Raw genomic sequence first — 57,671 nt, 5'->3', positions numbered from 1 at the left:
AGTAAGGAACAGAAAAATATAACAAGCTAATGATATAATGGCCATAAAAATTGCGACGGCCATAGCTAAAGAGAATCCTCCTATCAAAAGGAAAACACCCGCTAAACTTGTTCCTATAATAGCAATACTTTGTGTGACAATACTAATAATACTATTAATAGATTTTAGCTTTTCTGGTTGAGCCAAGGACGGAATTAGTGTCCTTTCAAGAGGCGTTAATATAGCGGAAGAGATGCCCATTAAAATTACAATTACAGCATAAATCCAATATCCCATTCCTTCTGTTGAAAGATTAAGAAGACCCGCAATTAATAAAAAACAATGTGAAATTATATTACAAATACTTGCTGAAATTCCAAGAGGAATTTTTTTCATTCTATCAACTGCTATACCACTTAACATCGTAAATAAAATTCCTGGAACATAACGAAATGCCATAAGAGACCCATATATTAGTGGTGATTGAGTTATATTAGTAAAATACCATGCCATGGCTAAAAAGACTAAACTGCTTTGAAATGATTGAACTCCCATTGCAATGATAATAGAATTTATTTGTTTGTTCATTGTTTTTGTACTAAAGAAAGTTCATTTTTAATCGCCTTACTCACCATCATATCTTCCATGAATTGCCAACCAAACCATTGGTAGGGAGTATTTTGAATAAGCTGTTCGATCCAAGAAAAAAGAGGTAAGATAATGCTCCCTATTTCAGTATAATTAAGAGTAGGACCAAGATGTAATTCATATTTTTCATTATATGTCATTGCTATAGGAATTACTTTACTTTTACATAAACGACCTATATGTTCAACTCCCATTGGAACATATACTTTTTCTCCCAACAATTTTAATTCAAAGAAAGTTTTATCTTCTGATGAAGAAATTTCAGGATATATTATAGGGTAATTTCCATTGTTATAGCCACGAATAAGTTTTCTTAAAATCCATATGTCTGGAATTTTCATAAATTCCACCTGAACATTTGGTAAAATATTATTAATGCTACTATTAACACTTTCTGCATCTATGTACCCTGATGCTAGTATATGTGATTCTGGTTTAATAAAATGTCCGAGAATATGAGGTACTAACATATGTAGTCCAAAATGTGGGATTACAAATATACATGGTTCTTTAATAATTTCTGAAAGATTAGGAGGAATAGATATAAAAGATTTACTTATCCCCTGTTGTTTCAGCATTCGTAAGAACCATGCCCAATGCATTGGACGATATGCTAGGAATTCTTTGTATTTTAATATCATTTGTTCATTTTCATTAACAAATGTCGAATAAGTTTTAGGCGTGTTCCAATCTTCTGGTTTTGAACATAGATGCAAAAAGTCCTCTTTATTTAATGTTAAAAGTTCTTCTATATTGTTACTTAATTCTGGAAAACTTAGATCTTTGATTTTTCCCATATTTCATCCCTCACTTTATAACATTCTGGCATAGCGTCGTATTTGTTTAATAAAACTCTTTGAGCATAGCATCTACAAGTTTGCATTGTACAATCTCCATGGAATTTACAACCTATGCAAGCAGTTAATTCATCTAACTCCCAGCCCCCACGATAAAAATCCCATTTTCGACTATTCCATGCAGAAAGAACACCACCTTCATCTTTTACATTAGCAATAATTTGTGATGTATCACCTATGGATTCTGTACAAGGATAAATATCTCCATTTGCTCCAATTGCTAATAAGTACATTCCTTGCGGCCCAACATTGGGTGGTAATTCGAAATCATTATCTTTATTTTTAGGGCCTGGATAATAATAAGTCTGAAATTCAATTTTAGTAGAAGGATATTCTTTTGTTATTTGTATTACTTGTTTATGAAAATAATCTAATTCAGACAAAGTAAATTGAAAATAATCAGGGTTTAAACTAGCCCTTCCAGATACAGATGCTGGGTGAAAACTTATTCCATTTGCCCCATTTTCTATACAAGCTTCTACAACTTTTCTAACTCCATCAGATTTTACACAATCCGGAACTAATACTGATTCAACAATTACATAAAATTTATCTTGTGCAAATCGCTTTAAAGTATCCATAACGCGTTTATATGAACCTTTTCCACGCATTTGATCATGATAAAATTCATCACCATCTAAGGAGAGGTGTATTTGTAGCCCTCTTTGTTTTTTTTCTTTTACTTTTAATAAAGTTTGATAAACTTTATCACTTACTCTATGACCATTAGTGAAAAATTCAAAAAAACATCTTAAGGTACCTGCATGTTCTAAAATTGCACATATATCTTTTCGGGTTGTTGTTTCTCCTCCTGAAAAAGCGAGCTCTATAACGCCTAAATTGTCTAATTCAGAAAACAATTGAATTACCTCATCAGTATTAAGTTCATCAGAAATATCTACAAATGGAGATGATTCTCTTAAACAATGTTTGCATGCAAGATTGCATCTCATAGTACTAGTTATATTAACCTTTGTAGGAAATGTCATTGGTGTATATTTAAAAGAAGCGGGTGGTGATATTTTTAAGTTTGAAAGTGGCTTAGTAACATTTTCTTTTTTACTGGTTTTTAAAATTGTATTTCCTAAAATCATTTCATTAATAAACTGATTGAATTCCTCCCGTTGAGGTAATTCATTTAGTTCCATAGCGCGCTTATGATAGAACTCCCAGGCGTCCTCTATAGTTCGTGATTTCGAAAGGTATACTAATAATTCAAAGGCTGCTGCTGAAAGGAATTCTGAATGTCTAGTTTTAGCATTATAAAAAAAACGAGCTTCTGAATTTATATAGTGATGCTCATCACGTAATATAACATCCTTAGAAAGGATTATGTACATTATTCTTTCCTCCTTACAGAATATATTTTTAATTATTTTTTAAATCCACTGGGAACTAAGTAGCCCCAGTGGATTTAAAAGTTATTATGTCTAATAATGTTTAAATTTACTATTTTTGTGGTGACGGTGGTTTTTGACAGCCACAGTTGTTAAAAGCTGGTTGTGTTCCATGAATTACACTTGTGTTCTTTTTCATACTTTTCACCCCCTTCAAATTATTACCTATAAAATAACATTTTTTATAAAAAATGTAAACTAGTAAACATGAATAACAAATAGAAAATTCTGATTAATCAAACCGAAAACATATATTCGGATTTTAAAAATAACATTTATTGGATAATATGTTAAGACTAAAAAACATATAAATTATTGCTAAATATAAGTCTGAAAATTATGTTTTTTATTTTATAGCGCCCTATAATTTAATAATTCCTTACGACAGCACGAAATACTTTTCGTCTATAGAACCAATACACTCTATACTAACCAAGTTTCTTGTAATTGTTAATAGAATTGTTTTATCCTCATTTCAAGGAGGAAATAACTAAGTAGTTTCTAGTTTTATAGTACGAAGCGTATTTTTAACATTAAAGAAACAAAAATAAAAACCCCCAGTTTCTCTAAATTAAAATTGAGAAACTGGGGGTTTTTATTTAAAACAAGTAACTTATTAGTAATCCTGCTGATAATAAAAAGCCGAAAATCGTATTTGTCATCGCTGTTGATTTCATGGCGATGCGCATATATCCGGGATCCTTTGCACCTTTTTGGAAACTTTGAATGGCAGAGATTGGTTTTCTTAAACCTAGGAACATCACTAATGCCCAAGGGCTTATATAACCCATCAATACAATTACCGCAATCCATAAATAAGCAACGAAAAAGGCTACAGCTAGTGTTACTATTGCTTTTTCTCTCCCAAGGAGGATTACTAATGTCTTTCTTCCACCTTTAATATCTTCTTCAATATCTCGGATGTTATTTGACATGTTGATTGCACCGACTAAAATTCCAATTGGAATGGAAATCAATACACTTTCAGTCGTTATCGTATTCGTTTGAATAAAGAAAGCAATAAGTACAAAGCATGTCCCCATTAACAAGCCAGAAACTAATTCTCCAAACGGAGTGTACGCAATTGGTAATGGACCACCTGTATATAAATAGCCAACCGCCATTCCGATTAAACCGATGACGACTAACCACCAGCTACTATTCATACAAATATAAATTCCGATAAGTGCAGCTAGTACATATAATAAAAGTGCGACTGTTAACACATTTTTTGGTTTCAATCCATGACGGACAATTCCGCCACCAATTCCAACAGAATCAGCTGTATCTAATCCACGTTTGAAATCATAGTACTCATTAAATAAGTTCGTCGCTATTTGCAATGCTAAACATGCAACCATCATCGCAATAAATAAAAGCCAATCAATTTTGGCAACATAAAGTGATGCCACTGTTCCTAAAATTACAGGAGAAAACGTCGCCGTTAACGTATGCGGGCGCGTCATCTTCCATATTAATTTAGCGGAACTAATTTCTTTCTCTGTCCCCATAACTCTGTTCAATCTCCCTACATTTAAGTATAAATTACTAACAGTATCTTTCTATCTGTTTTCTGCCACGTATCCATTATATCAAAAAATGAATTGGTAATAGAACTGTAATGCTCTTGCTTATCTCTCCATCACTCTTAAATTCAGTTTTTCAAAAGAAAGCCCGTTGCTCACATTCGAACAACGGACCTTTTTTATAGTAACCAATTTAAAACGTCTTCAGCAATCTCTTCTGGTCTATCCCAGTGCATTAAACGCTTATCTTCAAGTATAATCGATGCTATTTCATGTAAGTTAATGACTAGATTACACCTTCACGCCCCTCAAATTAATATAGTTTAATAATTGTATGATTCGTTTATCATATGTGTGATGTTTCAAAGTTCTATCCAGTCCATTTTTTGCTATACGTTTTCTTTCTTGTACATGTTCCAAATAATACTCTGCTTTTTGTATAAACTCCGATGCACTATTAAAAGTTTCTATTTCAACACCTGGTATGTAATGTTTTGCTACATCTGGACGTATATCAGTTAATTGAAAAGAACCTACGGCATTAATTTCAAACGTCCTATTATTTACGGAATACGCTTGAATATTTGCAGAGTTACAATTCAATTCCTGATCAATTAGTGAACGATGCAAATTTATATTGATTTTAGTAGATACGTAAAAATGTAACGCATCTTCATACTTTGCAAGTGGCAAGATTTGTATTTTATCCTTTAACCTTTCATAACTCTTTAAATTCTCCCAACCGAAACCTACAATTTTTATATTTTTTTCTGCTAAATACTCTGAAATAGAGTCAACAAAGTTAATTCTATTTTCAAATGCGGTTCCTATAAAACTAAGATCATACTTATATGTATCTTCTTTAAGAGAAGGTTTAAACACATCTTGATTTGCTGCTAACGAGAGATGAAATACATTCTTACATCCTATCCCTCTATAAAACTTGATACAATTTAAATCTTGCGTAAATATGTAATCATAATACGGCACAAGATGTTGTGTTACATCCGTATAATAAGGATCATCTGTCAGCCAAAGTCCAGTAGTAAACCCTGCCTTTTTTAAGAATGGCATAATATGATTAAATTCTTCACTTAAACCGCTTAATACCAAAATAAAATCTGGTTTCATTTTTAACGCGGTTTTTATAGCTTTTTCTGGACTCACCATACTTGTATCGCTGTTTATCTTTTGTAAACTATTCAAAATTGCTGCTTCGATCATTGGATAATAAAAAGGAATTCCTGATTGAATAAATAAAATTTTCTTAGGAGTATTGTCTTTCATGTCCTTCCTCCTATACATATTTTCTCATCCTCAAAAAAGCACTTTATATTCTGGGTTTAGCTAAGGCCCTTTTTATGTAGGCTCTGCAATCTTTATTCATTTTCATAACATCCTACTTTATATTTATAAGCATCGTTTATGTCCATTATGTGGAACTTTCCTTATTTTATAGGCTGATGGGATTTGGGGAGGTGTCACAAAGGGAATAAAGTTAGGTTATATTCAGCCAAATTATTAAACATAGAAAATGAGCATATAAAAGAAAGAGCCTACTCGTATGAATTGGCTCTTTCTCTTTTACAATATCTACAAAAATATGATTAAGCGAATAAAAAATTATTCCCACACAACTCCCCGTCGCTCATATTCCATTCTATATTCAACAGCAGCTGCAATTTTAGAACTTGCGAACTTTTCCGTAATCCAAAGTCCTAAATCAATTCCTGAAGTAACTCCCCTTGCAGTAATAATAGCCCCTTGATCCACAATTCTGTAAGGAAGAAGTTCTGCTCCATGTTTATTCATTTCACTCTGCGCCAAATGATGCATTGTTGCCTTTTTATCATTCAATATACCGGATGCAGCTAGTAGCATACCTCCTGTACAAACACCAGCAACAATCGTTCCTTCATTGTGCATCTCTCTAATCATTTTGGTTAAAGTACCAAGCTCTGCTTGCTTTCGTGCCCCGTGCTTCGCTTTATGATTCCAGCCACCACCAGGTACAATTAACAAATCTGGACGATTATCCATTCGTAAAAAATCATGTAATTGAACCGTAACTCCGAACGAGGTAGTAACTTCTTGTTTTGGTTCACTTGAAACGAATTCAACTGTAAACGGAGCCCCTTCTTCTATCGCTCTTTTCAGTACCTCAAACGGTGCGAAAGAAACAAGCTCACCAAAGCCATCAAACAATACAATTTGTATTTTCATTTTTAGAACACCTCATATGGTTTCTTATTTGAATCCCCAATTAGGAGAATACATGTTATGTACAAATTAATAATGAAGATAGTCTTTCTCCCCTCACTCTATAAACTTCCAAATGTTCTTCTAATTTCCTCTTATCACTTATTACACTTAGTGTTTTCTTCACAAAATTCCAATTTAAACTACCGGATAACCATAGTAACGAAGAAAGTCTTTTGTAATCATTTGATGTTACAATATTATGAGCCTTATACCCTTCTAAAAATGCACTAGCAACACTTGAACATACTTCATGCGAATGTATTCCTTCTGTTCGAGAATACCACTTTAGTAAAAAGGCTAGTCCTTCAATACGATCAACATATCCAATCGATTCGGCATCTACAATTCCTTTTACCTGCTCACTTGAGTCCCATAAAACATTCAAAGGATTTAAATCTGTCTGTACGATAAACTTTAATTCACCCGTATATGCACACTCTATATGATATGTAGCTAGCTTTATATACTCCCGTAATTCTTTGCATGCGCTTGCCTTACTTTCTAACATATGAATAAACTGGGCATACCCATCCAAATGTGATTTCTTTTGAAAAATCGAGCTTTGAAATGCGCAAGATATGTCATGAATCTTTCTTGCTTCCTTTCCAAAGGCTTTTGCGATAGCTTCTGTACAATGTGTAATATGTTCTCCCTCAATCCAATTAGACAAGACAAATCGGTATTGTCTCTCATTCCAAGCGACAAGTGTAAATGGCTCCCCTGCCCTATTCTTGTTTATCTGCATAAAAGGAATTCCATGTTCGCGTACATAATACGTAAACCGTACTTGCTCTTTCAGTTGTTCGTTTGATAACGCTCCAAAAGCTGGATTGATTGTTCGCTTGCTATTTATAAATCTTGCGGAATATTGCTTTCCATTTACGATAATTTTATAGTGTAAATCTGTATGCCAACTGTTCTTATGTAATTCTTCTTCCACTGCTAGTGAATGAATTTCTTTAAAATAATTCATTACTACATTTCTTATTATGTGTTTCACCCCATTCTCTCCTTTCATACAAAAAATTAGGGTACGTGTAATTCATTACGCTTCCCATAATAAAATTTATTTCACTTAATTAAGCATAGCTAGGATATTTCAAATAGGAAATAGAATTATAGACAATAGTAGATGGGAGGCATATTATTGAAGATCTTAAAATTCGGTATAATTGGAGCATTAAGTATCACTTTATTAATTGGATGTACAAGTAATTCAAATGAAACGAAAGCTTCCAACAAAGAAGCATCCACAGCAGTGAAAGAAAAAGAAATTGTATATGAAAACGTTATGTTTGAACAAAAAGAAGTGAGAAAACTTGAGATTAGTCCTGTAAATTCAAAAAGTAGTAATCAAGTATTAAATACAGAAAATATAAAAACAATTTTCACAAGTATGGAAAGCGCAGAGAAAAAAACACTCCTTCTAGATCAAGAGGCCAAAGACTATATACATTCAAAAATGAAGGTTACTTATCAAGATAATTCTATACAAGAATTCTTTGTTTGGATAGAGTCTGATAGTGACATCGTAATAGCAAAAGCGAGCGATGAAACACACGGTGAAGGTTATGATTTAAGTGAAGATAATTCTAAAAAAATCATTCAGTTTTTCGAAAAGGCATCCCAGTAATAATTACACAATAGATGAAATATACAGTAAAAAAAGAGTCAATCTCCTATGCAATAGAAGATTGACTCTTTCCTTTATTTATAAAAATTGTTTCATACATTGAAGCTCAGACTACTCTTTTTCCTACCAGATCATCAAATCCCAAATAAACATGTGAGGGTATAGTTGGGAACATATAATCGGTATGACGAAAAAGAGTAACTATTATTACATCATCCTTATTTAAAACTCAACCAAGCATCCGCCCAGTCCGCATGATCATTTCCGTTACCGTTACCAGCATCATCAACGACTAGTTTTAATTCTTTCTTACCTATAAGATCTACATCAACAAATTTTGCTGGCGTATTATAGTACATTGTACCGCTATTAAATACTTCGGCCCCATCAAGCAGTACTTTAAATACGACCGAACCGCCTTTACCACCAGGCTCCTGGTCGATTCCTACATATGAATGAAATCGTTTGTAAGTTGCATTTGATATGTCGTACGTAATTTCTGACTTCGAATGAGTACCGATCCCTTTTTTATACGTAATCGGTCCTGTCGTTCCGAGTAATGAAAGTGGGTTTTTATCAGTGCTTTTATCTTTTTGAACCGTTGCCCATCCAGCTGTTGCTTTTACCCATGAAATGTCACTAAGATAGATGCCGCCGGAAGCAACTTGCACTTTCGTTGATGTTACCACCGCATTCCCCAATTTTACAGAAACTCCAACTTCTTTTACTCCTTTAAACTCGGATGGCGGAGTTATAACAAATGAATACGTCTCCTCTCCTCCTGCCGGTAATTGAAAGTCTGTCGCTAATGGATGTGCATTCCAGCCTTCTGGTAATTGCAATTCAATTTTTCCAGGTGTCACTTTTTCCTTTATTTCATTTTGGACCTTTACCTTTAATGTAGTCGAACCACCTTCACTACTAATTGGATGTGGGTCAACATTTGCCGAAATTAGCTTTACTGCTGGCGTTACTTCTATTTGATTGGATTTACGAATCGTCCCGCTATCTGTAGTTACCTCCGCTTCAATGGAATACTTATTAGCAACTACATCAATAGGGACAGATAAATCTGCCTCAATTGTTTTCGATTGCCCTGGTTCAACGCCTTCAAAAGCTACTTGAATCGGTTTCACATTCCAGCTCTCTGGAGCTTTTATAACCACTTCTCCAGATGAAGATTTCAACGTACCAAAGTTTGATAAGTTTGCCTTTACCTTAACTGTATTTCCTGCTGTTACACTGCTGGGAGATTCTAGATCGAAACTAAGCATAGACTCAATTTTATACTTTCTACCTGCTTCCGTTTTAAATGAAATCGTATCGCCATCCTTCGTAAATGGCACCTTTGTATTCGTACCGACTCTTGTCACAGTAAACGATGTATTGAACATCGGACTTTTTAACTTTACATCGTTTCCATGATCAGAAGTCACCTGAATAACTGTAGGCGTGCCATTTTTCCAATCCGCATCAATCGTAAATGCACCGCGTGCTCTTAATCCTTTATAAGAACCGTCCTTCCAATCTTTCGGAAGTGCAGGCAATAGTTGAATAGAGTCGGTATGGCTTTGAATTAACATTTCAGCAATTCCTGATGTTGCGCCAAAATTCCCATCAATTTGAAACGGCGGATGCGTATCAAATAAGTTGCTGAGCGTACTTCCAGTAAGTTGCCCTTGCAGGATTTTATACGCATGGTCACCATCTAACAAACGTGCCCATAAGTTAATTTTATTCGCTTTACTCCAGCCTGTTCCCTCGTCACCACGATGGTTTAAAGTAACTTTAGCTGCCTCTAGCCATTCTGGTGTATTGTGATTAATCATACTTCCTGGATATAGCGCAACTAACTGGGATATATGCCTATGCGTTTCACCAGGATCATCTATATCGTCCTTCCACTCTTGCACCTGACCATATCTACCAATTTGAATTGGCGGGAATAATTTATCCCTTTTCGCCTTTAACTCATCCCGAAATACATTATCAACCTGTAAAACTTCACTCGCTTCAATTACATTAGAGAACAATTCATATACTAACTGTTGGTCAAAGGCACATCCATTAGAAATGCCACCAAGCTCTGGAGACCAGCACGGAGAAACAACTAACTTCTTATTTTGATCTTCTACTAAAAACTTACTATGAAACTCTGCCGCTTCTTTCAGTATCGGATAAATCTTTTCTTGTAAGTATTGTTTATCATCCGTAAATTTGTAATGCTCCCAAAGATTTTGACCAATAAAGGCATTCGCACTAGGTGCCCATCCCCAGCCTAATCCCCATCCAGGCGCAGTAAATCCAAATGGATTATTCATCGTGTTAACGGTCCACCCGCCGCCTATAACACCAAAATGTTTTTCTGCTGAAACCCTTCCCGGTTCTCTCAATGAATCAACATAATCCATTAATGGCTCAGCTGTTTCAGACAGATTCGTCACTTCTGCAGGCCAATAATTCATTTGGAGATTAATATTAAAATGATAATCACTTTCCCACGGTGGTGTGTTCGAATTATTCCATACTCCTTGTAAATTTGCAGGAAGCGTTCCTGGTCTTGAAGAAGAAATAAGCAAATATCTTCCATATTGGAAGAATAGTTCTTCTAAATACTTACTGTTTTCTTTACTGTAAGATGCTAGTAATTCATTTGTTGGAACGGATGGTTTTTCTCCTCCTAAATTTAAAGAAACACGATTAAATAAAGAGTAATAGTCTTTTATATGTGTATATTTTAAAACCTCATAACTCTTGTTAGAAATAGCAGACATAATTTTTTCAACCTTTTGATGTGGATCTTCCCCCTTATAATTCGGGTACTTATTTTCATAATCAGTAGCTGCAGTCATAATAATTGTTAAACTATCTGCATTTGCTACTTTAATTTTCCCATTCTCTGCTGTTAATGTACCGCCTTCATTCAGTACTTTAAATTCCGATTCATATTTCATTCCATTATTCGCTATTTGTCCTTTTATCGTGATTTTGTTATCTTTGGACGTTACTTGCCCTCCCTGTGCACTCGTTGGTCTAACATCTAATGAAAGCTGTTTCGATTCACTAGCAGTTAAACGCATGACCATAACGCGATCGGGATAACTTGCAAAATATTCCCTATTATATTGAACACCTTTATAGCTATAGGACACCGTAGAAATTCCCTCATTTAAATTTAATTCCCTGCGATAATTGGAAAATGAAGACCCATCTGGCATATTAAAATCTAAGTATATGTCCCCAAAATTTTGATAGGAACCAAAGCCTTTTTGGAGACCTGTGAGAAATTGCGTAGATTCCCTTTCTGCTCCTGATTTATCACCTTTTGATAACTTTTCTCTAATGCTACCTAAGTGACTCGCTGCCCCATCACGATTCCCGTACGTATACTCACTCGTACTGCTTGGTCCGCCAGTCCAAAGCGTTTTTTCATTAAACTGAATACGTTCTTGTTGGACTCCACCAAAGACCATTCCACCCATATAGCCATTACCGATTGGCAATGCTTGTTTTTCCCAATCTTTTGCTGGCTCGTTGTACCAAAGTGATAGTTTCTTTCCCTCTGGTTTTGGATTTTCAATCGTAATAGGTGCTGTTGCTTTTGCTTTACTAAACTCTCCAGTGCTTCCTAAAGAAAATAATAAAGTACTAAAAAGCAATCCCCCTGTTAATACGTTTCTCAGTTTCAAATTTCCATCCCCTTTTGAAAAGCGAATGTAAAATGTCCCCTTCTGCCCATTGACTTCTTCTATTCTCTCTTTGAAATTCGCTATTCTTTTATATGGAAGTATAAGAGGCAAAAAACATTTTCCTCTTATACTTCTTTTGAAATACCTTTTCACAAACGTAATAGTTATCTCGTAAATGCTGCTGTTACACCACCATCAACTGTAATCATACATCCCGTTGTTTTATCTGCCTTTGAGGAGGCAAAGAAAGCAATCGATTCAGCAATATCCCTCGAATAAATATTAACTAATAATGTTGTACGTTTACGGTAATGTTCCTCTAATTGATCAGGTTCGATACCATATGCTGCGGCACGTTCTTCGCGCCACTTTGAACCCCAAATGGCTGACCCTTGCAGAACTGCATCGGGAAGAACTGAATTTACACGAATACCATACTCACCGCCTTCAGCTGCAATACATCTCGCTAAATGCGTTTCGAGTGCTTTTACAGAACTGTATGCCGAAGCATTTTTCCCGGCATACACAGAATTTTTCGAGCCGACAAATACCATATTCCCGCCAATTCCTTGCTGTTTCATTTGCTTGAACGCTTCACGCGCCACTAAAAAGTAGCCTGTTCCAAGTACGTTCATATTTAAATTCCATTCTTGAAGTGTCGTTTCATCGAATGGACTAGACGTCGCAAGTCCTGCATTATTCACGATACTATCAACGCCTCCGTAAGTAAGAGCTGCCTGCTCAAATGCCGCCTTTACTTCTTCTTCTTTTGTTACATCCATTTTCACAGCAGTAGCACGACCTTCGCCGTACTTCTCGTTAATTTCAGCCGCAACTTTTTCTGCCCCTTCAAAATTCAAGTCAGCAAGCACGACATGCGCACCTTCTGAAACGAGGCAGCGTCCCGTTTCACTTCCAATTCCGCCAGCACCACCTGTAATAAACGCAACTTTGCGAGAAAATTCCGCTTCAGCCGGTGCTAACGATAATTTATACAGCTCTAGCGGCCAGTACTCCACATTGTAAGATTCATTTTCATTTAAAGAAACGAAACGTCCGAGCGTTGTAGCACCTTTCATTACCGAAATTGCCCTATGATACAGCGCACCACTTACTTTTGACATTGCCACATTTTTACCGGTATTCACCATACCGATACCAGGAATTAAAATAACGCGAGGTGCAGATTCAAACATTTTGTCTCCTTCGTATTTGTTACGTTCAAAGTAAGCTTTATACTCATCTTTAAAGTTTGTAACACCAGATTTAATACTCTCTATTAATCCGTCTACGTTTTTTGTTTGCGGATCCCAATCAATATAAAGAGGACTGCGCTTTGTATGAACTAAATGATCCGGACAAGCTGCTCCAACTTGCGAAAGCTCTCGTGCATCGTGGCTGTTTACAAATTGAAGTACTTCATTTGTATCATCATAGGATAATAACATTTTCTTCTCATCACTCACTGCCCCGCGAATAATCGGCATTACTTTTGCAAGAATGCTTCTACGCTCTTCTACTGAGAGTGTTTCGTATTTTTCACCTCCGAATACAGTATTTTCATTCACTCGTTCATTGATGTATTGTTCTGCCTCATTAATAACTGCAATTGTTCTTTCATAGCTTTCCTTCGCCGTATCTCCCCAAACGACTAGGCCATGTTTTTCCATTAACACGAGTTCAGCATTTGGATTATTTTTCACACCTTCTGCAATCATTTTAGATAACGTAAATCCAGGACGCACATACGGAACCCAAACGAAACGATTGCCGTAAATCTCCTCCGCAATTTGTCTTCCATTATGTGCGCAGCAAAGACTAATAATGGCATCTGGATGTGTATGATCCACATGTTTAAAAGGTAAAAAAGCATGTAATAATGTTTCGATAGATGCACGTGGATGCTTACTGTCAATCATACAATGAACTAAATACTCTACCATTTCTTCATCTGACATTTCTTCACGCTCCATTAATAAGCGAATGTCTTCCATTCTTAAACCTGTAAAATTTTGTGCTTTCATCGTTGCTAAATCGGATCCACTTCCCTTAACCCACATCACTTCTATATCGCGGCCGCGGAAATCTTTTTCAAATGTCTTTACCGATGTGTTTCCGCCTCCCCAATTACATACAGCACGGTCTGTTCCAATTAAATTTGAACGATATACTAATTCGTCTACTCCTTGCGATAATTGTGATGCCTTTGTTTCATTCCATAAACTGTTAACCATCTTTTTACCCCCGTTGTTTTTTTATTGTTCTATTATTTCGGATACGAAAATAGTGTGTATCCGTATGTTCAAGAGTTTCCTATTACTTGCGATTTTTTTAAACACTACAATTGTTACACTTTCATTCCAATGCAAAAAAATATGCTCTATAGTAACCCCCCGACGTACGATCAGGGGGATTTTTCACTTACTGATATAATGGACCAAAGTTTTGGCAGGCACGGTAATCTGCAGCTTCTGGATCTTTTGTTCCGAACATCCCCCATGCACTCGGTCTGAAGATTTCCTCTTCTTTGACGTTATGCATATTCACAGGAATTCGGAGCATGGAAGCAAGAGTAATTAAATCACTGCCAATGTGGCCGTAGCTTATTACACAGTGATTAGCACCCCAATTATTCATTACTGTGTAAACATCTTGAAAGGCACCTTCTCCCGTTAAATTTGGCACAAACCAAGTTGTTGGCCAAGTTGGATCTGTTCTCCCATCCAATACGTCGTGAACCTCTTCTGGTATTTCAACCGTATAGCCTTCTGCAATTTGTAAAACAGGTCCTAATCCTTTCACAAGGTTGAGGCGAGCTGCTGTTACAGGCATATTTCCTTTTGTTAAGAAATCGCTCGAGAACCCGCCCCCGCGGAAATATCCTGTTGAAGCTGGTCGCCAGGAAGTAGCTGCCAAACATTTTTGCGCTTCTTCCTCTGTAATTTCCCAAAATGGTTTTATAGCAGGCTTTCCATCTTTCGTTTGTTGTCCTGTCCCATCAAGTGCAGCTGAACCGGAGTTAATCATATGAATAAATCCATTTGCCGCCAATCCTTCAGGTTTATGTCCTGTCACGCGTTCTACTGCCTCTGGGCTCCAATACGTTCTTACATCTGCAAAAACTTGAGCTGTATTTGTTAATAAATGACCAAATAGCATCGTAACTCCATTTAAACTATCATTTTCAGTAGCCATAATGTATGGCGGGCGAATTCCGTTCCAATCAAATGAGGAATTTAAAATCGTCTCCATAAAATCACCATTCGGGAAATGATCCGTCCATTGACGCTGGCCTTGGAAACCTGCGGAAATCGCGTTATGCCCTAGCGCTTCTTCACCATAACCAAGTTCCTCTAGTTTCGGATTTCCAACCATGAGATCTCTTGCAATTAACGTCATTTTCACGCTAGTTTCCCAGTCTTTATTCTTTTGCTCCCTTGATCGTTGCATCTCTTCCGCATTATTATCTGGACCTTCTGGGCAATACTCCTTCACCCAGTTTAAAGCTCTTTCATATTCTTCCTTATCATAAATCTCTTCATCTATCCTTCTGACAAATTCGGTCATATCAATATATTCATTTCTCATTCCTAAATAATCTTGGAAAAACTCGGGGTTAACGGTACTACCGACAATCCCCATAGATACAGATCCCATCGAAAGATACGATTTTCCTTTTAAAGTAGCAACGACAAGACCAGACTTTGCAAATTGAAGTAATTTTCCCTGCACATCTTCAGGAATAGATGTATCACTTAAATCTTGCACATCTTTCCCGTATATGCCGAAAGCCGGAATACCCTTTTGATTGTGGGCAGCTAAGACAGCTGCAAGATACACTGCCCCTGGACGTTCTGTTCCATTAAATCCCCATACTGCTTTTGGAATGTCTGGATTCATATCCATCGTTTCAGAACCATAGCACCAGCATGGTGTAACAGTAATAGAAACACCAACTCCCTCTACCGCAAATTTTTCAGCCGCTTTGGCCGCTTCCGCCACACCGCCAATACATGTATCAGCGATGACACATTCTACTGCCTCGCCATTATAATGACGCAAGTTTTCGGTTAGTAGATTTGCTACCGATTTTGCAAGATTCATCGTCATATCTTCAAGAGATTCACGTACACCATTTCTTCTGCCATCAATCGTTGGTCTAATTCCGATTTTTGGTAATGTATTGTAAAATCTATTATGAACTGTTTTCATTTTAAAGCTCCCTTCTTACTACATTGTTATCGATTATTTCAAGAAAACGGCCGTATGCTTCCCGCCATTCTAATTGATTTTGAGGTTGATAATGTTTAACAGGAAACGAGTTTTCAACAATGTCTCTACCTTCCTTTAAATCCTTTATTTTTCCTAGCGCGATCCATTGCGATAATGAATTTCCAATCGCACTCGCTTCAACTGGCCCCGCTACAACAGGGCGGTTAGTCGCATTTGCGGTAAATTGACAAAAAAGATCATTCTGAATACCACCGCCGCCCATGTGGATGACTTCTATTGACTTACCAGTTAACACTTCCAGCTTCTCTAACACCCATCTGTACTTGAATGAAAGACTCTCCAAAATACAGCGGAGGAAACTCCCTTCCGTTTCAGGCGGCTGTTGACCACTCTTTATACAGAAATCTCGGATTTGTTTTAGCATATTTTCCGGATTGAAGAAAGAAGGATCATCTGGATCTATGGAATGTGCAAATGGCTTTGTATTTCGAATCAACGTTTCTTCTTCTTCGTAAGTAAAAAGCTTGCCTTCTTTTGCCCAAGTCCCCCTACATTCTTGCATGAGCCATAACCCCATAATATTTTTAAGTAGCCGAAACTCTCCATCTGCCGTTCCTTCATTTGTAAAACCCCATTCCAAAGCCTGTTCATTAATGACTGGATCCTTCACTTGAACTCCCATTAAGATCCATGTACCACAACTCATAAAAGCTGAATATTCTGACTTTATAGGCAATGCGGCAAGAGCACAGGCTGTATCATGTCCTGCACCAGCAATAACTTTAACAGGCTTCATGCCAAATTCATTATGAATAGAAGAAAGTGTCGGACCGAGAGTTGTTCCTGGCATCACAATATTTCCCATGATTTCTTTAGGTAGCTTTAACTTAGTCATAAGGGCGGTATCCCAATTATGCTCATGAATGTGAAATAATGATGTCGTTGTACTAATCGTATATTCATTCGCCTTTTCGCCGGAAAATAAATAACTCAATAAGTTTGGTGTTAATAATAGAGTTTTTGCCTTTTCTATCAAATCTGGGTTATTCTTTTTTATCGTATAAAGCTGGCAGATCGTATTAATTGTTGCTGGCGTGACTCCCGTTCGAGAGAACAAAACATCCCTCGGAATGACTTCCGTGATTTCTTTTAAACTATCATTTGTATGCGGATCTCTATAAGAATAAGGATTGCTAAGCAATTCTCCTGTTGCAGAAAGAAGTCCGAAATCAACGCCCCACGTATCGATAGATAAACTTTCGATCGACTTATGACCGTTTTGAATACTTTTCCCTATTCCATTCTTCATTTCTTGGAAGATCCTTAAAATATCCCAATAGTAATGACCAGTTGCGGAAATAGGGCGATTGGAGAACCGGTGAACTTCTTCAAGATAAAGGCGTTTCCCATCAAATCCACTTACCATTAAACGCCCATTAGATGCACCTAAATCAAAAGCCCAAACTTTTTCCATTCCTTCACACCCCTCGGAAACACTTCAATTACTCCGCATCTTTTAATAGTTGTAATCTATATTTCTCAGAAGATAGATTTCTTAATTCGTGACATTCTTCCTCTGTCAAAATTCTTGGCACGCCCACCGTCGATGCAATCGTATATACTTTGGCCGCTTCTTCTAGAATTTGCATTAGAAAATATGCTTCTTTCATTGTTTTACCAACCGTAAGTACTCCATGATTCCTCATTACGACTACATCATTTTCTTCAATCACATTTGATACAGCGTTAGCCAATACTTCTGTAGTCGGAATCATATATTCAAGATAAGATACGCTTTTGATCATTGCTGGAAAATCTGGGAATAGACTCGGAATGGTATGACCAGTACATGATACACCTACCGAATAACTTGGATGAGCATGTAAAACAGCTGTTATATCAGGACGTTTACGAAAACATTCCAGATGCATTAATATTTCAGAAGATGGTTTTAAATCATCCAATATCTCACCAGTTTCAATATTGACACGTACCCACTCGTGGTCTTCTATCTCTTGCAAATCAAAACCGCTAGGAGAGATATACATCATATTTCCGTCTCTCATACTTAAATTTCCACCTGCTCCTACTACAAGACCCGTTTGGACAATCTTATTTGCATATAATTTCAAATCATTTATTACACTCAGCAATAGTATGCACCTCAGTTTCTCTCTTATTTGCACCGCTAGTTTCGTTTTAGATTTTATTGATATAGGACTTCCTTAATCTTTGGATCATCAATGTTCTTTTTATCGTACCAATAGAAACCAGTGTCAATTGTTTTGGATACTTGTTTCCCATCTAGGTTCTCAACAGCTGCTTTAACAGTTTCATAACCAATTCCAATTGGATTTTGCGTAATCGCACCTGCCATTACTCCGCTCTTAATCGCATCAATTTGTAGTTTTCCAGAGTCAAAGCCAACTACTAATACACTCTTTTTGTTCAATTCTTTAACAGCATTTACTACCCCTATCGCAGAACCTTCATTTGTACCGAAAATACCTTTTACATTTGGGTGCGCTTGCATAATTGCCTTAGCAGCGTCAGTCGATTTTAATTGATCGCCACTACCATATTGAATATCGACAAGTTTAATGTTCGGATACTTTGATTTGAGTGTATTTACAAAGCCATCTCGACGTTCAACACCTGTTTTACTTGTCTGGTCGTGAGCAACTACTGCTACTTCTCCTTTTTCACCAATTAATCCAGCCATTTTCTCAGCTGCAAGAGCTGCCGCCGCTTTATTATCTGTTGCTGCTGTTGCTACAGGTATATCTCCCTCAACACCTGAGTCAAATGCGACAACAGGGATTTTTTTGTTTTTTGCTTGTTCTAATAAAGGAAGAGCTGCCTTAGAGTCTAATGCCGCAAACCCAATCGCATCTGGTTTTTTATCAAGTGTGCTACGGAGCATTTCAACTTGTTTATCCACCTGCGCTTCCGTTTCAGGACCTACAAATGTAATATTCACCTTATACTCATCTGCTGCTTGCTCAGCCCCTTTTTTAACTGCCTGCCAAAACTGATGCTGGAAACCTTTTGAAATAATCGCAACATAGCGCTTGCCGTCATCTTTTGCAGGAGCATCACTATCCTTACTTCCCGTGCTTGCATTATTTGAAGAACACGCTCCCATAAACATTGAGATTGCGAGAATTGATGATAAAACGATGCCCTTTTTTGCTTTTTTCATCCAAAACTCCTCCTATATATTGTTTTATTTTAAAAACAGTATCGCAGTTAATTCTTTGCTTTTTTGTTTCGTAACACATCTGCGTAAACTGCCAATAAGATAACCGCTCCAACAACTACTGTTTGCCACTCTTGCGGTACAGAAAGGATTTGAAGACCATTTGTTAACACACTCATAATTAATGCACCGATAACAGTACCAAGAATTGTTCCTTTACCACCACTTAAAGAAGTTCCTCCGATAACGACTGCTGCGATTGCTTCCAATTCATATCCCGCTCCTAAAGCTGGCTGGGCAGAATTTAGACGAGATGCCATTATGATCCCTGCAACACCAGTAAAAACACCTGCAAGCATGTAGATAATGATTTTCCACTTATCAACATTCACTCCTGAAAGCCTAGTTGCTTCTTCATTGCTTCCTAGTGCAAATGTATACCTTCCGATAATCGTTTTATTTAAAATTAAGCTTGCGAAAATAGCCATTCCAAAAAAGATGAAAACAGCATTCGGAATTGCAAAGCCAGGGATAATAGAACCCATCGCAATTTTGTTAAAGCTTGGTATAGAAGTGAAATAAATTGGAGTGGCTTTCGAAATAACAAGTGCCAATCCTTTCGCAATCATCATCATCGCTAACGTTGCAATAAATGGAGGAATCTTCAATTTTGCAATTGCAGCTCCAGAAATTAAACCTACTACGGCACCTATTAAAATACCTCCGAGTACAGCTACCCAAACTGGTAAACCTAAGTTGACAGCAAACACGCCTGTCATAACCGAAGACAAGGTTAGTACGGTTCCACAGGATAAATCAATTCCACTTGTAACGATAATCATCGTTGCCCCTAAAGCAAGGATGCCTGTAACAGCTGTTGATAAAAAGATGCCTATAATATTATCAAATTGCAAAAAGTTAGCTGAAGCAATTGAAAAAATGACAACAAGTACAATTAAACTTGCAAATGCTAGAAGCTGCTGAAGAGCATTTGTATTCATCCCTTTACTCATCTTCCCTTCAACTGGAAGTTCGACTACCTTTTGTATTTCCATTCTTGTTCACTCCTTTATCATCCGTTAGTATCCATTACATAATACGTTTTGTTGCAAGAGTCATAATCGCTTCTTGCGATGCTTTTTCATCATTTTTCAATTCTCCTGTTATTTTGCCTTCACACATGACAATGACACGGTGACTGATTCTTAAAATTTCAGGAAGTTCCGAAGAAATCAGAATAATAGATTTTCCTTGCTGTGCTAAATCATGTAGTAACTTATAAATTTCGTCTTTTGCCCCAATATCAATCCCGCGAGTAGGCTCATCAAAGATTAAGATATCTGAATCTCTAGTCAACCACTTTCCTATAACAACTTTTTGCTGATTCCCTCCTGAAAGATTTTTCACTAATTGATTACCTGATGGTGTTTTTATTTTTAACCTCTTAATTAATTCCTCAGATTGTTGATCCACTTTCGATACATGCATCCAGCCGAAAGGTTTCACATAATCTTTCATCGATGCCATTGCAATATTTGTTTTTACATCCATCCCAACTAAAAGGCCAAACTGTTTTCGATCCTCAGATAAATATCCAATCCCATGTTGCACTGCATCAGAAGGATTTTTAATATTCTGTCTTTTTCCTTTAATAAAAATCTCCCCTGAATCTAGTGGGTCTGCCCCAAATATAGCACGGGCTACTTCTGTTCTTCCAGCTCCCATCAATCCAGCAAAGCCAACGATTTCCCCTTTATACAGTTCAAAACTTACATCCTTTATCGTTTTCCCTCTCTTTAAATTTTTTACTTCAAACACCTTTTCTCTCGATCTCTCTTTCATTTCTGGTTTTTGATTGTTATCAATTTTCCGTCCAACCATCATCGAGATAATTTGTTCAATCGTTGCATCCTTTGTATGCATCGTTCCTACATATGTACCGTCTCGCATAATCGATACACGGTCCGTAATTTTCTTTAGCTCTTCCATACGGTGAGAAATATAAACAATTCCTACACCGTCCTCCCGTAATTTCCGAATCATCACAAATAATGCATCGATTTCAGTATCCGTTAAAGCTGCTGTTGGCTCATCCATAATCAATACTTTTGAATCAAAAGAAAGAGCTTTAGAGATTTCTACCATTTGTTGTTTCGCAACTGTTAAATTGCCTACCAATTCTCTTGGGTCTAGATGAATGTTTAACCTTTCAAATAGTTTTTTTGCTCTGTTATTTAGTTCTTTTTCATCCAAAAAAAGATTAAATAGCCCTTTAGGTTCTCTTCCAATAAAAATATTTTGGGCAACTGTTAAATGCGGAGCTAAATTAAGTTCCTGATGGATTATACTGATTCCAAGTCTTTGTGCTGCTTTTGTATCGGGAACCTCGATTTCTCTTCCTTCGTATGCAATCGTTCCAGTATCCCTTTGATAAATCCCTGTTAAAATTTTCATTAATGTAGATTTTCCGGCTCCATTCTCTCCCAAAAGTGCGTGAACTTCGCCTTTTTTCAATTCAAACCGCACATTAGAAAGCGCTTGCACTCCAGGGAACGCTTTACTAATTCCATCCATTTTCAGTAGCAATTCACTCATCCTATCACCTACTACCCTATCAATTTTTTATTCAAATACTATATTAGTTTCATAATGCGTTAATCCGTAACCACGCCCTTTTTTAAAATCATATTGGCATAGAGAGCACTTTCACTCGTTGCAACAATTGCATACGCCTTCTTTGCCCTCTCATAAAATGCAAAGCGGTCAATCATCTCAAACCCATCAAAATGAGTATCATATTTTTTAATTGTCGCATCATACGTTTCCCAAATGGAGGGGGATACATGATCCCCCTTTACAACCTTCATTAACGAAACAGAATGATTACTATACGTATCGAGTGGAAAGAATTGCAAAATTGCCTGTAATACTTCAAGAACCCCATGACCTTCACATCGAATGAGCTTCGTCCCGCAAGAGGCAGCGGGGAAATTGCCATCCGCTAAAACAATCTCATCCCCATGCCCCATTTCTAAAAGAACTTTCATTAAATCTGGACTAATTATTTTCGGTATTCCTTTTAGCATTTCTATCTCCCTTCCGATTTTTAACTTAACGAAAATACGTTTCAACTACTTACACTTTGTGCATCTATTAATAACTTTGGTGTAAATATTTCATGAAAGGGACCTTCTTCATTATTTAAACGTTTCAATAATATATCACCTACCCTTTCTCCCATTTCATATGGTTTGTGAGCGACTGATATAATCCCAGGCGCTCGTAATAATTGTGCTGCTTCCACATCACCAAAAGAAGCAATCACAATGTCCTCTGGTACAGAGTAACCCCTCCTCGTTAATTCAAGAAGAACACCAAATGCCATTTCATTGTTCAAAGATAGAATAGCTGACGGTTTCTCAGTGAAATTCAGAAAATAATCAACCGCTTTCATACCACCTTCTCTTGTGAAAGTGCTATTAAACGTATAGTTTTCATCTTCTTGAATCCCAAACTCTTCTAAAGCTTTCTGAAATCCTTCATAGCGCTCTTTACCTGTACTAACGTTTAACAATCCATTTACAAGACCAATCGATCGATGCCCCTGTTGTAAAAGATAGCTCGTTAATTTATAAGCACTTTCAAAATTACTTTCTACAACCGAATCTAATTTTGAATCTCCAATCTCAACAGTCCGATCAACTAAAACGATTGGTACACCAGCTTGATGAATACTTCTTACTCTTTCTTCACAACCTCCAGCAGTAGCCAATACAATCGCATCCACCCGCTGTTCCACTAATAGTTGCAATAATTTATCCTCTTTTTTAGGATTTTCATGACTGCTACAGAAAATAAGGTTATAGCCCTTTTGCTGCACAATATCTTCAATCGCCTTTGAAATTGTCATGTAATAATGATTTGTGATATCCGGAATCACAACACCAATCGTGTATGTTTTATCTTGCTTTAAACTTCTAGCAATCGCATTTGGTTGATAATTCAATTTTTTCACAGCTAAATGAACACGATCTTTAATGTCGTCACTTACAAATCCACTTTCGTTTAACACTCGAGATACTGTAGCTGTAGACACATTCGCTTCCATTGCAACATCTTTAATTGTAGACTTTGCCATTTCATCACTCTTTCTTAGTTTTCAAGAAATCGTTTACTTCAGTTTTGTTTAAACCCTTATTTCATCCATGTAAACGATTACTTAGTAGTTTACATGGATAATAATAATTTAATTTTCAGAATATTTCAAGGCTTTTTATAAACATTTTTTTCACAAAAATACACCTATTCATCAGATAACCTGAAAAACGTGAATGGACTCGTTTTTTCGTGATTAGATAGGCGTTTATTACACATTCCGCTAACGCAATATTGTTCTATTTTGAAGTTTCATAGCACATAAAAAAAGAGCCTACTCGATTGAGTTGGCTCTTTCCTTTATTTACTACTCCCCTATTTCAGAAAATCGTTTTATACGTTCACCAATTTCATCGCGAACACGTTGAAATTCAGACCATTCTTTTCCTGCTGGATCATCAAATCCCCAATGAACACGATTCACATCCGGCGGAGTAGATGGGCATACAGCATCCGCATGACTACAAAGCGTAACGACTAAATCAGCACGATTTAAAATATTTGCATCAATTATATCTGATGTTTGATTTGTTATGTCAATATTTACTTCGTTCATTGCTTTAATTGCGTTTGGATTTACTCCATGTGCTTCGATTCCTGCAGAATATACATTCCACTTATCTCCTAAATATTGTTTGCCCCATGCTTCTGCCATTTGGCTTCGGCATGAATTTCCTGTACATAAAAAGTAGATTGTCTTTTTGTTCTCCATGTTGTTTTTCCACCTTTATTTTTAAATTTAGACTGATTGATCATTAAAATATTTACGTTTAAACCAAAAAGCAACGTTTACAAGTGCAATCATGACAGGTACTTCAACTAAAGGACCGATAACAGCTGCAAATGCTGCGCCCGAATGAATACCAAATACACCAACTGCTACAGCAATCGCTAACTCGAAATTATTGCTACCTGCTGTAAATGCTAACGTTGTTGTTACCGGATAGTTTGCACCAATTTTTCTTCCCATAAAGAAAGAAACAAAAAACATGACAATAAAATAGATTAATAACGGAATCGCTATTCTTACTACATCTAGTGGCACGCTAACAATCATCTCTCCTTTTAAAGAGAACATAACGATGATCGTAAATAGTAATGCAATTAATGTAAGTGGACTAATCTTAGGTATAAACACCTTTTCATACCACTGTCTTCCTTTTAACTTAACGAGTACAAAGCGCGTCAACATACCTGCTATAAAAGGAATTCCTAAGTAGATACATACTGATTTTGCTACTTCTATCATTGTAATATCGACAATAGCACCTTCAATTCCTAACCATTCTGGAATTACCGTTACAAACACGTATGCATAAATGGAGAAGAATAACATTTGAAATACCGAATTAAAAGCCACTAAACCTGCCGCATACTCTTTATCCCCATCAGCAAGATCGTTCCAAACAATGACCATTGCAATGCAACGTGCTAATCCAATCATAATGAGACCAACCATGTACTCTGGCTTATCTGGAAGAAAAATAATTGCTAAAACAAACATAAGTACAGGTCCAATAATCCAGTTTTGTACTAAAGATAGAACTAACACTTTTACATCTTTAAATACACGGCCCATTTCCTCATAGCGAACTTTCGCTAATGGTGGATACATCATTACAATTAAACCAACAGCAAGCGGGATAGACGTTGTTCCCACTTGTAATGTATTCAGTCCGTCTACTACACTAGGGGACACAAACCCTAAACCAATCCCAACAGCCATCGCTAGAAAGATCCATAGTGTTAAATATCGGTCTAGAAAAGATAAACGTTTCATTTTATTTTCCATCTCCTATTAACAACAAGAATTTTTTTCTACTACGTTAGAAGTCGTGCAACAAGATGGATCTTCTATTTTGTGAACATCACTATGTGCTTTCGTATAAAAGAACTCCCACTCATTCCCATCAGGGTCTGTTACCCAAAACTTATCTTGAACCGCATAGCAACAAGTCGTATCCATCTCATCACGCGCGAAGAAACCTTCTTTTTCTAATCGTTCTTTATGCAATGTAATTTCTTCAGCTGTATCCACTTGGAAACCAAAATGATTTACCTGATTTCCCTTCACTTCATCTCGCACGTTCAGCGTGAAATTAAGTCCTGGCGTCTCTAATAAAAGTTTTGCATAATCTGTTTTCACTTTAACTGGTGATACACCAAATACCTTTTCATAAAATTCAATAGACTTCTCTAAATTCGTAACGTTTATACCAACGTGAACATATCTCATACCTTATTCCTCCTCTTTATAAATCATTAATCAAGTTTTTTTGATTAATAGCTCAAAATTTTAACAGCAACTACCTTTGCCTGTTTTTCTAAAGATACAGCACAATTCTTCTGATAATAAATTATTCACTTCCGCATCATTTAAATCATAATAACTCCACGTACCTTTTGTTTCTTTTACAATTAAACCTGCATCTAATAAAATCTTTAAATGATAGGACAACTTAGATTGTGTCATTTCAAAAATCTCTGTTAAATCACATACACACGTCTGGCCTCGCTGACAAAGTTCATACATGATTTCTAGACGTTTCTGATCCGCCAACGCTTTAAACTTTTTCTCATAGAGCTGAAAATCTTGTACCACTGTGGTTCACTTCCCTTCATCAACTTTTTTTGATGTTTATAGTATATACACTGTTTAGTTCTTTATGCAACTAATTAATCAAGTTTTTTTGATTAATCAAAAAAACTTCCTCGCATCATCACTTTGCTACAACTAAAAAAGACCATAGCCTTTTCAAAAATGAAAAACTATGGTTCTTTTTACAACTTAATAGTTACAACATTTCCGAGAAATGGAGTCTCTATAACTATTTTTAATTTTAATTTGATCATTATAGAGTAGTGCCCCGTCACCCTCAATCTAAGAAAAACAAATACCCCAAAATGAGAAAAATCGATATAACTCTTGTTTTTGGTGCATATTCATAAAAAGCACGTTACCCTTTCTCATTAACATAAGAGAATAGTAACGTGCTTTTTATTTCAAAAATAGTCTAAATCCTTAAGTTGATGGTTGTGGGGCGGGACCCTAATAAGAACGGTATCTAAGGTTGTATGAGTGGTGTTAGTTCCATTCCAAAGGCCTCAGCAGACGATTAACTCAAGTACCGGTTTCGGATAACCCCCATGTGATGAAGCTCGTGTCCTGCAATGCTGTACGCGAGGGCGCGCGCCGTAATGCTTAGGTTGTTGGCTGTGCCCTTGCGGATCCACGCCTCCGCTGGTAGCCCGCGCAGCAATGTAATCGTTGATTGCCGTACGGCCCGGTAGTCTTCGGCCAATTGCGCGGTTGTCCAGCTTCCGAAAGGAGGTATGAATAATTCCTGATCGAAACCGGTCAAAGGCGTCTGGTCCCCTCTTGCGAACCGGAGCAGGCGGTAGGTCATGACGCGTTCCGCGTCTGTAATGTGGCCCACAACTTCTTTCAGTGTCCATTTTCCTTCCGCATACCGATATGCGGCCTGGCTTTCGGTCAACGATGCCAGGAGTTCGGTCATTTGCTTTTCCTGAGCGAGCAGAATGTCGATGATGTTACCGTCTGGCACCAAACGGATATATTCGCCGGAGCTCCCAGCGTATTCTTCTTCTGACGGTCTTTGATTCATGCGTAGTCACCTCTTTATGTATATATAGAAAATTATAGCACTCGTCTATGTCTAATTAATTCGCGAAATGATAGAACTTCCCTTCTAATAATTGAGGATAAGCAACTATTTAGTCGGTCGCCACACTATCCTGATTCGTTAGCACAATAAGCAATGCTAATCAATGATGCATAAAAATTATCTGTTATACAATATTTCGAAGTTATTAATATATATTGAGTTATTCCGAAACATACATAAATACATTTTGTCGAAATTATTAAAAAAGGAGAATTTCTCTAACTGAAGAATTAATAATTGTGTTACCAATATGTAAAAATCTCAATTTAAAACTAAAGGAGAACAAAATGGGACAAATAATTGTATCGATGTACCTCTCACTAGATGGTGTCATGGAGGAACCAGCTTGGACTGCTCCATATTTCAATGAAGAAGTAGCAAAGTTTCAATCTAATTTACTGTTTGAAAGTGAAGCTCTTCTACTAGGGCGAGTAACCTATCAAGGTTTTGCAGCTGCCTGGCCTTCTATGACTGATGAAGAAGGTTTTGCTGATAAGATGAACAGCATGCCTAAATTTGTCGCTTCAACAACTTTGGAAAAAACCGAATGGAATGCAAATCTTATCAAGGGTAATATTGTAGAAGAAATATCGAAACTGAAGGAACAGCCCGGTCAGAACCTTTTAATCTATGGCAGCAGTGAGCTTACACAAACATTAATGCAACATGACCTCATTGATGAATATCACTTTATAGTCAATCCCGTTATTGTAGGGAGCGGAAAGCGTCTCTTTAAAGACCAGAACGATACAAAAGCATTAAAACTTATAGAAACAAGAACGACCAGTTCAGGTGTCGTTATTCTTTCCTATCAGCCGGAGAAAAAAGAATAATTATTGATAAATGAAATAAACAAAAAAACTCATCAGAATAAATCCTGTTGAGTTTTTTCATAAGATAATACATATATTAATTTATCCCGCACTCTCATCTGCTAGTATTACTATTTTTTATTACTAATGTTGCCGTTTCACTCGGATGGCTAAGAGGAAAATGATGACCATATGGAACAAAATCAACCTTACCAAGATGCGATGGAGCAGAATAGGCTCTGTCATAATCCCCCCAAATAATGTGAAGATTATACTTTGTTACTTCATTGAAATCACCTTGATCGTTTTTCAGTAGTAAACTGTTAAGCTGAACCGTAGTATTTAAAATTCTAAGAGAAGTAAAACTTTTACTTATTTTTTCAATATAATGTTCAGGGATGCTCTCCGTACTTTCAAACAAACCATTACTTAATAAATAACTCCTTATCAAATTAGTAGTTGCTAATTTTAATGTCCATTTGTTCATAAATTGAGGAACATTTAGCAATTTAGCATTTTTTTTAGCAACAGGTGGCTGAAGTAAAGTGATTGCATACTTCTTATCTATGTACTCTTGTACCAATGCTTCCAGAAGAAGAAACGCACCGAATGAATGTCCAATTAGATGTGCACCATTCGTAGCTTTCTCCAATAACTTTTTCACTACATTCAAATAGATATCTAGAAGATTTTTCTCTCGTTTAAAAGGAGAACGTCCCAAACCTGGAAGATCCAAAATCCATACAGGTTGACCAGTTTTTTCATGAAGCACTTGTGCTAAAGGAAATAAATCCTCTCCATCACTCAATAAACCATGTAATAAAATAAACGGTTTACCCTCTCCTTGTAATTGGTAAAGGGTAGTGTTATCGCATAATGTTCGTTTAAATAAATGATTATGCCGGCCATTTTGATACATCATTCGATAATCCAGATCAGCTACTATGGCAGGGAAAAATTTCATTACACTCGTCTTCTTAAACCAATCTCCTCCCATAATTTTTTTCGCTGAAACATTTGAAAATTTTTGTTTTGTAATAAAATTCAGTCCATCAGAAGGAATTTTTGTTATTTTACTTCCTCCACTATTCATAATTGCTTTCATAAATGGCATTGGAACAGAGATTTTTGGTGCCCTCATATTCATACTTTCCGACATAATACTTAATAATTCAGCAATGTTTTGATCGTGCTGTTTGTCTTCAACAAGTGTATATGTTTGAATAGTCGGTTGCTCCAATCTGAAAACCTGCACAATAAACTTCGCAAGCTCATCGTTTGAAATAAGTGGTAACCTATATCCCTTACCTCCAGGAATCACTGGCATGAGCCCTCTTCGCATACTCATCACAAGCAAACCTAATCCTGCTATCTGCTCTGTACTCCCTGTTTTACTACTACCGACTACAGTTGGCGGATTAATTACAGAAAGCGGATAACCTACTGCTGATGCCTGCTGACGGATATAAAGATCTGCTAAAAATTTTGTTCTCTCATATGGATTTTTTATTTTCAAATAATTGTTTCCTTCTTGAAACACATCAATTGCAATCTTGCTATTTTTATCATCAAAGGGACTCATATAACCTACAACATGAATAAATTGTTGCAAGCCCTTCAATTGATGAATACTTTTAGCTAATTCACTAATATGTTTGGCGCCATTTAAAAATACGGAAGCTGCCTCTTTACTTGTCGCTTGAATATCCATGGGGCCTCCTGCGTGAATAATCACATCCGTTTTCAATACCCTCTCCTTATCTTCAGCACTTAGACCTAAATCTATTTTCGTCAAATCACCTTCAATAAAGTGCATAACTTCCTTTTTTAAGATGCCTCTTTCTTGAAAAATGCGTATTGCTTTACTTTTCGACCTCACTAAAAGAAGAATTTTAACATCCTCTTTGGCTAATTCTTTCACTAATTGCTTTCCAATAAAGCCTGTTCCACCAGTTAAAAATACTGTTCTCATATAAGATCCCCTTTTTAGTACTATTTAGTACTAATTTGATGTAAAAAAAATGCTTCTTTTATCGAAGCAATTTTAAAAAATGATCTGCTGTTTTCGTGATTACAGTTGCATCCTTCAATGTTTCTGAAATAAATAACGCTCCTTCAAGATTTGTAATAAAAAGTGATGCAACCTCATCAATATGAATCGTATTTCTGAATTCCCCATTCTCTACCCCTTGTTTAAGTAATAGAGAAACTTTCTTTTGTAATCCTGTAAAAAAAAGACCTATCTTTTCTTTTATTTGCGTGGCCTGTGTAGGACTTTGAATATAAAGAGTAATAAATGGACAGCTTCCCTTATACTCTCTCGATTGAACTCCTTGTGATAATTGCTTTAAAAACAGTTGGATACGATCTTCAACTAAAAATTGGTTCTGAGAAAGTACGTCATCAATTGCAGATTGATACATTTCAATCCAATAATCAACGACCGCTTCTAATAATACTTCCTTATTAGAAAAGTGATAATACACATTAGACTTTGAAACTTTGCTTACACGTACTAATTCATCCATACTTGTATAAGCAAACCCTTTTTCTAAAAATAATGTTGCAGCTACTTCAATCACACGTTTTTGATTCATTAATTTTACCTTTGTCATAATTAGAACTATATAGTACTAATTTAAATATTGCAAGTATTTATGTTAATTTTTAAAAAAGTTTGATTACAAAAGTTCCACTAACATTGATTTTACTGCAAAAGAATCTTATTTTGAATAAAGTTGAACTGCCCCCCGAAATTGTTCATTCACTATCGTCTAATAGAGGTCACCATACATACCCATAAACTTAAGAAAAAGAAATGCCCCCTTATTCAAGTTACCTAGCAAAAAAATCACGTTTTAATAGACTTCTTTATCATCCCTAACTTTCTATAAATTACCGGATATGAAACGAGGATCGTCTCATATCTAGTAATTTACTTGATTAGCTTGATGGATATGTATTAGTGCCCCTATAAACAAAACCCACCAGAAACATCTAAAATCTGCCCCGTTACCCAGCGGCTATCAGAAGAAGCAAGGAATGCGACTGCATCTGCAATATCTTCAACTTGCCCTATTCGACCAAACACAGATGAATTCGTAGCAAAATTTCGTATTTCTGGATTATCTAGCAATTTCGCATTTATATCTGTCTTCGTATATCCAGGCATAATTGTATTCACTGTTATACCTCTTTCTCCAAGATGTTTAGCTAGAGGAAGTGTCATCGTATTTAATGCACCTTTACTTAAGCCGTATGCAATGGACCCTGTAAAACCAAGTCTTACTTCAGCTGATGAAATGTTAATAATGCGCCCTTCTGCTCGTAGTAACGGTAATGTTTGCTGAATTAAAAAGAATGGCGCCTTAATATTTACGGCCATAATTTCATCAAAAACTTCTTCTGTCGTATTTTCAATCGTCCCTTGTGTACCTATCCCTGCATTGTTTACTAAAATATCAATCTCTAATGTACCAACTCTTATTTGTAATTCATTCTTTAATTGTTCTACTAGCTTTTTGACACCATCAATTGATTTGAGATCTGCTTCAATTAAGAACGCCTTTCCTCCATTAGATTCAATCTCACAAATTGTTTCATCTGCAGCTGACTTATTTCGGCCGTAGTGAATCGCAACTAATGCACCGTCGTTTGCCAATCTCATCGCAATCGCGTGACCAATTCCTCGACTCGCTCCTGTTACTAACGCTACTTTCCCATCAAGATTCTTCATTTTTTCCATCCTTCCTAAATTTACGTTTGATAAAAACCTACACTTATATTTTTATGTAAAAACCAATTATTTTAAATATAGATTTATAGGTAATTTAGTTCGTTCACTTATGATATTATAGTTATAGTTTGTGATTCACTTAAAAAAATAAAATAAGGAGGCTACACAATGCAAAATGCAGTAAAACTAGATGAAATCGACCATAAAATAATGAACTTGTTGTATGAAAATGCGAGAATTTCTGTTTCAGAAATAGGAAGAATTATATCCATGACGCAGCCTGCTGTAAAGGAGCGTATGAATAAACTTGAAGATCAAGGCGTTATAGCGGCTTACCGAACGAAATTTGAGCCTTCTAAAATTAATAAAAACATTCAAGCATTCATCATGTTTAAAACGAGCCAATGCTCTGATTTTATCCAATATTGTAATGCCGCTCCTGAAGTAACAGATTTATATCGAATTAGCGGGGAATTTAATTATATGATGAAGGTCATGAGCGATTCGATGGATTCTCTCGCTGCATTTTTAGACTCTTTAATGCAATTCGGCTTATCGTCTCCTTTAATTGTTTTAAAGAGTGAGTTTGAGGAGAAATTGTCGTTCTAATAAAGTGATAGGCACCAGCTTTCCAAAAAAGAAAAAGGAGTGGATCATCCACTCCTTTCAATCACCTATCCCTGATTTCTCTGCGCCTCTCTAAACTCCTCCTTCACCTTCTCTAACAACCCTTCTTCCGTAATTAATCGATACGCCGTATTTGCTAATGCTTTTGCGGATGTAATTAATGCTTTATCCCCTAATTCTGAACGTGCCGCTTCTCTAAATTCATTCGTATGTGCAATTAAATCATCTGGGCCGATTTTAATGTACGGGTGGATTGTCGGTACAACTTGGCTAACGTTTCCTGCATCGGTTGAACCAATACCAAATCTTTCTTTACGATTTACGTCTTCCCCGAGTAATTCTAGTTCTTCCGCTACGATGTCGTTATATGTTTTTGTTACGAGTAGTTCATCGATTTCATTTTGGAATTGATGGATTTTTACTTTTGTACCTGTTGCTAGTGCTGCCCCTTGTGCGATATTTTTTACTTTTTCTGTTACTTCCGCACATCTTTTTCGCGTTGCTGCACGAATGAAGAACCTTGCTGCAGCGTAGTCAGGAATAATGTTAGGTGCTTTTCCTCCTTCTGTAATCACGCCATGAATTCTCACATCTGACGGAAGTTGTTGTCGAAGTGCGTTAATACTGTTGTACAGCTGAATCACCGCATCTAATGCGTTAATTCCTTCTTCAGGTGAAGCTGCAGCATGAGCTGTTTTTCCGTAAAAATGAAAATCAAGTGGATCGACTGCTAGTGAAGGACTCGTTGTTGCTGTCTTTCCACTCGGATGAATCATAAGCGCTGCATCAATATTTTTAAATAAGCCTGCCTTTACATAACTCGATTTTGCGCTACCGTTCGGTCCTCCTTCTTCAGCTGGTGTTCCGAACACGACAACCTCCCCGCCAATTTCTTCAAGCGTTTCTGATAATGCGATCGCTGCCGCAACGCTAATGGTGCCGATTAAATTGTGACCACACGCATGACCAAGTCCTGGTAAAGCGTCGTACTCCGCTAAAAATGCGATTGCTGGTCCTTGTTTTCCAGAGCTTTTTCGCGCAATAAATCCCGTTTCATGTCCAGCTATATTGTGCTGCAACTGAAATCCTGCACTACCTAGTAATAAACTTAACGTTCTAGATGCATAAAACTCTTGGTTACCGATCTCCGGATTCGCATGAATATCATGACTTGTTTCTATGTACTTTTCCTTATTTCTTTCGATACTCTCTTCAATTGTTTTTCTTTGTGACGCTACTCCTGTCGCTCCCATTTTTCTTCCTCCTTTTATTTTCACGTAAAAAAGCCTCTTTCTAAAAGATAGAAAGAGGCTTCTGTATATACAGTCAAAATGAGCTTCTTTCTTATCTTTCAAGTTACCTTGCTGGAATTGGCACAGTATTCATAACGAATCCGCTGCCGAGGTATCATAGGGCCAGTCCCTCCACCTCTCGTGATAAGAATTTTCATAAAATTATATTAAATTACATTCATTCTAAGTTCATTTCAAATAAAAGTCAAGGAATTCCTATCCGAATTTACCGAATATCTAAAAATCCTTTTAATACACCAATTGTCTCAGGTGCTTGCAGTCTTGCACATACGTACGGAAATTCCGTACTCCCTTCAAATATCATTTGAGATGTGAGCGGTGCGCCTGCCCAGAAGATTTCATCATCAATTACGATAAACGGGAAAGCTTTATTTTGTCTTTGTAACTTTACATTTTTCAGTGGAACTGGTCCGTCACTATACACTGTTATCTGTGCATTTGTACGCATTAACGCTTGCCATACTCGCTTATCCACTTGTTTTGTACTTGGAAGCGAAATAATAATTTTTCGTTTTGCTGCTAAAATATCTTTTAATAGCCCTTTCGTTTCCTCAAGATTCATTTCCATAAACCAGCGTAATCGTTTCGATATTTTTCGTTCCCACAATTGTCTTGATGTCGTGCGATCATACACATCTCCGTGACGTTCTATATGAGCTGTTAATTGTGACAACGCTTGTTTTCTCGAAAGATTTTTACGCATATAATGGCAATCTGATAATTGAATGAACTTCCGATACGATAAACTTAACTAAATCTATACAATTCAATCAAATTTACACAAGTTAGTGCTTCATCGTGTTCTCGCAACCCCAAAGGGACGAGGGGTATAACACTCCACACGAGGCAGTATCGTTACCTCCTATTATCAAGCATTTAATTTTACCCATCTTGATAAATTTATCGACGCATTTACATCCCGATCGTGATGGCTATTGCATGAAGCACAACGCCATTCACGAATCTTTAAACTCCACTGTCCTTCTGGTTGAACCGAATGGTCGTATTTTACGCCGCAACATGAGCAAATCTTGCTTGAGGCGAACCATTTATCAGCTTTTACATACGCAATGCCATACTTCTCGCACTTGTATGATAAACATTGAAAGAAGAAGTATAATTTTTGAAATGAAAATGCTTTCGATAGTTTTTTGTTTTTTAACAGGTTTGAGATAGATAAGTCTTCGACAACAATCCTCATTGGTTTGGTTTTCACCAATTTAGCTGTTGCTTGATGGATATGGTTATTTCGGATATTCGTAATTTTCCTAGATAACCGCAGGTGCTCAGTTTTCGCTTTTTCATATCCGGCAGACTGAATTTTTACACCTTTTTTAAATCGCCTAGACATATCTCTTTGCGCTGACTTTTTCCTTTTCAAAAGTTTTTTAACCTTAGCATCTTTGTTTATATTTCGTTCTTTCATACCATTAGAAGCCACAAACAGCTCTTTTAAACCAGCATCCACACCAATCGACTCATTCGTTAGTTCTTGGGATTCAAAGTCTTCTTGGAATCCTACATTAATCCACCAGTGACGACCGTCAAATGTAACTCTTGGATTGGATGTTTTTTTGTTTCTTGGTAGTTGTTGGCTTGTTTTCACTTCTCCAATAGACTGAATATAAACTACTTTCTTTCCTATAATCAGTCTTTCATAATTAGCATAAAATCCTTGGATTACATCTTTTTTGGATTTATAAGAAGTGTGAGAACCATTTTTATACTTTTTGAACGAATTTTTTCTCGCCGTATCAAAATCTTTTGAAGCCTGTTTAGGAACTTGTGCATTAATGTCTTTTAACCACTCATATCTCTTTCGCTTCTTGATCTTTGTAAATCGTTTCTGTAAAGCTAACTGTGAAACAGATTTCCCAAATAGCTTATAATATCTATCACTCATTCTTTTACAATAGTTATAAGCGAATCTTGCAGCACCAGCATGGTTTCTAAGCACTTTTTCTTGTTCAGGTGTTGGAATCAGTCTGACTTTCTTCGCCAATATCATCAGAATGTAATTCCTTTAATGAAAGATTTGTTCTTCTGAATCGTAGCGTGTTCCACTAGTATTCTTCTAAGACTACTGGGATACAAACCTGTTAATTCCGATACTTGACTAACTCGTGAAAATTTCATTATTATTCTCACCTCATTGAACCTATCGTAGCACGTACGTTCGATGAATTCAATGAAGTTTGATAGATTCAATAAAATTTATCTTGTTCAACTAGGGCCGCAATTCCTTAGCCAGTTCTCTTATGAACTTCTCATGTTTTCACATGAGCGCAGACTATATGTTTATCTCTTTAGAGATAGAGGATTTTTCCACCACCATAAGCTTGTGGTGTACTCTCGTCAGTTATACGAGATAGTCGTTGAACGTTCATCTTATCCATTTTGACTTAGATGATTCGAGGCGGAAGACCCATTGTTCTAGTGTTTAGGATTTAACCTTGCACCATCTGATTGATTTTTTCTGCTTTCGCGACATTCACGCTCGCTATTTCTAGCCACGTTGTAGTTCAATCAGCTTTAGGGATTGCCCGCAGTTAACCCTCACTACTAGCCAATCACTTGACTAGCAGGGCTTACTGATATATTTAATTAACTTTCGTTATAATTGGTTAAATAAATCGTAACAGTTAGTTACCCTCTCGCTCTCGTCACTGCAACGTTGACGAGGCGATGGTTTTTATGGTCAAAGAATAATACGCCAGGTCGTTCTTGCGGATAACTATCTACTGTATCAAAAATCATCATATCTCTTTCAGATCCTTGGAACTTATGAACTGTCGCTGCTAAAACAGGTATGTTTTGATATTTCGTTCTCTGTAACATTTCTCTAATACACGTTGATAAAAAGCGAGACTGCGCTCTGTAAGGCGTCACAACACCAATGGATTGCACACCATCTAACAGTCCGATTAACATCATTTGCATTGCTACTAAACCAGACATAATGTTGAAACGAGATCCTGAAGCAGCGTCTTTTAACGAAAAAGCTCCCATTTGGCTCGTATCAAATAAAACATTTGCTTCATTTGCGAACGGCTGCAATTGCGCAAGTTCTTTACGTTCTGAAACAGACGGATGGTCGTATACTCTATTTTTATAAATAAATGAGTTTGTAAACTTAGATATATCCGCATGCATACGTCTTTGTTCCTGCAACATAAACAGGTTCGGATGTGCTTCTGATTTATTAACAGACTCAACAATCCCAGCATGGTAAAACATATCTTCGCCAAGCCATTTTCGAACGAGTTCATGGTTGGCCATCGCAATTGGAGGTAACTGTAAAAAGTCACCACAAACGACGATACGTTTTCCAAGTGAAGCAGCTAATGCAATTTGGGGAACGAACGCCATACTCACTTCATCTACGACAACTAAATCAAATGTACGCTCATAAATAAGTGAATCAATGGCACATTTCGATAAAGTTGCGCCGATTACTTTCGCATTTTCAATGTATTCTTTTTCTACTTCTTTAATTTTCGCTCTCTGTTTTCGAAGATCACTTTCAATCTCCTGCATACGCTTCTTATCAGCAGATGTCGCTTTATATGATAAAATCTTTTCACGAAGATCTTGTCGTGTCTCTTCTAAATAGAGTCTCTCCTCACCCCAAGACCCGTTCGTCGTTTCAACCAACTTCGACGCAAGTAACGTTTCATGATTTCGTATATGTTCGTGTTGACTATAACCGTAACGAACAATTTCACCAGGCGTCCATTTCTTTTTCTTTTCAATTTGCTTCGTTACTTCACTCATTAATACGTCTACTGCCGCATTACTATGAGCTAACACAAGTACTGATTTCCCTTTTTGATAATGAGCCGAAATAATACGTGATAAATTGTAAGACTTCCCTGTTCCAGGCGGTCCCCATACGTACGTTGTCGGATTATAAAACGAGCGATACGCCAATTCATTTTTCGGATTTTTCATCTTCTCAATATGCTTTGGACTGCTCGTCCCATCAACAAGACGCTTTATACGATTACGTTTTAGCTTATCTTTACGCGCTTCCTTCAACCTCTCTTGCAGTTGCTCTAAAAGCTGCCACGGTTCACTATATAAAACAGCTTCTCGTATTTCACCTTGTATATAATCATTTAATTTCAGTTCTATTTCTAATCCATGTACAGATAATACTTCCCCTGTCGCTTCCTCACCATCGAACTCAATTCGAATCGGTGAACCTTCAGGCAAGCTTACTTCCGAAATAAGCTGAAATACATATACTGTACTTTCATAATCTGTATATAAAAAACGACCGTTCATGATAGAAATTTTACTACCACCTATCGTTTTCCAATGTTTAATTTCATATGCTAATGCATAATGCCACTCTTTCATCGTTTCCGATAATGAAGGAGTTTGAGTAGGTGTATTCATCGTATAATCTCCTTCCTTCTCCCCAAACATACTTTCTCACTATACCATATAACACGCTAAAATTTGTAAGGTTTTTATCTTGCTTATTTTCTTAATTTTCAATAACATATTGTATATAATTTTCAGAAAGAAGGAATCTACATGCCAGTTAGAAGAATCGAACACGTTGGACTTATGGTTGCAGACTTAGAAACATCTATTACTTTTTATGAAAAAGTAGTTGGCTTACAGCTCATTAAACGTATGGGGCACCCGAATCCAGACTTAAAACTCGCTTTTTTAGGTGTGGAAGAATCAAAAGAGACGATACTCGAATTAATTGAAGGCTACAACTCTTCCCTTCCGGCAGAAGGAAAAGTACATCACATTTGCTTTAAAGTGGATTCATTAGAAGATGAAATTGAAAGACTAAAGAAACATGCAGTAACCTTCTTACTAGGAGAAGAAATCGAAACATTACCGGATGGAACACGTTACATATTCTTCGCGGGTCCTGATGGGGAATGGATTGAGTTTTTTGAGACGGAGAGATAAAGTAAACCTTTATGTTGCGGGATAGAAAAGGAGCCGGAATTCCGGCCCTTGTTTTTAACCAGTAACAATGAAACATACCTCCAACCTGAGAATTCACCAAGTTTAAAAACATAATCATTTTGTTAGGAGGAGAGAATGGTAAATACAGTCTTTATTATTGTTTTTGGGATACCTATACTATTTCCAATTCTTTATGTAATCAAGAAAAAGGATTGGAATATAAAAACAGCTGCCTTATTTGTTGGAAGAATTCTATTAAGTATTGTCTATTTTATAAATGGAATGGTGTTAGGTAGAACCTTCCCTATGAAACAAAATGACTTATTCTCTTGATAAGTCATTTTTAATTATTAGTACGGTTATTAATAATTTTCATTGACCTCTTGGCTTCATTTCTTATAACCAATTGACTATCGTTTTGTTCTATTTCCATAAGAGTTTTAATGACATTGATATCGTTAAAACCTTCAAATGCTCTGACCAATTTCCATAGGATAATGTTATCATTGAAATTGTTCCCTAAACACAGAATAAGTGCATCAATAATTTGAGTATTAGAATGTATTTTGTTATAGAAACAAATGAAACCTATTGCATCAATAGCTTCCCTAATTGCAGGAATGCTATTTGTCTTTATTACATCCATTAAAACTGGTATAATCTCTTCTTTCATATGAGCTAAAAAGGTTGTAGCGATATTTTGACTCATCCATATACATAAAGCGACTAAATCTTTTGTTTGGTATTTACTGGTTCGTTGTACGAAACCAACATCTCTAGCAAGATCCCGTAAGGTATTTGGAGATAAAAAACTTTGAATCTCTTGAGCAAATAGTTGTAATTCATCAGATACAGAAATAGACATACAAAAACGCCATCCTTTCCTATGATTCTACAAATAGAATAGCGTATTTTTTTCATTTTAGAGGAGATTTTGTTGAATTAGCTTGATAGTGATTGGTGGTACCCCTTATAGGATAATAGAAGTTTGCATTTTTAATTTTTTCACACTCTATTAACAAGGCAGTTATAGCATCCTGGTTTAGCGTTAAGAATGTGAATATATTCTACTTCTTTATTATCAAAAATTCCATCTATATTTTCTCTTACATTTACACCTTCTGTAACCCTTGCTTCTACAATCATTGAGTCAGCATTGTAGCCGCGTACAGATAGATACCTATGATGTAACATATGCGGAATTTCATTTACATCTAGCTTAGCAGTAGTTGCTCCCTTTCGTATAAATATAGGACCACTTGCTTTATAAGGCGAATTAACACTATGATATTGGTAATTCAGTAAAATTACCTCTTCTCCTACCTCTGCATCCTTCAAACTTATTCTGCAAGGATATCCAGGATTTTTATTTGCTATTATTTTGACTGCCCCGATACTTTTTAATACTTCTTCATTCATTAGAAATAGGTTATTAAACTCCTTCTCTTGCAACGCAACGATTTGAAAGTTATTTCTCATATTCTACCCCTCCTTAATTAGTTGTTATAAAGCATTTCACTAATGATGCTACCACTAAAGTTCATAAAACTTGTTCAATAATCTTGCCCGTTTGTTGAGGATTGAATTAAAAAGCTTACAATTCTATAACAGAGAAAAATGGCTTATTATTGTTCAATACAAAATTGTTTACTTTTAATCAATCAGTAATGATTTATCGAAAAATACGATGAGTACAAAGCACTCTTGTTAATTCATGCTATCTTTTGTTAAAGAACGTGAATTCAGTCAAGTTCTTGGTTTACGGTATTTCCACTATGAAAAGCACGGAATTGACTCGGTGAAAATCCTGTATTTCTTTTAAATGCATTATAAAAGCTAGATACACTTTGATAGCCTGTTTGATAACCAATCTCTGTACTATTAAAGACCGTTGTCAAGAGAAGTTCCTTTGCTTTCTTAACTCTGATCCTTTCTAAATATATTCGAGGAGTATACCCTGTTCTTTCTTTGAAAATCCGATTTAAATGAAAACGACTAACTCCTACCCTTGATGCAATTTCATTTAAAGACATGTTTTGAACATAATTATTTTTTATCAATCGCATAGTATCTTCCAAAACGCATTCGAACGGATCGTATATTTTTATATTTAGATCTGATCGGCATCTTTTGCATGGGCGATAGCCTGCCCTTTGAGCTTCTTGCGCATTTGAAAAAAAGGATACATTTTCATAATTAGGAACCTTAGACTTGCAAGAAGGCCGACAGAAAATTCTAGTTGTCTTGACTGCGTAAAAGAATATCCCGTCATACGCTGAATCACATGTTACTGTTGCTTTCCACATGGTATCTCTGGAAAGGTTATTTTGATCCTTCATTAGATTTTAATCCTCCCTTGTAGGCGAAAATCTTATTACTCAAAATCATATAAATCGTATATATAGCCACGACAATTAACGGAACAAATATATACAATTGAAAAAATGGAATCACCAGCAAACATAAAATGAAAGAGATTAACGATGCCCACCATGCCGGTGTGTTCTTCCTAAATAATTTAACGCCTGCTGCCATTGAAAGAACATAAACTAGAATCCCAAGAGAAGTCGGTATAAACAAAATATCATCAAACGTTAGTGACAAAGCTTTTGTCACTAACACACCTGCTACCGAAAAACAGATAACAAACAATACCATCTGTCTTGGAATTTGAGTAGTTGCATGCAGCCTTGAGAAAAATTTTGGGAAAGCACCATCTCTGCTTAATGAATATCCTAATTGCATTAGGCTGGCTACAAAAGCATTCGCTGTCCCTGTACAAATAATTAAAGCTAAAACAGCTGTAACGACTTTGGCACCTCCGCCTACTGTATCTCCCATTATAACACCAATAGGAGACAGGTTGCTTTCTTGACTGCCATACGTGGCCGTTCCAATAGTGACAAGGCTTAGCGCTAAAAATAATAATCCAATGACAACTGCACTAATAACTGCTCCTTTGACAATATCTTTTTCTGGCCTTTTAAAATGCTCAGCCAGATTACAAATCGCCTCCCAACCGAAAAATGACCAAAAGATAACCGTTATAGCGTTCCCGACAGAAAACCATCCATTTGGAACAAAGGGATTAAAATTTCCCCATTGTATTCTTGGAAACGCCACAAATACAGCTGACGCTAAAAGAATCAGTAATAAAGAACTTAAAATCAATGCAACTTTACCACTAACATTTACGCCGTAATAATTGGAAACACCTGCAATTACCAAAATAAAGACGGCAATTAAAATTGTTTCAAAATGCGAAAATCCAAATGCCTGACTGACGTAAAAAGCACCAGTTAAAGATACAATCGTTTGACCAACTGCTGCTGTTACAAAGTAAAACCACCCAACGATATTGCCAAGATGATATCCAAAAGAATTTCTAACAAAGGTTGCTGCTCCACCGGAATCAGGAAATATCCGTGCCAAACTAGCAAAGGAATAAGCAAGCGGAAAACTAATTATAATAACGATAAACCAGGATACAATAGATGCAGGGCCCGCTATTGAGGCCGTTACCCCTGATAAAAATAGGACACCTGATCCTAAAATAGCTGAAATGTATAACGCAATTCCTTAAAATAATCCAATGGCTTTATTTTTCATGATCTCCCTCCTTTTATAGGATTTAGTGTACTAGTAAAGGGTGGGGAATTCTTCTTGTTTTTTGCGGTTTAATTCGTTTAATAAAACAATCAAAAGCATTTTTATTATATTTCTTCTTCAACAATCTGGCCCGATTGTTGAAGAAAGTAGCCTGTTCCAATAAAGAACTTTATTGTTCAGTAAACAACTTGTCATGAAACCATAAAACGAACCGAAATTTTTCTTAAGGGTAGAAAATTCGGCTCGCTTTATGTTGGGATTTGCTTAGCGTATATTTTCGTTAAAACGTGGGCGGGATCCCATTGCTATTAAACTAAGAATTTAAGTGTAATATCATTTAAGGGAATACTTAAGATACAAATAAAATATCTTTTCCAAGTGATACTGTTTTATTAAAGTCTACCCCGAGTTGTAACTAGTTCAATGCGACTGTAAATTCTGAGTTCGGTGCGCCAGCAAATACAACCGTTCCGTTCTCTGGTAGTTTCACTTTGTTATTATTACTAACAACGCTAAAATTGACGCATACTCCATTCTCATCATACACCGCGAATGAACTTCCTGATGGCAACTCCACATTCATTGTTTTCCCTGCTGCCTCTTGCGGAATCGTAAACCATTTCGCATGCCCATTTTTTTGCAGTGTAACTTTCGATAATTGACCTGCATCAAGGGATTTTACGTTAGATTCACTGACGTATAAAAAGCTGGACATCTCCATATATTCAGTACCATCCTCTGTATAGAAATGGGCTTCCTTTGTATCCCGCCCATTCATCACGGGAATTTGAATTTGATGCGTCGCCGTATTCGGACCTGTAATTTTTTTGCCGTCCCAATAGCCATCTTTGAGCGTAATTTGTGTGTTAAGAGGTATTTGTTGTCCTAGATAATTTATAGAATTAAATTTTTCGTTAACGAGGTAGAACTTGCCGCCCTCGCGCTTCGCCCATGCAGCAGCTGTTTTCTTCGGTAACACATTGTTTTCTAATTTCTGGGCTAAATAGTGAGTCAGCACATTTTGCCCCAATCCCGGCGATAATTCATATGCGCTCTCTCTCAAATAAACTTTTCCATTCTTCTCTGTGACGAAGTTAAGCTTGGAAGTGCCCTTCTCATTTATAAAGCTTCCATCCGCCGTATATACATATTTTTCTTCTGGTTTAGTTGGTAAAAACAGTTCTCCCTTCTTCGTAATTTCTATTTTGAAATGGTTATAGCTATTTCCATAAAATCCTGCTTTTTTTACCACGTCTTGAGGCACTTTAGCCTTGACGGGCTTGCCGAAGGATTTATCTGGTTTTATATCCTTAATTGTCCCTTTCTCTTTAAGCCTAGCTAGCAGTAATTTATTTGCCAACAGTTGATTTGTCATGCTGGAGCCGCCGGAGGACAATACAGCTGCTGCCATCTTCTGTTCTGGAAGTACGACCAATGTAGCATGTTGCAGCATCGTATCCCCACCCTTAGTCAACGCTTTTATCCCATATTCACTGAATGGGTATAGTTTCACACTATCCCAGCCAAGACCATAGTTGAACACATTTCCGCTATCTCCCGGCCACATTCCTTTTTTATATTCTTCTTGTTCCATCGTCTTGACTGCTTTATTAGAGAGGATTTCTTTTCCCTGTCCCATAAATATTTGTGAGAATCGCACCACATCTTCTGCAGTAGAAGAGATTCCTCCCGTACCAATCACATTTACCATTTCACTTGGAAGCTGTCCCTGGTATGTCGGAGAATACTGTCCAGCCCGCTTTTCATCTTCCCATTTATCTTGCGATGTTATCGTATGATTCAGTTTTAATGGCTCAGTAAACTTTTGATGTAGAAATTCAGTAAAACTCATACCGCTGACTCTTTCTACCAAGATCTCAGCCAGCGTAAAACCGTCATTACAGTATACTGAGAACGCGCCAGGGTCTGCCTTCAAGTTTTGGTTGGACAATTGTTGCAACAAGATATCATGGGCATAAACATCATTATCTTTAAATAAAAATGCATTATTAAGCGTCGAACCTTGCAAACCTGAGGAGTGATTCAACAGCATACGCGGTGTAATACGTTTATATCGTTCATCTTTCATTTTGAACTCAGGAATATAGCGGGTAACAGAAGCATCCAAATCAACTTTTCCTTCGTCTACTAATTTCATAACAGCCGCAGCTGTATATACTTTACTGGTTGAACCAATTCCGTATAGAGTATCTTTGGTTAATGCCTCTTTCCCCTCTATGTCATTCTTGCCTGTCTGTCCTGACAAAATAAGTTTACCATTATCAATCAGCGCATACTGTACACTAGTCGTCTCATAGGACTTCGTGAGCAGTGCAGCGTTCTCTGCAGCAATCTTCTCCAAATCTTTGCTAGCAACTTCTTGGCTAGATACAACCGGAGTCTTACTGCTAGAAGACGCTATCGCTCCTGTTGGTAGGCTCATCGTTAGAGCTAAGGTAGCGGCTAACACTCCAGATAATTTATTTTCCATAAGAAAAATTCCTCCTTAGATAAATGATCGGTTTCATCTTTTATTTGCTCAATTACAAACATCACATAAACTACTATTCTGGCTTTATCTCTACTGTCGTAACAAACGGTAAAACCTCTCTTTTTCACATGTATGTTAGTACCATAAATGATTTTTTTATTTAGAATGTGCCTATTACTAGTTTGGTTTTCGTATAAATAAACCCTATTTATCCTCCCTCTTTTGTGCTTCTCTATATTTGTATCCTACATAATAAAAATTTCTTTTTTCTTATGCATTTCTTACAATTTCCTTACGTTCAAATCACTTCTGTAATTAGATAGGTTTTATTTTAAATTCTTCAGGATAATAAATGCTTATATAATCTCACGTTATGCATCATTGATTACTGATAATGCTGCTTTATGTAAATCATACAGACAGATGGAAGTATATAGCTCTTCTTTTATGGTACACTTCAATAAAAGGGGGACGAATTTTGAAAAAGTGGATTAAAATCACATCAAGCTTAGTTATTGCTATAGCAGTTGGTATTTTTACTGGTTACAAAGTCGGTACATATGCAGGTTCAGACGTTAAGGAAAAGCAGACTGAAAGAATTAAAGGGGAAGATGTAATACTTGACCTCAATTCTGATCGTCATATAATCAATGCAATGCACAAAATGACTCATCAAAAAGTCTTATCTCACGAAAAACAAGGATTTATTAAAATGACTCCAGAAAACATCGAAACAGTACGTCGAGTAATTGATGAAAGTAATAGTGGAACCTTACAACATAAAGAACAGTACCTCAAGATTTTGGTTCGTTGGTATGAAGGCGATTTCTCTCAATCGGTTGAGGAGCATAATTTACTATGGGAATGGGACAATAACAGCACTGGTAAAGCATACGAATTAGCGACACCGGAACAAGAAGAAGCATACATTCTAGAACAAGCGAAGTCTGAAAAACAATAACAAAAACGGACCTGTTATCAGGTCTTTTCTTGCATTTTCTCTGTTATACCCCTTTAAAAACTACTTAAGTCATCTACCCTTCGTTACCTCTGGTTACTAATTAACAGTTATGTTCATAAATTTGTAACATGTATAGACAGGTATATATGTTATAATCAAATTACAAATAAATTTGCATTTCCTGTGCCCCTTACCTCCCAGTAAGGGGCGTACCCTTTTATAAATAATTATTTTAATACAACTTTTCCCACGTGACTTTCACAAATGTAAGAACTCTCATATATTAGACTTCATACATCCTTCTCCAAGGAACAATATACCGATACACAAATCCCTATTTATATAGGGATTTTTTGTACGAGTCCCTCACCATCAATGTAAGAAATAAAAAAAGAAGGGGATTATCCCCCTCCTTTTATGCTTGCCTGACTTTCGGATTTATTTCGTATACCCACGATTCAGTTCCGTTAACTTTTCATTGATGTTAAAAATTCTTACTCTAATATCTTTAACACCAGCTGCTTCAAGTCTGTTCTTGTGCATTTCAGCGTATTTTTCAGCATCTTGTTTTTCTTCAAATACATAGATGCCTCCAGCTTCTTTTGTTTCTTGATTCTCAGTCCATATTTTCCAATGGAATCCTTCTTCTTCGTTAATACTTTTTGCTAAATCCCAAAATCCTTTTTCCATTTCTTCACCAAAAGGACCTTCAAACGGAAAATCAACTTGTAATAAATATGCCATCTTCACTCACTCCTATTTTTAATATAAAATTCATCAGGAATTCCTTTTTATAAAAATTCTTCCCATTCTTTTACTAATTATGATTCAAATGATGGTAATGTCTAAATTCATATCGCTATTATTATTCAAGCACTACTTTGAGAATCCCCCTATTTGTAAAATAATCACAAAACGTTAGTAACTTGAACGTATAAAGTTTAATAGTTTTCAGTTATGTTTAAAAAATATGATACAAACTTATCCCTAAACTAAGGACGAACAAAACAAGTGCAGGTATTGCTTTCTTAAAAGGATCTCTCGCTAATACAATAAGGGTTAATGCAGCTGCAAGCATCGTACCGCCTAACAACAATCCTGCCAATAAAGCTGCCATTGGAACCCAAATTCCTATTAACATTCCAATTGCTCCTACAATCTCAAAAGCTCCAGTTAAGAAATTAAAAAACGAAGGTAAACCAAATCGCTTAAATTCATCTGCCATTTTCCCAGATATAATTTTCGTTCCTGTCATTAAAAAGAACAGAAACAACACTACTTTTACAATATTGATGAAAATTAAAATAGTCATCACACCTTTCTTATTATTTGATAAAAATCAGTATTGTTCGGATAGTAGTCACTACCTTTACCCTATTTCCTGAGATTGCCCTTATGGAAATGGCTTCAATTCACATTACCCTTTTCCATATGAAAGGGATAATAATTACATGCTATAGCATATATAATACGAAAAATTTGACTGGTACTAGAAAAAAAGTGATCTGAATTAAATATTATACAAAATAAAGCTATCTCTACCATTCCCCGAAACACAATATATGCTATAGCATATATAAGATATAAAACAGAGGTTGTTCCTTATAAATAGCATGGCATCAATAAGGAACAAGTATTAATAGCGTGTATCATACAATTTGTTTAATAATGATTGTAATACTTTAATTTCTTCCTCGCTCAAATTACTCGTAACGAAATGGTGAGCGTCTGTCACTACAGGCAAAATTGTTTTCTTTAACTCGTCGCCTTTTTCAGTTAAAAACAGATTGTGTGAACGCCGATCTTGCTCATTCAAAGCCTTCTTTACAATCCCTTTTCTCTCCATTGACTGTATCATTCTTACGACAGTAGTTTGATCTTTATCAATCGCTTCTGCTAACTCTTTTTGAGTAGTGGCTCTTTGGCTACAAAGAACACTAATAATCCCCCACTGCTCTGGCGTAACGCCAAAAGGCTTTAATTTCTTCGTAAAATAATTCGTCATTTTCACATCAGTACGATGAACAAGATAGCCTATTAAATCATGTAAGTTCATGTATCACCTCTATAAATTAATATATAAAAGAGTATAGCATACCAGTCAATTATTCACAGTGAATGTATTCATTTTATTAATTATATGCTATGGCATATATATTATAGCAGGTCATTTTAATTGTCAAATGAATTACCTATTATTTTTCTACAGTATCAATCCAGCTTATTAAAAATAAGTAAATCCCGTATTTAATAAACATACGGGATTGTTATAAATGAGTTATTCACTTATTCGAAAGACGTTCATTCGTTACATATTACTTATTTAATTAAGAAACATTCATATACCAGCCCAAACATCTTTTCCATATCGTCCTTCATCTTGCACTCGGTCCAACCAATTCCTTGCTTCTTGTTCACTGACTTCATGAATTTCTTGATATGCTTGACAAAGGGTGTCTTCTACGTCAGGAGCCATTTTACTTCCATCACCACATATATAAAGATGGGCCCCATTATCTAATAACGAAATTAAATGAATTCTATCTTCTTTTATTACATGCTGTACATATGTTTTAGGGTGTCCTTCTAAGCGAGAAAAAGCTGTGTGTAAAGAGATTAATCCCTCTCTTTCATCATTTTCTAGTTCTGTACGATAGAGATAATCCTTTTCAGGATGACGACAACCAAAGTATAGATGCGCTTCTCCTACCTTCATACCTTTTTGCTTTTGAACGCGACGCGCTTGTAAGAATCCACGGAATGGTGCAATTCCAGTACCTGGTCCAACCATGATAATTGGTGTTTCTGGATTTTCAGGTAATTGAAAGTTTGATTGTGGCGTTCGAATGAAACAGATAATCTCATCTTTATTATGACGCTGAGCTAAATAGTTAGAAGCGACTCCTTCATATGTCCCTTCCCCACTCCATGCAGGCGCATTTACAACGCCAACCGTAATGCTTAGACGATCCTGGGCAACGAGTGGAGAACTTGAGATAGAATAGTAACGCGGTTTGAGCGCCGGAAGAAGTTCTAAAAAGCGTTCAAATCGGATTTCACAAGCCTCATACTTTTCAAGAAGATCTAACATTGAAATACGTTTCTTTAATATTTGTTCTTGATAAACTCCCTCTTCCAATAATGATTCCAATTCCTTTTTATGAGGAGGGCATACTGTGAATGTCACCATTTCTCGTATTTGTGCTCGAGTAGCTGCTTCTTGCACTTCGACACTATAACTAAGAAGGTCATATAAACGAACAGGACTGTCTAAAGGTATGTGATTTACACTGCGCCCACTTGCGCTTAAAATGACTTGATCCTTCCCGTTTAATCCAAAGCGTTTTAAAATTCGGTTGACATTTTTCTCGCTATTAATTGGTAGTACCCCAAGGTGGTCTCCTTCTTTATATGTAGCGCCTTCTGGCAATGATATCTCAATATGTCGCGTGCTTCTTTCACTGCTAGATGATTGAAGTTCACGATTTTCTAATATAGATGCATAAACTGCTTCATATGTTCGCGCAAGAGGAGATCCTCCAAGACGGCTGACAAATTGCAGGCTCAAAGTACTGCGTTCTTTCTCCATGTTTTTGTTAAGTTCCAATCCAAATGCCTTCATCGCATCAGACCACATACTTTGTTTCCATTGCTCGAGCTGTTCCTCGAAATCACCACTTGCATCTGCTTCTCCGCGTTTAGAAAATCTTGTTGCTCCTTTTTGAGCCATTTGCTCATCAATGTATCTTGGAATTCGCTGATAAGTACTAGCCCAATTATGATCTCCACAACCAAAAACTGCGTATTGAACACCTTTTAGCTCATCTGGTTTTAATTCCTCCAACCATTGCACAAACTGTCCTGCATTACTTGGCGGTTTTCCATTATAAGAAGAAGTTACAATAAGAACCGCTCCTTCTTTCGGCAAACTTCCAATTCGATCGTTAAGAGCTGCCACTTCCGTTTGAACACCTTCTAAACTAGCTGTATCTGCTAGTTCTCTTGCAATACCTTCTGCTACCCCTGTATCCGAGCCATACAGAACAAGAAGTGAAAGATTATCGGCTCCAATAATGGAAGGAGTCTTCTGAACTTGCTGCTTGGTTTCATGGTTTTTCAGTTTCTCCTCTGTAGGCGCAAGAACAGTATTATGGCTAATAGTTTCATTTCGAGGTACAATCCTAATTTTAAAATCACCAGGCTTTAGCGTTAATGTTTGTTTTACGTCCAGCTGATAGTCTTCATAATCGATGAATTCAAAATGTTGAAGAAGCATTCCCATTACGAGTGTGGCTTCATGAAGTGCAAACTGCATACCGATACATGCTCTCTGGCCATTTCCAAATGGCTTATAAGCATGATGAGGAACCTTATCCAGCTCTTCAAATCGTTCAGGTTGGAATTCTTCCACATTGTCTCCCCACGCATCTTTATCCCTATGTAGCTGTGGAATAAGAACAGAGATACGATCTTCGCCTTTCTTAATTGGGTATTTCCCACCAATTACTGTATCTTCTTTTGCATAGAGACTGAATGCTGGAGCAGTCGGCCATAGACGTAGTGATTCATTTAAAATCATCCGTATATACTTAAGCTTCATAACTTGTTGGTATGTTGGAGTGGGATCTGTCAAAACACGGTCTACTTCTTCATAGGCTTTTTTCAATTTATCCGGATTCTTTAATAAAAAATAGATTGCAAAAGATAACAATCCACTTGTTGTCTCATGCCCAGCTATTAAGAAGGTAATAATTTGGAAACGAATATTTTCATCATCTAATTTTTCACCCGTTTCCGGATCCTGCACATGTAACATACGGGAAAGCAAATCATTTTCTTCCTGATTCCCGCTACTTTTACGTTCAGCAATAATATTATCTACTAAAGAAAACATAGATTGGATATCATGCTGAAATTGACGTTTCGTTCTCCACATGAGTTTATCTTCTATATCCAGCCGCTGCAATTGGTGCATCGCCTCATCTAGAGCACGGGTCATGCTAGTGATAAAAGGATGAGAGGTCTCACGATAAAAGCTATTAAATCGGTAATTAAAACCACATAGACCAATTGTATCTAATGTAAGGCGAGTCATATCCCCTGGGACATCTACGTTTTCATTCGGATTCAGTCTTGCCCATTTTTGAACGAGTTGCACGGCAATATCGACCATCATAGCATGATAATCTTTCATTGCCCGTTGACTGAATGTAGGCATCAAAATATTATGAGCTTTTTTCCAGTTAGGCTCGTCAGTCTCGCTTGTAAATAGTCCGTCTCCAGCAAAAGCACGAACCTTTGCTAAAGCACCCTCTATACTTTTATCAAATCTTGTTTCATCACAAACTTCCGCTACCAGTTCATGTCCAGAAACGACAATGATCGTATCACTTAAAGTTTGAATTTGAAAAATAGGACCATACTCTTCCGCTATCTTGATAAAGGATAGGGTCGGTTTATCTTTGTCGATTAATGGGAGATTCCCCAGCGGTCCATATGTTTTCGGCTGAGGAATGGCAGATACTTTTTTATCCATTACAAACACCCTTTCAAAAAGCATGAAATAAAGTGAAACTTTAATCAGCCCTCACCAATCGGGCGAGCAGTTGCTCCCCCACCTAACTTCTTTGCTTCCGCTGATTTTTGAGGTGGGGGTCTTACTGCCCAGCAAATAGCGAGATAAAATATCCCAGTCAATAAAAAGAACATAGTAATGAATCGCCTGGGATAAAGATATGTAATTGATTACCTTATTTTATCTTTTCCCTAACTATTCACGATTATGATATTACTTATAAGGTTGGTAATCTAAGTCGGTTGTTGCTATTAGATTTATAACTTGCAAAAAAATACGAAATTAAAATGAAGCGTATTAGTATAATGTTTATCAGAAATTGAAAACTAAAGATTGTAGTATTTGGAAAGCCAATAGTTTCTAATGAAAAAGGATCTGATATGAAGATCAGATCCTTTTTTCACTATGTGTAATTATTTCACTGTTTCTTTCAGTTCTTTTCCCGTTTTAACTATCAGCTTCTTAGTAGCAAAACAACTTGTAGAAATCATCATCTCGATTTTTATTTTGCTCTATCGATTTAACCTCTCGACAGCTTCCGCGCTTGTATCTACACGTTTAACGAAAAAAACTAATAGTAGCGCAACAACATTCATGCCAAGCGCTACATAGAATGAATGCTGAATTCCGGATAACAAAGCCTTCTGCGTTACCATTGCCTTCGTAGCTTCTGTGAAGGTTGTTGGATCTACATGAGCCATTAAACTTTCAGCTTTTGTTTTTGTTACAGAATTCATAATCGTAACAAGAATAGCAGTACCAATCGAACCAGACACTTGTTGAGCTGTATTATTAACAGCTGTACCGTGCGGATTTAAGCGAGTTGGCAATTGATTAAGGCCATTTGTCATAAGTGGCATCATCACCATCGCCATCCCAAACATCCGCAATGTGTAAATAAGAATAATATGTGTGTGACTAGAGTCGAGTTGTAGGTTTGCTAGCATATAAGTTGAAACGGCTGTAATGGAAAGTCCTACTATACCAAGAATACGAGGGCCATATTTATCAAATAGTTTACCTGTAATTGGTGACATAATCCCCATTATTACCGCCCCTGGAAGCATCATCAGCCCAGAGCTCAGCGGTGAAATACCGCGAACGTTTTGTACATAAGCTGGTGTTAAAATCATACCCGAAAACATGGCCACTGCGTTGACAATTGCTATTACAGACGCAAGCGCAAACATTGGGTACTTATAAACACGTAAATCCAATAACGGTTCATTCATTTTTAATTGACGGATAATGAAAGCGATTAGGGCAATAGCGCCTATGGTTAAGGTTGTTACGACAACTTTATTCGTCCAACCATCGGAGCTTGCAGAACTGAACCCATATAATAAACCGCCAAAACCGATAGAAGATAATAGTAATGAAAGATAATCAAGTTTTGCATTTTTGTTTTGTCTCATGACATTCTCAGATTTCCAAATCCCTAACAGTAAGCTTATGATTGCTAACGGTAAAATCATTTCAAAAAGCAAACGCCAGTCATAATACTCTACAATATAACCTGATAGTGTCGGTCCAATTGCTGGAGCTGTAATCATAACTAACCCAAAAATCCCCATTGCTGTTCCCCTTTTTTCTCTCGGAAAGCTTACTAGCATAATATTCATTAACAAAGGTCCCATCACTGAAGAACCTGCTGCTTGAACCATCCGACCAGTAAGTAATAAACCGAAGTTCGGTGCTACAGCCGCTAAAGCCGTACCAAGAGTAAAAATCAACATAGATGTAATAAATAAGCTCCTATTGGAGAAGCGTGTTATTAAAAATGCTGATGCCGGAATTAATATACCACTTACAAGCATATACCCTGTAGAAAGCCACTGAATCGTTGAATAATCTTTAATATCTAAATCCTTCATTATTGATGGCAAGGCCACATTCAAAAGCGAGTTATTTAGAAATGAAACAAATGCCCCAATAAAAAGGATTACAAGCATTACATATGGTGGTTTTCTTTTATGTAACGTTTCACTCATAGATTGATTTACCCCTTCATTATCAATTCCATTGATTAATTTAACTCGTTTGCATATTTGCACGAGAATTTATTACCCTTGCAGTATTTTGCCAAACTCTTCGAATAGATATTCTCTTTTTAGCAATTCTACTTACCCAGCTTAAAATTTTGAATGAATATGTAAACACGTTTGTTAACCGAAATTAAATTAGGCTAAAATAAACAAAAAGAGCCAATGAAAATACCCTTCTAAAATAAAGCGAAACTTTAATCCATGTTTTTTTACTGACAGCCCACACACCCATTCCTTTAAATACAGGCTTGGAAATCTAGTTATGTAACCATCCATCAAAAGGAATATTACATAGGCTAAGTCTAACATTACATTTTTAAAGTAAGGGGAATAAGCTTATGCACCAATATCGGTATTTGAATTCAAAAGGAAATGAGGAGCATTATAATTACCAAATTTCAATGTCATCATTATATGTACAGCCCCAAATAACTAAAGCTGATGGAATGAATGATTTGAAAATTCCTGAGAATTGGAGTTGTCGCTTCTATCCAGTTGGTTCGGATTCACCAGCCAATTATACAGCTTTCAATCCTCAGTCCCCTCCCTTCTCTTTGGATCAGCCAATCCATTATGCAGGGATGATGCCCCAAGGTCATCCCGCTAATTGGCCTCCATTCCCAGGCCATGCAGGTAATTTTCAAAAACCTCCCTTACCCTGGGCTCAACCATTCAACCATACAGGGATGTTCGCACAAGGTCATCTTGCCGCCTTACTCTCACCGCCAGCTAAGGCTTTTAAATTTAATAGCAATAACTGGGGTATTTTCGGAAACTCTCCAGGATGGGGTGGACAGATAAGTCCCATGGGATGGGGGAATAACGGAGGTTACGGTCAGCCAGGAATGCTTGGAAACTTACTTACAGTAGGAAAAGGCACTATGAATGGAATTGGAATGCTTAGTAGTCTAATGGGTATGGGGAAGTTCTTCTTTTAGTGGATTAGAACGAGAGGATAGGTCCATAGCCCAGACTTAAAAACCAGTTCCTTTTCTCCATTGATTTCATCTTCTTAAACATGCTTCTAATACTCCCTCCAAGTTCGTTTCCTCGTCTTTCAAATTATAAAAACATCTATTTTGTATCTGATAAATCAATAGAGGTGTAGTAGCACCAACAAAATGCAAAACCCGGTTCCTTTACGAAAGAACCGGGTTTTTTAATTTTAATTTATTTGAAAAGTAGTCAAATCTTTTTTTCATTATTTAACACTTTGAACACGGCCAATTTTTCCATCTTGTAATCGAACTTTAATGCCGTATGTATGTGTTTCACTATGTGTCAAAATGTCTTTCACAACGCCACTTACAGTTTTACTATAGTCATTATCCAATTGAATAACTACATGTGAACCAACTGAAATTTGTGATCTTGTTGGTTTCCCACCTGTTGCTTGTGTCGGTTTTTCTTGTTTTTGTGTTCTCTCCTGTTGTGTAGATTGCTGTTGCTGATCTTTCTTCTCTTCTTGCTTGCGTTTTTCTTCAGCTACTCTTTGTTGCTCTTCTTGCTTACGTTTTTCTTCTTCTACTCTTTGCTGCTCTTCTTGTTTACGTTTCTCTTCTTCTGCTCTTTGTTGCTCTTCTTGTTTACGTTTTTCTTCTTCTGCTTTTTGTTGCTCTTCTTGTTTACGTTTTTCTTCTTCTACTCTTTGCTGCTCTTCTTGTTTACGTTTCTCTTCTTCTGCTTTTTGTTGCTCTTCTTGTTTACGTTTTTCTTCTTCTACTTCTTTGTCTTCATCCACTTTTTGCTCATTTGGCGCGCCCTTTAACTTTTCTTCATTACCTTTACAAGCACTTAAAGCAATTACACATAAACTCATAAGTGCAAATAATAACAATTTCTTTGACATTTAAAAATCCTCCTATATACACATTACAAATCAATAACTTTCATAGTATAGCAAAAGTATATGTATTCCTTTGTCAAAATTTGTCGTATGCATTTAATTCCCCGTAAAATACTAGGTATTACAATTAGAAGAAGGATATTTGTTAATGTATATCAAATATTAAACAATATAAATAGAGCCATTCATGCAAAGGGAAACATCATAAAAATTTATAAAGACAAAGGTGAGATTATTGAACATTTCAGTTCTTGGTTGTGGGCGTTGGGGTACTTTTATAGCTTGGTATGCTAACAAAATTGGTCATAATGTCATGTTATGTGGCAGAGAAAACTCAAGAAATTATAATAAATTAAGTGAAACTAGAAAAAATGATTATCTTACGCTCTCAGAAGATATTGAGCTAAGTAATTCTCTACATAAAGCAATTTCATTTGCGGAGATTATTATTATATCGATTAGTGCACAAGAATTACGTTCGTTTGCTAGTCAATTAAACTTAATTAATGAAATACAAGGAAAAACCTTCATCTTATGTATGAAAGGACTTGAAGCAACAAGCGGAAAGAGACTTTCTCAAGTATTTAGTGAAACCATTGAAAAAAATGTCAATTTAGCTGTTTGGGTAGGACCTGGACATGTACAGGATTTTGTAAATGACATTCCGAATTGTATGGTGATTGGATCTGAGAATATTAGTATCACTAAGGAAATTGTGCAGGAATTTAATAGTGATTTAATACGGTTTTACTACGGACAAGATTTGATTGGCAATGAAATAGGAGCTGCTACAAAAAATGTTATGGGCATTGCCGCAGGAATGTTAGATGGATTGAATTACAGCAGTTTGAAAGGTTCACTCATGGCTAGAGGGACAAGAGAACTTTCACGTTTGGTTACAGCTATGGGAGGAAATGATTTAACGATATACGGATTGAGCCATCTAGGAGATTATGAGGCCACATTATTTTCATTACATAGTCATAACCGAAAATTCGGAGAAGCGTTTGTCTCAGGTCAAAAATTCGAAAAGTTGGCAGAAGGAGTTTCAACAGTAAAAGCATTGAAAGAACTATCTAAACAATACGATGTTGAGCTTCCAATTAGTAACGCTTTATATGAGATTTTATTTGAAAATAAAGATGCAAAAAATACATTAGAAGAACTTTTTTTAAGACCTGTTAAATTTGAATTTTAAGGATACCTCCCCCAACTCTTTCTGTTGAAAGATAAGTAACATATAATCAATTAAAACAATGTAACAACCCACATTAACAACAAAAACATCAAAAGAAGGCATTCCATATATGGAACGCCTTCTTTCACTTTATAAAACCTTTCAATAATATGAAATATTCTAATTAACCAAATCACTCATTTAACGAAAGAAATAAGTTAATTACATAACGCTCTTCTAACTTTCTTTGCGAAGCTTAGCGGATCATCAACGTCTTCAATATTAACGTAAATTAAATTTGGATCATCACATAACCACTCATTGTGTATAGACGAAACAATTACTCCTTGTTTAATAATTGTAGCAACGAATCCATTGACTTCTTTTTGTAAGAGTGCTACCCGTCCTAGACATAATGCCCGTCCAGTTTTTTGATCTCTTGATTCGAATGAGAAGGAACTTGTTACCCTAAAACGTTTCCCTAAAATTGTTGCTTTTATTTCATCCCGATTTATCGTTACCACGCATTTTCCACCGGCAAATCCTTCTTACCCACCAATAATTCTTGCAAACTGTTGACAACTTAATTCACCATTACACTCCATACCTTTCATCATCCCCCCCTTTTACTGTTAGGTTATGAATGAATACAAAAGTCTGAAACGGTAATGAATCTATTCTATTACAAAAAAGATTATCAGAACCTAATGAAGTCTATTATATGGTAAGACATTTTTAGAAAGCATAAAAAATACACCCTAAGGTGCCATCCTGCGACTCGAGAATCCTATCTATGTATGGGGAGCTCTTATGGTATTAAGAATCTCCGTTATATTACTTTCTAATCAGTCTCGTTAAAGCCATCCCAAGAAATCCAACACCCATTCCTATGAGCCATCCAGTTTGGGCATTACCTAACATAGATCCCACTCCTCCGCCCAGAAACATGCAGCCAACGAATACTAATCCTCCAATTCCCCAATTCGGCCGTTCCATCATTCATTCACATCCTTTCAGTAAAATATATGCTATTAGCTACCTCAACTTTCTTACATAGGATATGTTAATTATTTCGCTAGAGATAGTATCGTTATTGGGCTTGGATTTAGGAACTTTTAGTAAATTCAAAAAAAGATAATTAACCGATAACATGCAAAAAGCCCCTTCAAAATTGAAGTGCACCCCAATTGTTAGACACAGTCTAACAATTGGAGGTGCATTTTTTATGGCTAAATTTTCTTCAACAGAAAAAATTCAAGCAGTGAAACGATATTTAGATG

General features: G+C 36.4%; 46 protein-coding genes, 4 pseudogenes and 1 riboswitch (1 of these 51 running past the window's edge). Of the genes and pseudogenes, 8 read left to right on the top strand and 42 right to left on the bottom strand.

The annotated features are described in order from the left end of the window. The 7 genes from MR147_RS04420 to MR147_RS04390 form a co-directional block, all read right to left on the bottom strand. Positions 1–567, bottom strand: partial view of an MFS transporter gene (locus MR147_RS04420; protein WP_016087261.1) — the 5' end (the start) only. It extends 669 nt beyond the left edge of the window; the window shows 567 of its 1,236 coding nt (coding positions 1–567); it begins with the start codon at positions 565–567; its stop codon lies beyond the left edge, outside the window. Next, a complete protein-coding gene (locus MR147_RS04415; protein WP_074611040.1) occupies positions 564–1,424 on the bottom strand; it encodes an LpxL/LpxP family acyltransferase in 861 nt (286 codons plus the stop codon). The genes MR147_RS04420 and MR147_RS04415 overlap by 4 nt, the downstream gene beginning before the upstream one ends. Further along, positions 1,403–2,824 carry a radical SAM protein gene (locus MR147_RS04410; RefSeq protein ID WP_242303686.1) on the bottom strand — a complete coding sequence of 474 codons (1,422 nt, stop codon included), beginning with the start codon at positions 2,822–2,824 and terminating at the stop codon, positions 1,403–1,405. The genes MR147_RS04415 and MR147_RS04410 overlap by 22 nt, the downstream gene beginning before the upstream one ends. Positions 2,825–3,480: 656 nt before the next feature. After that, positions 3,481–4,392, bottom strand: a complete 912-nt coding sequence (gene menA, locus MR147_RS04405; RefSeq protein WP_074608335.1) for a 1,4-dihydroxy-2-naphthoate polyprenyltransferase — start codon at positions 4,390–4,392, stop codon at positions 3,481–3,483. Positions 4,393–4,698: 306 nt separating this feature from the next. Continuing rightward, complete coding sequence (locus MR147_RS04400; RefSeq protein WP_242303685.1) at positions 4,699–5,694, bottom strand: CgeB family protein; 996 nt, start codon at positions 5,692–5,694, stop codon at positions 4,699–4,701. Between the two features lie 336 nt (positions 5,695–6,030). Further along, complete coding sequence (locus MR147_RS04395; protein ID WP_242303684.1) at positions 6,031–6,630, bottom strand: DJ-1/PfpI family protein; 600 nt, start codon at positions 6,628–6,630, stop codon at positions 6,031–6,033. A 55-nt stretch (positions 6,631–6,685) separates the two neighbouring features. Continuing rightward, on the bottom strand, positions 6,686–7,669 hold the full coding sequence (locus MR147_RS04390; protein ID WP_242303683.1) for a phosphotransferase: 984 nt from the start codon (positions 7,667–7,669) through the stop codon (positions 6,686–6,688). 147 nt (positions 7,670–7,816) lie between these two features. On the opposite strand from MR147_RS04390, the gene MR147_RS04385 reads away from it, so the two are divergent. Next, positions 7,817–8,302, top strand: a complete 486-nt coding sequence (locus MR147_RS04385) for a YhfM domain-containing protein (protein WP_139302802.1) — start codon at positions 7,817–7,819, stop codon at positions 8,300–8,302. Between the two features lie 218 nt (positions 8,303–8,520). Here MR147_RS04385 and MR147_RS04380 read toward each other — a convergent pair whose 3' ends face one another. From MR147_RS04380 to MR147_RS04310, 15 genes are all read right to left on the bottom strand, one after another. Then, entirely contained in the window at positions 8,521–11,991 is a 3,471-nt protein-coding gene (locus tag MR147_RS04380; protein WP_242303682.1) for a glycosyl hydrolase family 95 catalytic domain-containing protein, read from the bottom strand. 164 nt (positions 11,992–12,155) lie between these two features. Continuing rightward, on the bottom strand, positions 12,156–14,225 hold the full coding sequence (locus MR147_RS04375) for a bifunctional aldolase/short-chain dehydrogenase (protein WP_242303681.1): 2,070 nt from the start codon (positions 14,223–14,225) through the stop codon (positions 12,156–12,158). A gap of 187 nt (positions 14,226–14,412) precedes the next feature. Beyond that, positions 14,413–16,203 carry an L-fucose isomerase gene (locus MR147_RS04370; RefSeq protein WP_074608327.1) on the bottom strand — a complete coding sequence of 597 codons (1,791 nt, stop codon included), beginning with the start codon at positions 16,201–16,203 and terminating at the stop codon, positions 14,413–14,415. Between the two features lies 1 nt (position 16,204). Further along, positions 16,205–17,698: a rhamnulokinase gene (locus tag MR147_RS04365; RefSeq protein ID WP_074608325.1), complete on the bottom strand. Its 1,494-nt coding sequence runs from the start codon at positions 17,696–17,698 to the stop codon at positions 16,205–16,207. Positions 17,699–17,726: 28 nt separating this feature from the next. Continuing rightward, positions 17,727–18,377, bottom strand: a complete 651-nt coding sequence (locus MR147_RS04360) for a class II aldolase/adducin family protein (protein WP_000953728.1) — start codon at positions 18,375–18,377, stop codon at positions 17,727–17,729. A gap of 53 nt (positions 18,378–18,430) precedes the next feature. Then, positions 18,431–19,426: an ABC transporter substrate-binding protein gene (locus MR147_RS04355; protein ID WP_074608323.1), complete on the bottom strand. Its 996-nt coding sequence runs from the start codon at positions 19,424–19,426 to the stop codon at positions 18,431–18,433. Between the two features lie 47 nt (positions 19,427–19,473). Continuing rightward, the gene (locus MR147_RS04350; RefSeq protein ID WP_080493734.1) at positions 19,474–20,478 is read right to left on the bottom strand and encodes an ABC transporter permease; all 1,005 of its coding nucleotides are present in this window, start codon (positions 20,476–20,478) and stop codon (positions 19,474–19,476) included. A 34-nt stretch (positions 20,479–20,512) separates the two neighbouring features. Further along, the gene (locus MR147_RS04345) at positions 20,513–22,018 is read right to left on the bottom strand and encodes a sugar ABC transporter ATP-binding protein (RefSeq protein ID WP_242303680.1); all 1,506 of its coding nucleotides are present in this window, start codon (positions 22,016–22,018) and stop codon (positions 20,513–20,515) included. A 59-nt stretch (positions 22,019–22,077) separates the two neighbouring features. Further along, positions 22,078–22,509 carry an L-fucose mutarotase gene (gene fucU, locus MR147_RS04340; protein WP_000911706.1) on the bottom strand — a complete coding sequence of 144 codons (432 nt, stop codon included), beginning with the start codon at positions 22,507–22,509 and terminating at the stop codon, positions 22,078–22,080. A 41-nt stretch (positions 22,510–22,550) separates the two neighbouring features. Next, positions 22,551–23,561, bottom strand: a complete 1,011-nt coding sequence (locus tag MR147_RS04335; protein ID WP_074608321.1) for a LacI family DNA-binding transcriptional regulator — start codon at positions 23,559–23,561, stop codon at positions 22,551–22,553. A 324-nt stretch (positions 23,562–23,885) separates the two neighbouring features. After that, positions 23,886–24,290, bottom strand: a complete 405-nt coding sequence (arsC, locus tag MR147_RS04330) for an arsenate reductase (thioredoxin) (RefSeq protein ID WP_074608319.1) — start codon at positions 24,288–24,290, stop codon at positions 23,886–23,888. Positions 24,291–24,317: 27 nt separating this feature from the next. Beyond that, positions 24,318–25,358, bottom strand: coding sequence for an ACR3 family arsenite efflux transporter (arsB, locus tag MR147_RS04325; protein WP_074608317.1), 1,041 nt, complete (start codon positions 25,356–25,358; stop codon positions 24,318–24,320). A gap of 18 nt (positions 25,359–25,376) precedes the next feature. After that, positions 25,377–25,814 (bottom strand): ArsI/CadI family heavy metal resistance metalloenzyme, encoded by a 438-nt coding sequence (locus MR147_RS04320; RefSeq protein WP_242303679.1) that lies wholly within the window; start codon positions 25,812–25,814, stop codon positions 25,377–25,379. A gap of 60 nt (positions 25,815–25,874) precedes the next feature. Further along, entirely contained in the window at positions 25,875–26,180 is a 306-nt protein-coding gene (arsR, locus tag MR147_RS04315; protein WP_002163599.1) for an arsenical resistance operon transcriptional regulator ArsR, read from the bottom strand. A 514-nt stretch (positions 26,181–26,694) separates the two neighbouring features. Further along, on the bottom strand, positions 26,695–27,204 hold the full coding sequence (locus tag MR147_RS04310; protein WP_001076313.1) for a DinB family protein: 510 nt from the start codon (positions 27,202–27,204) through the stop codon (positions 26,695–26,697). A gap of 347 nt (positions 27,205–27,551) precedes the next feature. On the opposite strand from MR147_RS04310, the gene MR147_RS04305 reads away from it, so the two are divergent. Next, on the top strand, positions 27,552–28,097 hold the full coding sequence (locus MR147_RS04305) for a dihydrofolate reductase family protein (protein WP_029438886.1): 546 nt from the start codon (positions 27,552–27,554) through the stop codon (positions 28,095–28,097). 94 nt (positions 28,098–28,191) lie between these two features. On the opposite strand, the gene MR147_RS04300 is transcribed toward MR147_RS04305, so the two are convergent. The 3 genes from MR147_RS04300 to MR147_RS04290 form a co-directional block, all read right to left on the bottom strand. Beyond that, entirely contained in the window at positions 28,192–30,048 is a 1,857-nt protein-coding gene (locus MR147_RS04300; protein WP_242303678.1) for an alpha/beta fold hydrolase, read from the bottom strand. A gap of 58 nt (positions 30,049–30,106) precedes the next feature. After that, on the bottom strand, positions 30,107–30,673 hold the full coding sequence (locus tag MR147_RS04295) for a TetR/AcrR family transcriptional regulator (RefSeq protein WP_141524537.1): 567 nt from the start codon (positions 30,671–30,673) through the stop codon (positions 30,107–30,109). Positions 30,674–31,047: 374 nt separating this feature from the next. Continuing rightward, positions 31,048–31,812 (bottom strand): SDR family oxidoreductase, encoded by a 765-nt coding sequence (locus tag MR147_RS04290; RefSeq protein WP_242303677.1) that lies wholly within the window; start codon positions 31,810–31,812, stop codon positions 31,048–31,050. Between the two features lie 168 nt (positions 31,813–31,980). Here MR147_RS04290 and MR147_RS04285 point away from each other — a divergent pair, with 168 nt between their 5' ends. Further along, positions 31,981–32,421: an Lrp/AsnC family transcriptional regulator gene (locus MR147_RS04285; protein WP_001178573.1), complete on the top strand. Its 441-nt coding sequence runs from the start codon at positions 31,981–31,983 to the stop codon at positions 32,419–32,421. Positions 32,422–32,486: 65 nt separating this feature from the next. On the opposite strand, the gene MR147_RS04280 is transcribed toward MR147_RS04285, so the two are convergent. The 4 genes and pseudogenes from MR147_RS04280 to MR147_RS04265 form a co-directional block, all read right to left on the bottom strand. Beyond that, complete coding sequence (locus MR147_RS04280; protein ID WP_242303676.1) at positions 32,487–33,692, bottom strand: M20 family metallopeptidase; 1,206 nt, start codon at positions 33,690–33,692, stop codon at positions 32,487–32,489. Between the two features lie 88 nt (positions 33,693–33,780). After that, a riboswitch (SAM riboswitch) is annotated at positions 33,781–33,882 on the bottom strand. A 75-nt stretch (positions 33,883–33,957) separates the two neighbouring features. Beyond that, positions 33,958–34,485: pseudogene (locus tag MR147_RS04275) on the bottom strand (phospholipase D-like domain-containing protein); the annotation flags it as partial. 135 nt (positions 34,486–34,620) lie between these two features. After that, positions 34,621–35,760, bottom strand: a complete 1,140-nt coding sequence (locus MR147_RS04270) for an RNA-guided endonuclease InsQ/TnpB family protein (protein ID WP_242303675.1) — start codon at positions 35,758–35,760, stop codon at positions 34,621–34,623. A gap of 641 nt (positions 35,761–36,401) precedes the next feature. Further along, positions 36,402–38,183 (bottom strand): annotated as a pseudogene (locus MR147_RS04265) (DEAD/DEAH box helicase); the annotation flags it as partial. A gap of 111 nt (positions 38,184–38,294) precedes the next feature. Here MR147_RS04265 and MR147_RS04260 point away from each other — a divergent pair. Beyond that, positions 38,295–38,687 carry a VOC family protein gene (locus MR147_RS04260; RefSeq protein WP_074608304.1) on the top strand — a complete coding sequence of 131 codons (393 nt, stop codon included), beginning with the start codon at positions 38,295–38,297 and terminating at the stop codon, positions 38,685–38,687. Positions 38,688–38,822: 135 nt separating this feature from the next. Continuing rightward, positions 38,823–39,020: a hypothetical protein gene (locus tag MR147_RS04255; protein WP_002003075.1), complete on the top strand. Its 198-nt coding sequence runs from the start codon at positions 38,823–38,825 to the stop codon at positions 39,018–39,020. A 337-nt stretch (positions 39,021–39,357) separates the two neighbouring features. Here the strand turns inward: MR147_RS04255 and MR147_RS04250 are convergent. From MR147_RS04250 to MR147_RS04230, 5 genes and pseudogenes are all read right to left on the bottom strand, one after another. Beyond that, positions 39,358–39,552: pseudogene (locus MR147_RS04250) on the bottom strand (IS4 family transposase); the annotation flags it as partial. 140 nt (positions 39,553–39,692) lie between these two features. Continuing rightward, entirely contained in the window at positions 39,693–40,166 is a 474-nt protein-coding gene (locus MR147_RS04245) for a DUF1203 domain-containing protein (protein WP_001245415.1), read from the bottom strand. A 263-nt stretch (positions 40,167–40,429) separates the two neighbouring features. Then, the gene (locus tag MR147_RS04240) at positions 40,430–41,026 is read right to left on the bottom strand and encodes a bifunctional transcriptional activator/DNA repair enzyme AdaA (protein WP_000654824.1); all 597 of its coding nucleotides are present in this window, start codon (positions 41,024–41,026) and stop codon (positions 40,430–40,432) included. Continuing rightward, positions 41,010–42,263: an APC family permease gene (locus MR147_RS04235; RefSeq protein ID WP_242303899.1), complete on the bottom strand. Its 1,254-nt coding sequence runs from the start codon at positions 42,261–42,263 to the stop codon at positions 41,010–41,012. The genes MR147_RS04240 and MR147_RS04235 overlap by 17 nt, the downstream gene beginning before the upstream one ends. Before the next feature lie 448 nt (positions 42,264–42,711). Next, positions 42,712–44,787, bottom strand: coding sequence for a serine hydrolase domain-containing protein (locus MR147_RS04230; RefSeq protein WP_242303674.1), 2,076 nt, complete (start codon positions 44,785–44,787; stop codon positions 42,712–42,714). A 478-nt stretch (positions 44,788–45,265) separates the two neighbouring features. Between MR147_RS04230 and MR147_RS04225 the strand changes: the two genes are divergently transcribed. Beyond that, entirely contained in the window at positions 45,266–45,748 is a 483-nt protein-coding gene (locus MR147_RS04225) for a PRK06770 family protein (protein ID WP_000758844.1), read from the top strand. A gap of 438 nt (positions 45,749–46,186) precedes the next feature. Here the strand turns inward: MR147_RS04225 and MR147_RS04220 are convergent, their stop codons facing one another. The 5 genes from MR147_RS04220 to MR147_RS04200 form a co-directional block, all read right to left on the bottom strand. Next, positions 46,187–46,492 (bottom strand): monooxygenase, encoded by a 306-nt coding sequence (locus MR147_RS04220; protein WP_000323761.1) that lies wholly within the window; start codon positions 46,490–46,492, stop codon positions 46,187–46,189. A gap of 217 nt (positions 46,493–46,709) precedes the next feature. After that, positions 46,710–47,060: a DoxX family protein gene (locus tag MR147_RS04215; protein WP_000153831.1), complete on the bottom strand. Its 351-nt coding sequence runs from the start codon at positions 47,058–47,060 to the stop codon at positions 46,710–46,712. A gap of 324 nt (positions 47,061–47,384) precedes the next feature. Then, positions 47,385–47,804 (bottom strand): MarR family winged helix-turn-helix transcriptional regulator, encoded by a 420-nt coding sequence (locus MR147_RS04210; protein ID WP_001048553.1) that lies wholly within the window; start codon positions 47,802–47,804, stop codon positions 47,385–47,387. 282 nt (positions 47,805–48,086) lie between these two features. Further along, on the bottom strand, positions 48,087–51,284 hold the full coding sequence (gene cypD / locus MR147_RS04205; protein ID WP_242303673.1) for a bifunctional P-450/NADPH--P450 reductase: 3,198 nt from the start codon (positions 51,282–51,284) through the stop codon (positions 48,087–48,089). Positions 51,285–51,835: 551 nt separating this feature from the next. Next, positions 51,836–53,314, bottom strand: coding sequence for a DHA2 family efflux MFS transporter permease subunit (locus tag MR147_RS04200; RefSeq protein WP_074610647.1), 1,479 nt, complete (start codon positions 53,312–53,314; stop codon positions 51,836–51,838). A gap of 392 nt (positions 53,315–53,706) precedes the next feature. Between MR147_RS04200 and MR147_RS04195 the strand changes: the two genes are divergently transcribed. Further along, on the top strand, positions 53,707–54,306 hold the full coding sequence (locus MR147_RS04195; RefSeq protein ID WP_242303672.1) for a hypothetical protein: 600 nt from the start codon (positions 53,707–53,709) through the stop codon (positions 54,304–54,306). Between the two features lie 263 nt (positions 54,307–54,569). Here MR147_RS04195 and MR147_RS04190 read toward each other — a convergent pair whose 3' ends face one another. After that, positions 54,570–55,217 (bottom strand): YwbE family protein, encoded by a 648-nt coding sequence (locus MR147_RS04190; RefSeq protein WP_242303671.1) that lies wholly within the window; start codon positions 55,215–55,217, stop codon positions 54,570–54,572. 223 nt (positions 55,218–55,440) lie between these two features. On the opposite strand from MR147_RS04190, the gene MR147_RS04185 reads away from it, so the two are divergent. Then, positions 55,441–56,412 carry an NAD(P)H-dependent glycerol-3-phosphate dehydrogenase gene (locus MR147_RS04185; protein ID WP_242303670.1) on the top strand — a complete coding sequence of 324 codons (972 nt, stop codon included), beginning with the start codon at positions 55,441–55,443 and terminating at the stop codon, positions 56,410–56,412. 197 nt (positions 56,413–56,609) lie between these two features. Here MR147_RS04185 and MR147_RS04180 read toward each other — a convergent pair. Both MR147_RS04180 and MR147_RS04175 read right to left on the bottom strand, forming a co-directional pair. After that, a pseudogene (locus tag MR147_RS04180) lies at positions 56,610–56,996 on the bottom strand (DUF1259 domain-containing protein). A 229-nt stretch (positions 56,997–57,225) separates the two neighbouring features. After that, on the bottom strand, positions 57,226–57,390 hold the full coding sequence (locus MR147_RS04175; RefSeq protein WP_001968687.1) for a hypothetical protein: 165 nt from the start codon (positions 57,388–57,390) through the stop codon (positions 57,226–57,228). Positions 57,391–57,671: the final 281 nt, after the last annotated feature.

It is taken from the genome of Bacillus cereus group sp. BfR-BA-01350 (assembly GCF_022663775.1).
Classification (GTDB): Bacteria; Bacillota; Bacilli; order Bacillales; family Bacillaceae_G; genus Bacillus_A; species Bacillus_A paranthracis.
This window is presented reverse-complemented; position numbering and strand designations above follow the sequence as displayed.

Coding starts and splice junctions, on each gene's coding strand:
- cypD (WP_242303673.1), bottom strand. CDS start 51,284: ATGGATAAAAAAGTATCTGCCATTCCTCAGCCGAAAACATATGGACCG.
- MR147_RS04350 (WP_080493734.1), bottom strand. CDS start 20,478: ATGGAAATACAAAAGGTAGTCGAACTTCCAGTTGAAGGGAAGATGAGT.
- MR147_RS04240 (WP_000654824.1), bottom strand. CDS start 41,026: ATGAAGGATCAAAATAACCTTTCCAGAGATACCATGTGGAAAGCAACA.
- MR147_RS04355 (WP_074608323.1), bottom strand. CDS start 19,426: ATGAAAAAAGCAAAAAAGGGCATCGTTTTATCATCAATTCTCGCAATC.
- MR147_RS04410 (WP_242303686.1), bottom strand. CDS start 2,824: ATGTACATAATCCTTTCTAAGGATGTTATATTACGTGATGAGCATCAC.
- MR147_RS04400 (WP_242303685.1), bottom strand. CDS start 5,694: ATGAAAGACAATACTCCTAAGAAAATTTTATTTATTCAATCAGGAATT.
- MR147_RS04305 (WP_029438886.1), top strand. CDS start 27,552: ATGGGACAAATAATTGTATCGATGTACCTCTCACTAGATGGTGTCATG.
- MR147_RS04200 (WP_074610647.1), bottom strand. CDS start 53,314: ATGAGTGAAACGTTACATAAAAGAAAACCACCATATGTAATGCTTGTA.
- menA (WP_074608335.1), bottom strand. CDS start 4,392: ATGGGGACAGAGAAAGAAATTAGTTCCGCTAAATTAATATGGAAGATG.
- MR147_RS04295 (WP_141524537.1), bottom strand. CDS start 30,673: ATGAATCAAAAACGTGTGATTGAAGTAGCTGCAACATTATTTTTAGAA.
- MR147_RS04190 (WP_242303671.1), bottom strand. CDS start 55,217: ATGTCAAAGAAATTGTTATTATTTGCACTTATGAGTTTATGTGTAATT.
- arsB (WP_074608317.1), bottom strand. CDS start 25,358: ATGAAACGTTTATCTTTTCTAGACCGATATTTAACACTATGGATCTTT.
- fucU (WP_000911706.1), bottom strand. CDS start 22,509: ATGCTAAAAGGAATACCGAAAATAATTAGTCCAGATTTAATGAAAGTT.
- MR147_RS04245 (WP_001245415.1), bottom strand. CDS start 40,166: ATGAGAAATAACTTTCAAATCGTTGCGTTGCAAGAGAAGGAGTTTAAT.
- MR147_RS04210 (WP_001048553.1), bottom strand. CDS start 47,804: ATGAACTTACATGATTTAATAGGCTATCTTGTTCATCGTACTGATGTG.
- MR147_RS04195 (WP_242303672.1), top strand. CDS start 53,707: ATGCACCAATATCGGTATTTGAATTCAAAAGGAAATGAGGAGCATTAT.
- MR147_RS04215 (WP_000153831.1), bottom strand. CDS start 47,060: ATGACTATTTTAATTTTCATCAATATTGTAAAAGTAGTGTTGTTTCTG.
- MR147_RS04290 (WP_242303677.1), bottom strand. CDS start 31,812: ATGAAGAATCTTGATGGGAAAGTAGCGTTAGTAACAGGAGCGAGTCGA.
- MR147_RS04370 (WP_074608327.1), bottom strand. CDS start 16,203: ATGAAAACAGTTCATAATAGATTTTACAATACATTACCAAAAATCGGA.
- MR147_RS04310 (WP_001076313.1), bottom strand. CDS start 27,204: ATGAATCAAAGACCGTCAGAAGAAGAATACGCTGGGAGCTCCGGCGAA.
- MR147_RS04220 (WP_000323761.1), bottom strand. CDS start 46,492: ATGGCATATTTATTACAAGTTGATTTTCCGTTTGAAGGTCCTTTTGGT.
- MR147_RS04375 (WP_242303681.1), bottom strand. CDS start 14,225: ATGGTTAACAGTTTATGGAATGAAACAAAGGCATCACAATTATCGCAA.
- MR147_RS04175 (WP_001968687.1), bottom strand. CDS start 57,390: ATGATGGAACGGCCGAATTGGGGAATTGGAGGATTAGTATTCGTTGGC.
- MR147_RS04395 (WP_242303684.1), bottom strand. CDS start 6,630: ATGAAAATACAAATTGTATTGTTTGATGGCTTTGGTGAGCTTGTTTCT.
- MR147_RS04365 (WP_074608325.1), bottom strand. CDS start 17,698: ATGGAAAAAGTTTGGGCTTTTGATTTAGGTGCATCTAATGGGCGTTTA.
- MR147_RS04230 (WP_242303674.1), bottom strand. CDS start 44,787: ATGGAAAATAAATTATCTGGAGTGTTAGCCGCTACCTTAGCTCTAACG.
- MR147_RS04255 (WP_002003075.1), top strand. CDS start 38,823: ATGGTAAATACAGTCTTTATTATTGTTTTTGGGATACCTATACTATTT.
- MR147_RS04300 (WP_242303678.1), bottom strand. CDS start 30,048: ATGAGAACAGTATTTTTAACTGGTGGAACAGGCTTTATTGGAAAGCAA.
- MR147_RS04415 (WP_074611040.1), bottom strand. CDS start 1,424: ATGGGAAAAATCAAAGATCTAAGTTTTCCAGAATTAAGTAACAATATA.
- MR147_RS04335 (WP_074608321.1), bottom strand. CDS start 23,561: ATGGCAAAGTCTACAATTAAAGATGTTGCAATGGAAGCGAATGTGTCT.
- MR147_RS04285 (WP_001178573.1), top strand. CDS start 31,981: ATGCAAAATGCAGTAAAACTAGATGAAATCGACCATAAAATAATGAAC.
- MR147_RS04345 (WP_242303680.1), bottom strand. CDS start 22,018: ATGAGTGAATTGCTACTGAAAATGGATGGAATTAGTAAAGCGTTCCCT.
- MR147_RS04280 (WP_242303676.1), bottom strand. CDS start 33,692: ATGGGAGCGACAGGAGTAGCGTCACAAAGAAAAACAATTGAAGAGAGT.
- MR147_RS04260 (WP_074608304.1), top strand. CDS start 38,295: ATGCCAGTTAGAAGAATCGAACACGTTGGACTTATGGTTGCAGACTTA.
- arsC (WP_074608319.1), bottom strand. CDS start 24,290: ATGGAGAACAAAAAGACAATCTACTTTTTATGTACAGGAAATTCATGC.
- MR147_RS04320 (WP_242303679.1), bottom strand. CDS start 25,814: ATGAGATATGTTCACGTTGGTATAAACGTTACGAATTTAGAGAAGTCT.
- MR147_RS04270 (WP_242303675.1), bottom strand. CDS start 35,760: ATGATATTGGCGAAGAAAGTCAGACTGATTCCAACACCTGAACAAGAA.